39 protein-coding genes, 2 tRNA genes and 1 pseudogene are annotated in these 44,789 nt (G+C 35.7%); 23 read left to right on the forward strand and 19 right to left on the reverse strand.

What is annotated here, in order from left to right:
• Window positions 1-225: pseudogene (locus ABJI11_RS02640) on the reverse strand (NIPSNAP family containing protein); the annotation flags it as partial.
• Between the two features lie 84 nt (window positions 226-309).
• On the opposite strand from ABJI11_RS02640, the gene ABJI11_RS02645 reads away from it, so the two are divergent.
• The 5 genes from ABJI11_RS02645 (at window position 310) to ABJI11_RS02665 (ending at window position 6,585) form a co-directional block, all read left to right on the forward strand.
• Window positions 310-1,614, forward strand: a complete 1,305-nt coding sequence (locus ABJI11_RS02645; RefSeq protein WP_348349165.1) for an MFS transporter — start codon at window positions 310-312, stop codon at window positions 1,612-1,614.
• A gap of 80 nt (window positions 1,615-1,694) precedes the next feature.
• A complete protein-coding gene (locus ABJI11_RS02650; RefSeq protein WP_348349167.1) occupies window positions 1,695-2,456 on the forward strand; it encodes an NYN domain-containing protein in 762 nt (253 codons plus the stop codon).
• A 78-nt stretch (window positions 2,457-2,534) separates the two neighbouring features.
• A complete protein-coding gene (locus ABJI11_RS02655; RefSeq protein WP_348349169.1) occupies window positions 2,535-4,352 on the forward strand; it encodes a DUF885 domain-containing protein in 1,818 nt (605 codons plus the stop codon).
• A gap of 78 nt (window positions 4,353-4,430) precedes the next feature.
• Window positions 4,431-4,859: a hypothetical protein gene (locus ABJI11_RS02660; RefSeq protein ID WP_348349171.1), complete on the forward strand. Its 429-nt coding sequence runs from the start codon at window positions 4,431-4,433 to the stop codon at window positions 4,857-4,859.
• Window positions 4,860-5,010: 151 nt separating this feature from the next.
• Window positions 5,011-6,585 carry an amidohydrolase gene (locus ABJI11_RS02665; RefSeq protein WP_348349234.1) on the forward strand — a complete coding sequence of 525 codons (1,575 nt, stop codon included), beginning with the start codon at window positions 5,011-5,013 and terminating at the stop codon, window positions 6,583-6,585.
• Window positions 6,586-6,655: 70 nt separating this feature from the next.
• Here the strand turns inward: ABJI11_RS02665 and ABJI11_RS02670 are convergent, their stop codons facing one another.
• Window positions 6,656-7,195, reverse strand: a complete 540-nt coding sequence (locus ABJI11_RS02670) for a DUF2911 domain-containing protein (RefSeq protein ID WP_348349173.1) — start codon at window positions 7,193-7,195, stop codon at window positions 6,656-6,658.
• Window positions 7,196-7,441: 246 nt separating this feature from the next.
• Here ABJI11_RS02670 and asnB point away from each other — a divergent pair, with 246 nt between their 5' ends.
• Window positions 7,442-9,115, forward strand: coding sequence for an asparagine synthase B (gene asnB, locus ABJI11_RS02675; protein ID WP_348349175.1), 1,674 nt, complete (start codon window positions 7,442-7,444; stop codon window positions 9,113-9,115).
• A gap of 88 nt (window positions 9,116-9,203) precedes the next feature.
• On the opposite strand, the gene ABJI11_RS02680 is transcribed toward asnB, so the two are convergent.
• Window positions 9,204-9,389 (reverse strand): CsbD family protein, encoded by a 186-nt coding sequence (locus ABJI11_RS02680; RefSeq protein WP_276492184.1) that lies wholly within the window; start codon window positions 9,387-9,389, stop codon window positions 9,204-9,206.
• Between the two features lie 395 nt (window positions 9,390-9,784).
• Here ABJI11_RS02680 and gyrB point away from each other — a divergent pair, with 395 nt between their 5' ends.
• Window positions 9,785-11,725, forward strand: coding sequence for a DNA topoisomerase (ATP-hydrolyzing) subunit B (gene gyrB / locus ABJI11_RS02685; RefSeq protein ID WP_348349177.1), 1,941 nt, complete (start codon window positions 9,785-9,787; stop codon window positions 11,723-11,725).
• A 71-nt stretch (window positions 11,726-11,796) separates the two neighbouring features.
• Window positions 11,797-12,813, forward strand: coding sequence for a DUF6588 family protein (locus ABJI11_RS02690; RefSeq protein WP_348349179.1), 1,017 nt, complete (start codon window positions 11,797-11,799; stop codon window positions 12,811-12,813).
• Between the two features lie 183 nt (window positions 12,814-12,996).
• Here ABJI11_RS02690 and ABJI11_RS02695 read toward each other — a convergent pair whose 3' ends face one another.
• Window positions 12,997-13,374: a hypothetical protein gene (locus ABJI11_RS02695; RefSeq protein WP_348349181.1), complete on the reverse strand. Its 378-nt coding sequence runs from the start codon at window positions 13,372-13,374 to the stop codon at window positions 12,997-12,999.
• A gap of 295 nt (window positions 13,375-13,669) precedes the next feature.
• Between ABJI11_RS02695 and ABJI11_RS02700 the strand changes: the two genes are divergently transcribed.
• From ABJI11_RS02700 to secDF, 3 genes are all read left to right on the forward strand, one after another.
• Window positions 13,670-14,596 (forward strand): malate dehydrogenase, encoded by a 927-nt coding sequence (locus ABJI11_RS02700; protein ID WP_348349183.1) that lies wholly within the window; start codon window positions 13,670-13,672, stop codon window positions 14,594-14,596.
• Between the two features lie 137 nt (window positions 14,597-14,733).
• Window positions 14,734-15,351 (forward strand): hypothetical protein, encoded by a 618-nt coding sequence (locus ABJI11_RS02705; RefSeq protein ID WP_348349185.1) that lies wholly within the window; start codon window positions 14,734-14,736, stop codon window positions 15,349-15,351.
• 116 nt (window positions 15,352-15,467) lie between these two features.
• Window positions 15,468-18,452: a protein translocase subunit SecDF gene (secDF, locus tag ABJI11_RS02710; protein WP_348349187.1), complete on the forward strand. Its 2,985-nt coding sequence runs from the start codon at window positions 15,468-15,470 to the stop codon at window positions 18,450-18,452.
• Window positions 18,453-18,523: 71 nt separating this feature from the next.
• Here secDF and ABJI11_RS02715 read toward each other — a convergent pair whose 3' ends face one another.
• The 7 genes from ABJI11_RS02715 to ABJI11_RS02745 all read right to left on the reverse strand — a co-directional run bounded on the left by ABJI11_RS02715 (window position 18,524) and on the right by ABJI11_RS02745 (window position 24,245).
• Window positions 18,524-19,750 carry an ATP-binding cassette domain-containing protein gene (locus tag ABJI11_RS02715; RefSeq protein ID WP_348349189.1) on the reverse strand — a complete coding sequence of 409 codons (1,227 nt, stop codon included), beginning with the start codon at window positions 19,748-19,750 and terminating at the stop codon, window positions 18,524-18,526.
• Window positions 19,751-20,272, reverse strand: a complete 522-nt coding sequence (locus tag ABJI11_RS02720; protein ID WP_348349191.1) for a GNAT family N-acetyltransferase — start codon at window positions 20,270-20,272, stop codon at window positions 19,751-19,753.
• A gap of 33 nt (window positions 20,273-20,305) precedes the next feature.
• Window positions 20,306-20,797: a DUF192 domain-containing protein gene (locus ABJI11_RS02725; RefSeq protein ID WP_348349193.1), complete on the reverse strand. Its 492-nt coding sequence runs from the start codon at window positions 20,795-20,797 to the stop codon at window positions 20,306-20,308.
• 2 nt (window positions 20,798-20,799) lie between these two features.
• Window positions 20,800-21,762, reverse strand: coding sequence for a prolipoprotein diacylglyceryl transferase (gene lgt, locus ABJI11_RS02730; RefSeq protein WP_348349195.1), 963 nt, complete (start codon window positions 21,760-21,762; stop codon window positions 20,800-20,802).
• 232 nt (window positions 21,763-21,994) lie between these two features.
• The gene (gene yidD / locus ABJI11_RS02735) at window positions 21,995-22,216 is read right to left on the reverse strand and encodes a membrane protein insertion efficiency factor YidD (protein ID WP_299799031.1); all 222 of its coding nucleotides are present in this window, start codon (window positions 22,214-22,216) and stop codon (window positions 21,995-21,997) included.
• Window positions 22,217-22,333: 117 nt separating this feature from the next.
• The gene (locus ABJI11_RS02740) at window positions 22,334-22,708 is read right to left on the reverse strand and encodes a DUF779 domain-containing protein (RefSeq protein WP_348349197.1); all 375 of its coding nucleotides are present in this window, start codon (window positions 22,706-22,708) and stop codon (window positions 22,334-22,336) included.
• Window positions 22,709-22,721: 13 nt separating this feature from the next.
• Window positions 22,722-24,245: an aldehyde dehydrogenase family protein gene (locus tag ABJI11_RS02745; RefSeq protein ID WP_348349199.1), complete on the reverse strand. Its 1,524-nt coding sequence runs from the start codon at window positions 24,243-24,245 to the stop codon at window positions 22,722-22,724.
• Between the two features lie 195 nt (window positions 24,246-24,440).
• On the opposite strand from ABJI11_RS02745, the gene ABJI11_RS02750 reads away from it, so the two are divergent.
• The gene (locus tag ABJI11_RS02750; RefSeq protein ID WP_348349201.1) at window positions 24,441-25,364 is read left to right on the forward strand and encodes an AraC family transcriptional regulator; all 924 of its coding nucleotides are present in this window, start codon (window positions 24,441-24,443) and stop codon (window positions 25,362-25,364) included.
• Here ABJI11_RS02750 and cysS read toward each other — a convergent pair.
• Together cysS and folE are read right to left on the reverse strand one after the other, a co-directional pair.
• Window positions 25,361-26,839: a cysteine--tRNA ligase gene (gene cysS / locus ABJI11_RS02755; RefSeq protein WP_348349203.1), complete on the reverse strand. Its 1,479-nt coding sequence runs from the start codon at window positions 26,837-26,839 to the stop codon at window positions 25,361-25,363. The two genes, ABJI11_RS02750 and cysS, sit on opposite strands and share 4 nt — an antisense overlap.
• A 14-nt stretch (window positions 26,840-26,853) precedes the next feature.
• Window positions 26,854-27,534, reverse strand: a complete 681-nt coding sequence (gene folE / locus ABJI11_RS02760; protein WP_348349205.1) for a GTP cyclohydrolase I FolE — start codon at window positions 27,532-27,534, stop codon at window positions 26,854-26,856.
• 135 nt (window positions 27,535-27,669) lie between these two features.
• Here folE and ABJI11_RS02765 point away from each other — a divergent pair, with 135 nt between their 5' ends.
• Together ABJI11_RS02765 and ABJI11_RS02770 are read left to right on the forward strand one after the other, a co-directional pair.
• Window positions 27,670-29,472, forward strand: coding sequence for a T9SS type B sorting domain-containing protein (locus ABJI11_RS02765; RefSeq protein ID WP_348349207.1), 1,803 nt, complete (start codon window positions 27,670-27,672; stop codon window positions 29,470-29,472).
• A gap of 123 nt (window positions 29,473-29,595) precedes the next feature.
• A complete protein-coding gene (locus ABJI11_RS02770; protein WP_348349209.1) occupies window positions 29,596-31,032 on the forward strand; it encodes a T9SS type B sorting domain-containing protein in 1,437 nt (478 codons plus the stop codon).
• Between the two features lie 48 nt (window positions 31,033-31,080).
• Here ABJI11_RS02770 and ABJI11_RS02775 read toward each other — a convergent pair whose 3' ends face one another.
• Entirely contained in the window at window positions 31,081-32,586 is a 1,506-nt protein-coding gene (locus ABJI11_RS02775; protein ID WP_348349211.1) for an outer membrane protein transport protein, read from the reverse strand.
• A gap of 32 nt (window positions 32,587-32,618) precedes the next feature.
• Window positions 32,619-33,881: a hypothetical protein gene (locus ABJI11_RS02780; RefSeq protein ID WP_348349213.1), complete on the reverse strand. Its 1,263-nt coding sequence runs from the start codon at window positions 33,879-33,881 to the stop codon at window positions 32,619-32,621.
• Between the two features lie 138 nt (window positions 33,882-34,019).
• Between ABJI11_RS02780 and proS the strand changes: the two genes are divergently transcribed.
• The 4 genes from proS to rpsT all read left to right on the forward strand — a co-directional run bounded on the left by proS (window position 34,020) and on the right by rpsT (window position 36,058).
• Window positions 34,020-35,495, forward strand: a complete 1,476-nt coding sequence (gene proS, locus ABJI11_RS02785; protein ID WP_348349214.1) for a proline--tRNA ligase — start codon at window positions 34,020-34,022, stop codon at window positions 35,493-35,495.
• A 78-nt stretch (window positions 35,496-35,573) separates the two neighbouring features.
• Window positions 35,574-35,645, forward strand: a tRNA-Glu gene (locus ABJI11_RS02790).
• 41 nt (window positions 35,646-35,686) lie between these two features.
• A tRNA-Glu gene (locus ABJI11_RS02795) sits at window positions 35,687-35,758 on the forward strand.
• A gap of 48 nt (window positions 35,759-35,806) precedes the next feature.
• Window positions 35,807-36,058: a 30S ribosomal protein S20 gene (rpsT, locus tag ABJI11_RS02800; protein ID WP_276492206.1), complete on the forward strand. Its 252-nt coding sequence runs from the start codon at window positions 35,807-35,809 to the stop codon at window positions 36,056-36,058.
• Window positions 36,059-36,158: 100 nt separating this feature from the next.
• Here rpsT and ABJI11_RS02805 read toward each other — a convergent pair whose 3' ends face one another.
• The 3 genes from ABJI11_RS02805 to rho form a co-directional block, all read right to left on the reverse strand.
• Window positions 36,159-36,848 carry a hypothetical protein gene (locus ABJI11_RS02805; protein WP_348349216.1) on the reverse strand — a complete coding sequence of 230 codons (690 nt, stop codon included), beginning with the start codon at window positions 36,846-36,848 and terminating at the stop codon, window positions 36,159-36,161.
• Window positions 36,849-36,851: 3 nt separating this feature from the next.
• Window positions 36,852-37,535: a hypothetical protein gene (locus ABJI11_RS02810; protein ID WP_348349218.1), complete on the reverse strand. Its 684-nt coding sequence runs from the start codon at window positions 37,533-37,535 to the stop codon at window positions 36,852-36,854.
• A 189-nt stretch (window positions 37,536-37,724) separates the two neighbouring features.
• Window positions 37,725-39,365, reverse strand: coding sequence for a transcription termination factor Rho (gene rho, locus ABJI11_RS02815; protein ID WP_348349220.1), 1,641 nt, complete (start codon window positions 39,363-39,365; stop codon window positions 37,725-37,727).
• A gap of 196 nt (window positions 39,366-39,561) precedes the next feature.
• Here rho and ABJI11_RS02820 point away from each other — a divergent pair, with 196 nt between their 5' ends.
• The 3 genes from ABJI11_RS02820 to ABJI11_RS02830 all read left to right on the forward strand — a co-directional run bounded on the left by ABJI11_RS02820 (window position 39,562) and on the right by ABJI11_RS02830 (window position 41,706).
• The gene (locus ABJI11_RS02820; RefSeq protein WP_348349222.1) at window positions 39,562-39,972 is read left to right on the forward strand and encodes a DUF4293 domain-containing protein; all 411 of its coding nucleotides are present in this window, start codon (window positions 39,562-39,564) and stop codon (window positions 39,970-39,972) included.
• A 262-nt stretch (window positions 39,973-40,234) separates the two neighbouring features.
• Window positions 40,235-40,732, forward strand: a complete 498-nt coding sequence (locus tag ABJI11_RS02825; protein WP_348349224.1) for a hypothetical protein — start codon at window positions 40,235-40,237, stop codon at window positions 40,730-40,732.
• Between the two features lie 113 nt (window positions 40,733-40,845).
• Entirely contained in the window at window positions 40,846-41,706 is an 861-nt protein-coding gene (locus ABJI11_RS02830; RefSeq protein ID WP_348349226.1) for a hypothetical protein, read from the forward strand.
• A 43-nt stretch (window positions 41,707-41,749) separates the two neighbouring features.
• Here ABJI11_RS02830 and ABJI11_RS02835 read toward each other — a convergent pair whose 3' ends face one another.
• Window positions 41,750-42,244 (reverse strand): metallophosphoesterase family protein, encoded by a 495-nt coding sequence (locus ABJI11_RS02835; protein WP_348349228.1) that lies wholly within the window; start codon window positions 42,242-42,244, stop codon window positions 41,750-41,752.
• Window positions 42,245-42,400: 156 nt separating this feature from the next.
• Here ABJI11_RS02835 and truA point away from each other — a divergent pair, with 156 nt between their 5' ends.
• Entirely contained in the window at window positions 42,401-43,156 is a 756-nt protein-coding gene (gene truA, locus ABJI11_RS02840; RefSeq protein ID WP_348349230.1) for a tRNA pseudouridine(38-40) synthase TruA, read from the forward strand.
• A partial coding sequence (locus tag ABJI11_RS02845; protein ID WP_348349232.1) for an ABC transporter ATP-binding protein occupies window positions 43,149-44,789 on the forward strand: 1,641 nt, incomplete at its 3' end. The genes truA and ABJI11_RS02845, both read left to right, overlap by 8 nt.

The raw sequence follows: 44,789 nt of genomic DNA on the forward strand, positions 1-44,789 counted from the left end.
TTTATTTGGTCGTACTTTAAATACACCAATGTTTTCAATACCCATTCTTTTTAATGCAGGTAAATATGCATTTTTTAAATAGTCATCTACCATATATTCTTGGGTATCATTTTTTACGGTATAGGTTTTTAGTTCGTAGTATTCCTTTTCTTGCGCTAAGCTTGAAAAAGAAGTAATAATCGACAGTAAAAATAATAACAATGGTAAGGGGAATTTCTTCTTCATGAATTCTGAATTTGTTTTTAGATTAACAAGTTAATGATAAAATGAGTGAAGGCTATAATGTACTTTTGTGCAAGCACAATTTTTATGGTCAATTTCTTTCAAAAACCACTTATTGATCCAGCCAAGAGCCCCGTTTTTTATGGTTATGTAATACTGGTTATTGGTACTATTGGTATTTATTGCAGTATTCCGGGTCAGACTATTGGTGTTTCTGTTTTTACAGATCCCGTAAAAGATGCTTTGGGGTTATCCCGTAACCAATTTAGTAATGCATACATGATTGGTACCATTGTTAGTTCTTTGGTCATAGGTAGGGCAGGTATTTGGTTTGATACTTATGGTGCACGGTATGTTGCATTTTTTGCAGCTATCTCATTAGGGGTAACCTTGTTTTTGTGTTCTTGGTCTGCTGTAATGAGCTCGTTTATCAAAGAACTATTGTCCATGGATACTTGGGCGATACCATTTGCTTTAATGACTGTTCTATTCTTTATGTTACGTTTTGCGGGGCAAGGGGTTTTGACCATGGCATCTAGAAATGTCATTATGATCTGGTTCGATAAGAATAGGGGTAAAGTCAATTCGTTTAGTAGTGTGGCCTTGTCTTTTGGCTTCTCGTCCTCTCCGCTTTGGGTCAATGCACTTATTGAAGGTTATGGTTGGGAAAGTACTTGGCAATTTTTAGCAATTGCCTTGCTGGTATTCAGTGTGTTTATTTATACCTTTTATAAAATATCACCAGAGAAACACGGCTTATTGCCAGATGGTGCTTCATCATTATCATTGGAAGGTGAAGAAAAAATAGTGCAGCCTAAGCAATTTACATTAGAAGAGGCCAAGAAAGAGAGAGCCTTTTGGATGTACGGTTTAACACTTGCTTTCAATAGCTTTTTTATTACAGGGTTGACTTTTCATGTGGTTTCTATTTTCACGCAAGAAGGTTTTGTAAAAGAAGATGCTATCGCTATTTTCTTACCGGGATCGGTAGTTGCCGTTACGGTTTCTACCATCTTCAATTTTCTGAGTGATTACCTACCTTTAAAGTTGTATTTGTATTTAATGTTATTGGGCGGCTTTTTAGCATCTTTAGGATTTTTGTTTTTGTCCACGGCAGCAGGTGTACCAATGTTAATTGCAGGTTTTGGAATTTTAGGCGGATTCTTTGCTGTGTTGAATGCGGTTGCTTGGCCTCGATTTTTTGGCAGGGCACATCTAGGAAGTATTACCGGTAAAATTATGAGCTTCTTAATTTTGGCAAGTGCCCTTGCTCCAAGTATTTTTAGTCTTTGTCTTTCTACTTTTGGATCTTACCAAATGGTGGGTTATTTAGGATTGGCCTTTTTGGTATTTCTTGTAATTGGATCAGTAAAGGCTGATAATCCGCAGTAAAAAAATCATTTTTAACTTTATTGATTCACATCTTGCCGTTCAAGTGGAAATCAATCTATCTTTACATAAAAACAGTACAAATGGATTTAAATTTAGCAGTATTAATAGATGGCGATAACATTCCGTCTGCCTATGTTAAGGAAATGATGGAGGAGATTGCTAAATATGGTAACCCTACTATTAAACGTATTTATGGCGATTGGACCAATCCTCGTTTAGGAAAATGGAAAAATGTTCTTCTTGAAAATGCCATTACACCTATTCAGCAATATGGGTATACCCAAGGTAAAAATGCAACCGATTCAGCCATGATTATAGATGCTATGGATGTACTGTATTCTGGTAAGGTAAACGGATTTTGTATTGTTAGTAGTGATAGTGATTTTACACGTTTGGCTACCAGACTTAGGGAAGCAGGAATGCAAGTTTTTGGTATAGGTGAGCGTAAAACTCCAAATCCGTTTATTGTAGCTTGTGACAAATTCATTTATATAGAAATTTTAAAAAGTAGGTCAGAAGAAGAAACAACCGATGCTGCAAATAAAACTCCCGCAGAAAAAAATACGGTAGATAAGATTACGCCAAAGGCATTGCGCTTTATTTCTACAACTATTGACGATGTTGCAGATGATGACGGTTGGGCATTTTTAGGAGATGTGGGTAGTTTGTTGCAGAAGAAGCAACCAAATTTTGATTCTCGTAACTACGGATTTCAAAAATTGACTCCGTTAATCAATTCCATTCCGCATTTTGAAATTGAACGCAGAGAAGATTCTAAGGGACGTAAAAAGCTGATTTACGTGAAAATCAAGGAAAAGGCAAATTCCAAATCTAAGAAGTAATTCCTTTTTAGAAATTCAATTAAATAGAAGTTGGTCAGTCATAATAGTTTTGTATTTTTCAGTACAAAATCTACTCTTATGACTCGTACCCTTTGGTTATTGTTATGTGTTGCCGTTATTAGCTCATGTAAAGAAACCACTACAAAAGAACAGCTAAATAATACCAAACCAATTGCCGAGGTTTTTACGGAGTTTTATGAGTTTAAAAAAAGCATCAATCCAATTGAAGCTACAAAAGCCGGATTTTCTGCTTACAATGATACTATAGCCAATTATATTTCTGACGATTACATTTTACATCTAAAAGATCGGTATTCCTATTTTTTAGAAGCGTTGAGTGCTTACGATTCTGCACAAGTTAGTAGTGCGGATTATATGAGCATGCGCGTTATGGAGTGGGATTGTAAGGTGAAATTAGAGGGCATCATGAATCCTATTGTAACCGTTGCTTCACCCATTTATGATTTGCCAAGTTTTGAGTTAATGCCTCTTTTTCAGATACAATCTTTGCATCTATATGTAGCGCAGCTAGGTGGTGGTACAAGTGTGCAACCCTTTAAAAGTATTGAGGATTATAATAATTGGTTGAAAAGATTAGAAGATTACCTCACATTTTTAGATACCTCTATTGAGAAAATGAGGGTTGGTATGGAGAAAGGTATTGTACTTCCTAAGGAGCTTACGCTAAAAATGCTACCTCAAGTACAATCGTTTATTGATATTCCGTTAGAAGAAAATCTGTTTTATCAACCGATTATAAATTTTCCTGATGGTTTGTCTGATGTTGATATGGATATTTTGAAAAGTAATTATGAAGATTTTATTCAAAATAACTTAACTCCTAAATATGTCGAATTAAATGAGTTTTTAACGGAGGAGTATTTACCGGCTTCCAGAGATACAGATGGGTTGTTAGACTTACCTAATGGAAAAGACACGTATCAATATTTAATAAAATTGCATACGACTACAAATATGACCGCAGATGAAATTCATGAGTTAGGACTGGCTGAGGTGGCTCGTATTTCAAAGGAGATGGAAGCTGTGAAGAATGAAATAGGGTTTAAAGGCGATTTAAAATCCTTCTTCAGTTCTCTTCGCAATAAAAAAGAGTTGATGCCTTTTTCAAACCCAGAAGAGGTAATTGAAAGTTTTAATGCTATAAATAAACGCATTGCTTTACGCATAGATTCTTTGTTTGCCTTGACCCCAAAAGCCGGTTTCAATGTTCGTAGAACAGAAGCTTTTAGAGAAGCATCTGCAAGTGCGGAATACGTGCCAGGATCAAAAGATGGATCAAGAGCAGGAATTTTCTATGTTCCCATACCCAATGTAAAAAGCTATAACATGGTGCATGATGAAGCGTTGTTTTTACATGAAGCCATACCTGGGCATCATTTTCAATTGAGTTTGCAGCAAGAGAATACTAATTTACCTGAGTTTTTGCACCCAGAGAGTATGGGGGTATTTGTAGAAGGTTGGGCATTATATGCAGAATCTTTAGGTAAAGAATTAGGGATATATACAGACCCTTACCAATACTTTGGTATGTTGAGCATGGAGATGCATAGGGCAATTAGACTTGTGGTTGACACGGGTATTCATGCAAAGGGTTGGAGCAGGGAGAAAGCTATACAATATTCATTGGATAATGAGGCGGAGTCAGAAGAAAGTATTATTGCTGAAATTGAAAGATATATGGCTACCCCAGGGCAAGCGCTATCTTATAAAATAGGTCAGTTGAAGATAAGGGAGTTAAGAACAAGAGCGGAAAATGCTTTAGGTGACGATTTTAATATCAGAAAATTTCATAGCCAAATTTTAGATTCTGGTAGTTTACCTTTGGTGCTGTTAGAAGAAAAAATAGATAACTGGATTCTTGAGCAGGACAAATAATATGATAAATGCTTGATAATCATTTAAAATATATAAAAAGAATCTTCGTTAAGAGTACATAGTTAAATACAACCATTAATGAAAACTAACCATTACTTTTTGCAAGCAGTTTTGCTCATATTAGTTTTTTGCTCTTTCTCGTCAGTATCCTCTTATGAACTAGAAAAAGCATTTAAGCAAATATCTGAAGAAACTAATAGTAATGATTCTGTCTTGGGAGTTTGGAAATACACTATGTCAAATGTTGATGTGCCTTACGAAAAGGGAATGTTCTTTATTACTCAAAAAGGAGGTTCTTACGATGTTGCAGTAAAATTAAAAACAGGTATGCTAACTGGTCAAGATGTTATTGTTCGTAATAATGGCATTAACTTTAATGTGAATTTTGAGGGTTTGAAAAGGGTATCGTTCGTATTAACTGTAGAAGGGGATAAAATAGTGGGAGAAAGCTATTCTGCTATAGGTGTTAGTGAAATTGTAGGCGTTCGTCAACAACCTGCACAATAAAAATTTTAAAACTTTCCGAAAAAAATACTTAGTTTTCAATTTTGTTTGAAGTAAGCCATAAGTGCTTATTTTTACTATTCTGCTAACTAATTATTTTGATGTGAAAAAACTACTTCCAATTTTACTCGTTTTATTATCTGGTTGCGAACTCATGAAAGAGAAAGTTGACCTGGTTATCGTTAATGCCAAAGTTTACACCGTAGACGACTCTTTTACCGAAGCACAGGCATTTGCCGTGCAAGATGGTAAATTTATTGCTGTTGGTACTACAGATGAAATAAGAGATGTATATACTTCTGATCAATTGATTGATGCCGATGGTAGAGCAATTACTCCTGGTTTAATAGATGCACATTGCCATTTTTATGGCTTAGGACTTAATCAACAATTAGTAGATTTAGTAGGTACTAAAAGTTTTGACGAGGTATTAGAGCGAGTAAAGGCTTTTCATGCAGCCAACCCAAAATCATTTTTAAGAGGTAGAGGTTGGGATCAAAATGATTGGGAAATAAAAGAATTTCCGACAAAAACAGAATTAGATACTATCTTTCCTGATATACCGGTTGCGTTAGAGCGTGTAGACGGTCATGCATATTTAGTGAACCAAAAGGCTTTGGATATGGCTGGTATAGATTGGAGCACTAAAGTTGAAGGCGGGGAAATAGTAAGAAAATGGGAGAATGGCTATTCTGGAATTACCGGTGTTTTAGTTGATAACCCAATGTCTCTTATAGATAGTATAATGCCGCTACCTTCCCTAGAAGATAAAATTACGGCGTTGAAAGATGCAGAAAGAATAAGTTTAAATCACGGTCTAACCACTGTAAACGATGCTGGGTTAGATAGAAGTACCATAGAATTGATTGATAGTTTGCAACAAGCGGGTGAATTATCTATTAGAGTGTATGCTATGGTAAGTAATAATAAAGATGATGTAGATTATTTTATTAATAAAGGTCCTGTTAAGACAAACCGATTAAATGTAAGGTCGATTAAAGTCTATGGTGACGGAGCATTGGGCTCTAGAGGAGCGGCTTTAAAAGAAGAGTACAGTGATTTGCCTAAGCATTTTGGAGCTATGATTACTCCCGTAGCGGATATTGAAGCATTAGCAGAAAAACTTGCTAATTCAGAATATCAAATGAATACGCATGCTATTGGCGATTCTGCTAATATAGCGGTACTAAGAGCTTACAAAAATGTACTTAAAGGTAAAGGTGATAGACGATGGAAAATTGAACATGCACAAGTATTGACCAATGGTGATTTCGACTATTTTGAAGATGGTATAATACCTTCAGTACAGCCAACGCATGCAACAAGTGATATGTACTGGGCAGAAGAAAGATTAGGCGAAAGAGTAAAAGGAGCTTATGCCTATAAAACATTATTGAATAAAGCAGGTACTATTGCATTGGGTACAGATTTCCCTGTAGAAGATGTGAGTCCGTTTTTAACATTCTATGCAGCTGTTGCAAGACAAGATACTAGCGGTTATCCAAAAGGAGGATTTCAAATGGAAGAAGCCTTAAGTAGAGAAGAAACTTTAAAAGGTATGACTATATGGGCGGCATATTCAAATTTTGAAGAAGACGAGAAAGGGAGTATAGAGCCAGGTAAATTTGCGGACTTTGTCATTTACGACAAAGACATGATGACGGTACCTGTGGCAGAAATACCTACTATTCGTGCAGAACAGACATTTGTAAACGGCATAGTTAGATAGAAGAATATAGGACAAAGAAAAAGCCTCGGTCAATGACCGAGGCTTTTTCTTTTTTTATATTAAGTTTTAATTACATTGTAATTGGAACTGCAACTCTTGTTTTATCCCATCCCATTACTAATTCAGCACCACCATTGGCATCTTTAAATGCAATTGAAAATTCTTCAAGTGACGCAGCATCAGAACCATTTGGTACGGTTACACGAGCAACATCGGCGCTTTCATCGTAAAAATAAGATCCCCATTGGTTCAAGTTTTTGTTTAAAATAACTGTCCACTCATCTCCACCAGGTATAGTGAATAAAGAGTATGTTCCAGCTTTAATAGCTTTACCGCCAAATGTTACATCTTTGTAGAATGTGATTTCAGCAGCTTCGTTGGCACCAGTTCTCCAAACTTTCCCTGTAGGAGCTAATTCTTCCATAGAACGACCTTTTAATTGTGGTCTTCCGTAAATGATACGAACGGCTTTTTCAGAAACTTTGTAATCTGTTGGGTAGGCAGCCATATCCATAGGGCTTTTGTCTATTCCAGAAAATTCTTGTGCAGATACCGTAGAAGTTAAAACTAAGGCAAAAATAAGTGTAGCTAGTGTAAATACTTTTTTCATAATAATTGTTTTGGTTTTCTAGGTCATAAAACTAAGCAGTTCCTTACAGTCCAATTAATAAAAAGAAGTTAAATTTTTTAATAGTTACATTCCATCATGTTTTAAACTGAATACATATGAAATACATGTCAAAATGAATTAATAAATCATTTTATAGTTATAATATGTAATCATAATTGTATTATGTGTTTGTTATTTGAAACAATAAATTGATATTTGTGTTCGAAATGATATAATAATTAGATTATGTGTGGAATAGTATGTGCGTTTGATGTTAAGGAAAGTACGGAGTTACTTAGACCTCAACTTTTAGAAATGTCGAAGAAAATAAGACATAGAGGTCCAGATTGGAGTGGTATCTATGCAGATGATAAAGCCATTTTGGCGCATGAGCGTTTGGCTATTGTAGATCCAGCTTCTGGAAAACAACCATTATTGAGTCCTAATGGTAAATTGATATTGGCTGCTAATGGAGAAATATATAATCATAGAGAATTACGTAAGCAATTTGAAGGTACCTATGATTTTCAAACAGAATCTGATTGCGAGGTTATTTTGGCTTTGTATCAAGAAAAGGGAGTTGACTTTTTAGATGAGTTGAATGGTATTTTTGGTTTCACGATTTATGATGCCGATAAAGATGAATACTTTGTAGCTCGTGACCATATGGGAATTATTCCTTTATATATGGGTTGGGATAAAAACGGTACGTTCTATGTAGCTTCAGAATTAAAAGCACTTGAAGGCACATGTACCAAGATAGAATTATTTCCTCCAGGGCATTATTTACATAGTGCAGACGGAGAGTTGAAAAGATGGTATACTAGAGATTGGATGGAGTATGATGCCGTTAAGGAAAACGAAACTAGTATTCAAGAAGTAAAAGAAGCTTTAGAAGCAGCAGTTCATAGACAATTAATGTCTGATGTACCTTATGGGGTGTTATTATCAGGTGGTCTAGATTCATCTGTAACTTCTGCGGTTGCAAAAAAATATGCACAAAAACGTATTGAAAGTGGAGATACTACAGATGCTTGGTACCCACAATTACACTCCTTTTCTGTTGGTTTAGAAGGTTCGCCAGATTTAGCTGCTGCAAAAAAGGTTGCGGATCATATCGGTACAGTACACCACGAAATTAAATTTACAATTCAAGAAGGGTTAGATGCTATCAAAGATGTCATCTATAATATAGAAACGTATGATATTACTACCATTCGTTCTTCTACGCCAATGTACCTAATGGCACGTGTAATTAAGTCTATGGGTATAAAAATGGTATTGTCTGGCGAAGGTGCAGATGAGATTTTTGGAGGTTACCTATACTTTCATAAAGCGCCAAATGCACAAGAGTTTCATGAAGAAACTGTTCGTAAATTAGATAAGCTTCATATGTACGATTGTTTAAGAGCTAACAAGAGTTTAGCTGCTTGGGGAATTGAAGGTCGAGTACCATTCTTAGATAAAGAGTTTATGGATGTTGCCATGCGTATTAACCCCCAAGATAAGATGATCAATGGTGAGCGTATGGAGAAATGGGTAGTTCGTAAGGCGTTTGAAGATATGATACCTGAAAGCGTAGCGTGGAGACAAAAAGAACAATTCAGTGATGGTGTTGGTTATAGCTGGATCGATACCTTAAAAGAATTGGTTGAGAAAGAAATAACTGACGAGCAACTTGAAAATGCGGCATTCCGTTTTCCTATTAACACACCATTGAACAAAGAAGAATATTACTATAGAACTATTTTTGAAGGACATTTTCCTAGTGATGCTGCAGCATTGAGTGTGCCGCAAGAAGCAAGTGTAGCTTGTAGTACGGCAACAGCTTTAGAGTGGGATGAAGCGTTTAAAAATATGAATGACCCTTCTGGTAGAGCAATAGCTAACGTACATGACGAAGCATATGTTAAGCAATAGGGTTTGAATTAGTCATTATATCTATTGTAAAAACCCCGTCTACTTCTGTAGACGGGGTTACTTTTTATATGAAATATGATTATAGCTTTTAAATGCTATTGATCATTTCTTTTAATTTTTCTTTAGACTCTCCGGTCTTTTCTTGAATTCTTCCTAATAGCTCATCAGATTTACCTTCTGCGTACGTAAGGTCATCATCAGTAAGGTCGCCGTATTGTTGTTTCAGTTTCCCTTTAGCTATATTCCACTTTCCTTTAAATTGTTCTTCGTTCATAATAGATTATTTTAAGATTATACCTCTAAGTTAGCATCCATATCTAAAGTAAACCTTAATATTTTGCTATGAATGGCGATAGCGCAAACAATCAGTTTTATCCCGTTAATTTCAGCTGTAAAATGTTAACATTGTGCAAAGAATAATGCAGATTTTGATGAAATTACAAATATCTTCAATGTGTTATTTAGGTTTTATTTGAAGGACAATTCGGCTTCAACACTTCAATTTAGGGGTGAATTCTTAAATATGCCGTTATTTGAGTGTTCAGGGCTAATTTTCCACAATTATTGTTGATAACTTGCTTTTGGTCAATGGCTAGGAAGGCTATATTTCATGGGGTATTGCGTATATTTGTAAGATTGCAAAATTTGAAGTAAAACAACCTTAATTTTATGAGCGAAGAAGCAAATAAGAAAAATTATTCGGCAGATAGTATTCAGGCCTTGGAGGGAATGGAGCATGTACGTATGCGTCCATCCATGTATATAGGTGATGTTGGGGTCCGTGGTTTGCACCATTTAGTATATGAAGTAGTAGATAACTCTATTGATGAGGCTATGGGGGGTCATTGTGACACCATTAGCGTAATCATCAATGAAGATAATTCAATAACCACTAAAGATAACGGTAGGGGTATACCTGTTGATCTTCACAAAAAAGAAGGTGTATCTGCATTACAAGTTGTAATGACCAAAATTGGTGCAGGTGGTAAGTTCGATAAAGATTCTTACAAAGTTTCTGGGGGTCTTCACGGTGTTGGTGTTTCTTGTGTAAATGCATTATCTGATCATTTATCGGCAACGGTATATAGAGAAGGTGTTATTTGGCAACAAGAATACTCTAGAGGTAAGGCTTTATATCCTGTAAAGAGAATAGGGGAGACTACGGAAAGAGGTACAGAGGTAACCTTTCACCCAGATGATACCATTTTTACGCAAACTATAGAATACAGTTACGAAACTTTGGCGAACAGAATGCGAGAGCTTTCTTTCTTGAACAAAGGAGTGACTATCAGTATTACCGATAAGCGCCAGAAAGATGAAAAAGGGGAGTATGTTGGTGAAACATTCTTTTCTAACGATGGTCTTAAAGAGTTTGTTAAGTTTTTAGATGGTAACCGAGAGTCTTTGATTCAAGATGTTATTTCTATGGAAGGGGAGAAGAATAATATTCCTGTGGAAGTAGCTATGATATATAACACTAGTTATACAGAGAATCTTCACTCTTACGTAAACAATATTAATACACACGAAGGTGGTACGCATTTATCAGGATTTAGAAGAGGTTTAACTTCTACTCTTAAGAAATATGCAGATGCCTCTGGTATGTTAGATAAATTAAAGTTTGAAATTCAAGGAGATGATTTCCGTGAAGGTCTTACGGCAATTGTATCCGTGAAAGTTTCTGAGCCTCAGTTCGAAGGTCAGACAAAAACCAAACTGGGTAACAGAGAGGTTTCTGCAGCAGTAAGTCAGGCAGTGTCTGAAATGCTGACAAATTATTTAGAAGAGCATCCAGACGATGCTAAAACTATTGTTCAAAAAGTAATTCTTGCAGCGCAAGCTAGACATGCAGCTTCTAAAGCTCGTGAAATGGTTCAGCGTAAGAATGTAATGAGCGGTGGTGGTTTACCTGGTAAATTGTCAGATTGTTCTGAACAAGATCCTGAAAAATGTGAAATATTCCTTGTCGAGGGAGATTCGGCGGGTGGTACTGCAAAAATGGGTCGTGATCGTAATTTTCAGGCGATTCTACCATTAAGGGGTAAAATTTTGAACGTTGAGAAAGCTATGCAACATAAAGTTTTTGAAAACGAAGAAATCAAGAATATGTATACTGCTTTAGGGGTAACCATCGGTACCGAAGAAGACAGTAAGGCATTGAACCTAGATAAATTAAGATATCACAAGGTAGTCATCATGTGTGATGCCGATGTCGATGGTAGTCATATTGAAACGTTAATATTAACGTTCTTCTTCCGTTACATGAGAGAATTGGTAGAGCAAGGTCATATTTATATTGCAACGCCACCTTTGTACTTGGTGAAGAAAGGACAGAAAAAGAGATACGCTTGGAGTGATAAAGAGCGTGATGAAATTGCAGATAGCTACAGTGGTGGGGTTAGTATTCAACGTTACAAAGGTCTTGGTGAAATGAACGCTGAGCAATTGTGGGATACTACCATGAACCCTGAGTTCAGAACATTACGTCAAATACAAATAGACAATGCGACAGAAACGGATCGTGTTTTCTCAATGCTTATGGGCGACGAAGTGCCGCCAAGAAGAGAATTTATTGAGAAAAATGCTGTTTATGCAAACATTGACACATAGAAAATACCATTTACACAACAAAAACCTGCGCCTACAGCGCAGGTTTTTTAGTTTTAAGTAAAATTATAAATATGAAAAATCTACTTACATGCATAATTGTTGGGTCATGCTTAACGGCTTCTGCTCAAGCAGATTTCAACAATGTGCTTTCGGCCGGTGTTGAAGATGCGGAACGTTTTACTACAGATTACATGTCTCCGCTATCTGAAAGTGTGGTATACAGTATGTCAACAGGTTGGTACAACACCGCTGATGCTAAACCCTTAGGCGGATTTGAAATTTCGATCATAGGTAACATTACAGGTTTTAAGAATAAAGAGGATAAAAAGACCTTTATCTTAGATCCTAATGATTATCAAAATTTAGATTTTGTAGACAATCCTGGTGTTGCTAGAGAAGTTTCAACGGCATTAGGTGATATTTCTGGTACAGAAGTGTTTGTTGAAGGCGAAGTGTTGGGTGTAACTGTTAGAGAAACTTTTGAACTGCCGTCAGGATTGGCAGGAGAAGATATCGATTTTATCCCCTCAGGATATTTACAGGGAAGTGTCGGTTTGATTAAAGGGACTGAGATAAAGGCAAGATTCCTTCCTAAAATGGAATATGAAGATGCGTCTATTGGATTGTTCGGTGTTGGTATTCAACATGACTTTACTAAACTATTACCTGCAGATAAAATTTTACCCGTAGCTATTTCTGCCGTTATTGGGTATACAAACATTAGTGGTGACTATGACTTGGCCAATGCTAATTTAGTAGATGGTGAGAATCAGCGAATAGAAGCTGAAATCAGTAGCTGGGCTTTTGGGGCGGTTGTTTCAACAAAACTACCAATCATTAATTTTTATGGAGGGGTAAATTATATCACAGGTAAATCTGTAACTGATGTATTGGGAACATATAGGGTTACAAGTGGTCCATTTGCTTCAGATACTTATGAAGATCCTTTTTCGATTATTAAGAAAGTAAATGGTGTAACCGGTACTTTAGGTACCAAACTAAAATTAGGTTTCTTTAGATTAAATGCAGAATATAATTTAGGAGAATTTAATACGGCAACAGTAGGTGTTAACTTCGGTTTTAGATAAATAAAAGTTTAAAATTTAAAAAGGTCCGATAAGAATTATCTCAATTCTGTCGAACCTTTTTTTTGTGCTTTAAATAAGCGTAGGTAATACTTCTTAAAAGCTGTTTAGGAACAATAATGGGTATAAAAAAGACTGCCCAGATCCCTCCGAACAGCCCTTTTCCCATGGCCCTGTTAAAATTGTTTATTCCCTTATTGCCAATGTAGCACCATCTTTCTTTTGAAGGTAATAGCTATCCTCAGTAGCTTTTATCGTAATTACATTGTTGGGTTTGCCATCAAGACCTTTATACTCTACCGTATAAATATCGCCTTGTTTAGACCAGTTGAAATCTGTTTTTAGGGTAATGGTAGAACCGTCTATTTCATGATACCTTCCTAAGAAAACATCATTGAAAATCCATTCTTTTCTGACAGTTTGTCTTGCAGAGCTTTCGGTTACTATTAATTCGGATTGAGACCATATCCCTATAATGGGATCGGTGTTTTGTTCGATGCGAGAACAGTTCGCAAGAAACACTATGGCGCATATGGCCAACAAAGAGAGGAACTTCTTAGTCATAAGTAGGTTAAGTTTTATTTTTTTTGGATTTGGGATCCAAAGTATTTAACGTGACTAATTTTGGGTTATTACTTTAATTCGATGTACGGTCACTTTTTTACGATTTCTTCGTTAAAGCGCAAAAATATTTAACAAAATGTGCATTTTGTCGATGTTTTTAAACCCTTTTCGACCTAATTAAATCAATCGCACCATAGCATAATTCATCAATAAATACCTATTTTTGGGGTGGAAATTCAATAAACATAAAGTGGACATTCCATTTTATATATAATAATTCATAAAATATAAATAAATGAAAGTTACAGTTGTAGGTGCTGGTGCGGTAGGCGCTAGTTGTGCAGAATACATTGCCATTAAAGATTTTGCATCAGAAGTGGTTATTTTGGACATTAAAGAAGGTTATGCTGAAGGTAAAGCAATGGATTTAATGCAAACGGCCTCTTTAAACGCATTTGATACAAAGATAACGGGTAGTACAAATGATTATGCTAAAACAGCTGATAGTCATATTGCGGTAATTACTTCTGGTATTCCAAGAAAACCGGGTATGACCAGAGAAGAATTGATTGGTATTAATGCTGGTATCGTAAAAACTGTTTCTAGCAGTTTATTGGAGCATTCTCCTAACGTTATTATTATCGTTGTTAGTAATCCTATGGATACAATGACATATTTGGTACACAAAACTACAGGTTTACCTAAAAATAGAATTATAGGTATGGGCGGTGCTTTAGATAGTGCACGTTTTAAGTACCGTTTAGCTGAGGCTATGGAAGCTCCTATTTCTGATATTGATGGTATGGTAATAGGTGGTCATAGTGATAAAGGTATGGTACCTTTAACTTCTCATGCGACTAGAAACAGTATTCGAGTGTCTGAATTTTTATCTGATGAAAGATTAGAGCAAGTTGCTGCGGATACTAAAGTTGGTGGTGCTACTTTAACAGGATTGTTAGGTACAAGTGCATGGTATGCTCCAGGTGCTGCAGTTTCTGCTTTGGTTCAAGCTATTGCATGTGATCAAAAGAAAATGTTTCCTTGCTCTACAATGCTAGAAGGTGAATATGGTTTAAATGATATCTGTATAGGTGTGCCTGTAATCTTGGGGAAAAATGGAATTGAAAAGATTGTTGATATTCCATTAAGTGATGCTGAAAAAGCAAAAATGCAAGAAAGTGCTGCTGGTGTAACCAAAACTAATGGACTTTTAGAGTTGTAGTCTAGATACTCTTAAACATAAACAAAGCCTTTATAGTCTAACTATAAGGGCTTTGTTAGTTTTATTAAGTAAGCTTTTGTAGTATATAATGTAGAAAATATACTACCTAGAATAATCTTTCTTTTTATATTTGCCGCATGAATGCAAAATGGTGCGTAAGTACTTTATTTATTATTCTAGCCCTATTAGGGCTAAGTCAAGAGCAAACTAAAGCTTCTAATCAGCAAATTGTACTACAATTTGCAAATGTAGAATTAGCTTCAAAATCTGCTCATGATGAGATTTTAACAGTTATTACCAAGAAATTAGAAGTTCTTGGTGTTGAAGATGTTGAAATTATAGAAAATGACGGTGCTCAATTAAGTATACGTTATTATAGTGATGTTGATGCCCTTAGTGTTAAGGAGTTTTTGTCCGGAGAGAATCAACTATCCTTAACCAATGAAGAAGAATCTCCTTCTGATTACCCCAAAGAACAACTTCCAGAGAGTTATAATTTAGTAGTATCCGATCTTCATCAGCAAGCTGATAATGGGGTTACTTTGAATGCTATACTTGTTGCAGTCCAAAAACAAGATTTTAAAATAGTATTCAACCCGGGAATATTGCCGTTTAGTAATGCTGTAGAATTAGAGCAAGATGCAATTGTAGGAACGGCTCTTAAGATTAATACAACTATTGCAATAGCAATAGATAACACTTCACAAATAATCCCAGAAGTAAGGGCAGGACCTTACACATGTGGAAATAGCTAATTTCCAATTACATATAGTAATACTAAGTAGCGTAATAACTTTTGCGTAAAAGTTATTTGCCTTGGTTTTTAACATACACATAATCTTAATCAACATAAATTAAATAAACTATTAAAATGCAAAACAAAGGACTTATAAAGCTGTTTGCTTTATTATTTGGGTTAGTTAGTATTTACCAGCTATCCTATACTTTCGTAACAAGTAAAGTAGAAAAAGAAGCGAGTACTTTCGCTGCCAGTCGTATTTCTGAATCTGAAGAGGGCTACGTAGCAAAAAGAGAAACTGCAGCTGCTAACTATCTTGATTCTATTGGTAATAACCCTGTTTTTGGTTATACCAATTATAATGAAGCTAAAAAGAAAGAACTTAATAAAGGTCTTGACCTTAAAGGTGGAATCAACGTTACATTACAGATTTCTATTAAGGATATCCTTAAAGGATTGGCCAATAATACAAAAAGCCCGGTATTCAATAAAGCGTTAGCTGACGCAGATGCTGCTTCTAGTAACAGTGATGATACTTATATCGATTTGTTTTTTGAAGCATTCGATAATATTAAAGGTGAAACTAAATTGGCTTCACCAGATATCTTCGCTAACAAAGGTCTTAGCGACGAAATCAACTTTCAAATGTCTGATGATGAGGTTAAGCCTATCATCCGTAGAAAAATTGATGAATCTATCGTTTCTGCTTTTGAGGTTTTAAGAGAACGTATTGATGGTTTTGGTGTAACACAACCAAACATTCAAAGAGAAGGTAACTCTGGTCGTATTCTGGTTGAATTGCCAGGTGCTAGAGATATTGCTCGTGCGCAAGATCTTTTATCAAGTACTGCTCAATTAGAATTTTGGGAAACGTATAAGCAAAGTAATACAAGCTTTAGCACGTTCCTTATTCAAGCGAATGAGAAATTAAAAACAATTGTTGAGGTTAAACAACCAGAACAAATCAAAGAAGAATCTGAATTAGATTCTTTATTATCTGACGTTTCTGCTGATTCTTTAGATTTAGCAACACAGGTGAATCCTTTATATGAGTTGTTGATTCCTGCTAATCCAGGGTCAAACGCAATGTTCCGTGCTTCAATTAAAGATACGGCAACTATTGGTTCTTACTTAAGAATGCCAGAAATTAGAAGGTTGTTACCTGCTGATATTCAGTTTACAAAATTTGTATGGGAAAGACCATCTACAGAAGAAACTGAAGTTATAGATTTATACGCATTGAAATCTAACCGTGATGGTACACCAAGAATTAGTGGTGATGTAGTAAGTGATGCAAGAGCAGATTTCGATCAGTTCAGTAAGCCTGCTGTTTCTATGACCATGAATACAAAAGGTGCTAAAGAATGGGAGAAATTAACTGGTGATGCTTATACAAACCAGACTGGTATTGCTATTGTTTTGGATAACAAAGTATATACTGCTCCTGGTGTTTCTTCCGGTCCTATATCTGGTGGTCGTTCAGAGATTACGGGTGACTTTACGGTAAACGAAACTAAAGATATCTCTAACGTTCTTAGAGCTGGTAAACTTCCTGCTTCTGCTGAAATAATTCAATCGGAAATTGTTGGTCCTTCATTGGGTCAAGAAGCTATTGATAGTGGTTTTATGTCTTTCTTAATCGCTTTTGTTATTGTTCTTTTATGGATGATCGGTTATTATGGTAAGGCTGGTGTATTTGCAGATATCGCTTTAATGTTGAACATTTTATTGATATTCGGTGTTTTAACTAGTTTAAATGCCGTGTTAACATTACCTGGTATTGCCGGTATCGTTTTAACTCTTGGTATGTCCGTCGATGCGAACGTACTTATCTTTGAACGTATTAAAGAAGAATTAGCGAAAGGTAAAGGTAAGAGCCAAGCTGTAGCGGATGGTTTTGGTAATGCACTATCTTCTATTTTAGATGCGAACATTACTACAGGTTTAACTGCGGTTATCTTATTTATCTTTGGATCAGGTCCAATTAAAGGTTTCGCAACAACTTTACTTATTGGTATTATAACTTCTTTATTTACTGCAATATTCATTACTCGTTTATTAATTGACTGGTATATTGGAGGAAAAGGAAGAAGCTTAGATTTCTCTACAGGAATCACTAAAAACCTTTTCAAAGGAATAAATGTAGATTTCTTAGCTAAGAGAAAGATAGCTTACGTAATATCCGGTATTTTAATAGCAGTCGGTTTGTTCTCATTGTTAGCAGGACCAGGATTACAAAAAGGTGTAGATTTCATTGGTGGACGTTCATATACTGTTCGTTTTGAGCATCCTGTAAACCCTTCTGAAATAACATCAGAATTAAATACCGTATTTGGTAGCGGTACAAATGTGAAAACATATGGTGAGTCTAACCAAGTAAAAATTACAACGCCTTATAAGGTAGATGTAGAGGGTATTGAAGTAGATACTGAAATTCAAGATAAATTATATACTTCGCTTCAAAAATACTTGCCAGATGGTTTTAGTAAAGAAGCTTTTGTATTAGGCGGTGTTGATGAGGAAGCAGTTGGTATTTTGGCATCTGTTAAGGTTGGGCCGACTATTGCAGATGATATTCAGAAAAATGCATTCTTGGCTATTTTAGGTTCATTACTTGTAGTGTTCCTGTATATCTTATTAAGATTTAGAAGATGGCAATTTTCATTGGGTGCTGTAACTGCAGTATTCCACGATGTATTGATTGTACTTGGTGTATTTTCTATATTCGGAAAACTAATGCCGTTTAACATGGAAATTGACCAAGCGTTTATTGCGGCGATACTAACTGTAATTGGTTACTCGCTGAATGATACCGTGGTAGTATTTGACCGTATTCGTGAAACTTTGGCTGAACGTGGCTGGAAAGGTGGTTCTAACATTAACTATGCTATTAATAGTACGTTGAGTAGAACATTGAATACATCTTTAACTACATTGGTGGTATTATTGGCAATCTTTATTTTTGGAGGTGAGTCGTTAAGAGGATTCATGTTCGCAATGATCGTTGGTGTTGTTGTGGGTACATATTCATCTGTATTTATTGCAACTCCTGTAATGTTCGATGCATTAAGCAAGAAAGTTACTTCTGGAACAGTAGAAAAAGTAATAGAAGAATAGATAGTACAACTAACTCAAATAGAAAAAGCCGTTCAGAAATGAACGGCTTTTTTGTTTTATAAAGTTTCGTGCTATTTTATAATGCCAGAAGAACCATTTACATTGGGTATAAGTTCTAAAGTCTGTTTCGGCTTTAGACCTTTTTCTTTTCTGTGCGAAACAAAAATAATTGCGGTATCTGTTTCATGGGCAAATTTATTGACCAAAGCTACCAATAACCCTGCGGACTCGTCATCCATATCTGCCGTGGGTTCATCTAAGATTAGAATTGGCGGTCTTTTAACCATGGCACGCGCCGTCATTACCAATCGTTGTTGACCAATAGATAAAGTATTGAAATATGTATTTTTTAACTCTTTTAAATTTAAAAGAATTAGCCATTGTTTAATAATTCTTTTCTGTAACTCAGTTGGTAGGGTATAAAGCCCTACGGAGTCCATTAAGCCAGAAATGAGCATATGTTCTATGGTGTGCCTGCCTTTAAATTTAAGTGTCATTGCAGGTGCGTAATAGCCTATTTTCTTTTTAATGTCCCAAACACTTTCTCCGCTCCCTTTTTTATTTCCGAACAAATATATTTCTTGACCGTAAGCTTTAGGGTTGTCTCCGAATATCATTGATAGCATGGTAGATTTTCCACTACCGTTAGCTCCTGAAAGTTGCCAAAAATCACCCTTTTTTACTGTCCAATTAATATTATTCAATATTTGCTTTTCGCCATATGAGATGTTTACATTTTTAAAATCGATTAGGGTATCATCAAGGTTGGTAAAAGATATTATGGATGCGGGTATTTTTATAGTGTTGAACGCTTCTGTAATTTCACTTTCATTCAATACCGATTCTTCAATTACTGAAAACTTATCTTCTTTAATACTGCCGAAGTTTTTGATAAAAGAAAGGGTGTCTTCTTTTCTGCTGGCTAGTTGAATAAATGTAATGTCTTTTGAATGTATTTGTAGTATTGATTTTAGCTCTGTTTGAAAAGTGATATCCAGATTATCAAAAGGATTGTCTAGAATTATATAATCTGGTTTTTCCTGTAATAAATAATGAAGAAGCGCTCTTTTCTGCTCCCCACTAGACATAGTTTCTAATTTTTGGTGCTTAGAGCTGATGATTTTCTTGTCATGCCTATCTTCCTCGTCTATTAGTTTATCTAAGGTAAATGCAGAAAATAATCGTCCGTTTTTAAGTTTGAACTCTTCTAGGGCTAAAGGTGTTCTACCATGTTGAAAATCATTAATAAAGCCTTTCTTGTTAGAGTTGTTGTCTAAATATATTACCCAATGATTCATTTATGCGTTTATTCTAAAAATATGAACTTCGTTGTTGTGGTAGGTTGTTGTAAAATCTAAAAGCATACCATTCTTCTTAGCTGTTTTTTGCGAAGGAATGTTATCAACTTGTATGATTGAAATTAAACTTTTGGTCCATCCTTTTTGAAACGCAATTTGTTTACACTTTTCAGCAGCTTCAAATGCAAAGCCTTGTCGCCAATATTTTGGAAGAATGGAATAGCCTATTTCAAATTCCTTTTTACCATCTACTTCTTGTATAAGTATTCCACAAAGACCTACTAGTGTATTGGTGTCTTTTAGGTATAAAGCGTTCATTCCACCTAAGTTGTCATTATAGCGCTCAAATATTCTGTCAAATTGTTGTTGGCATGCTGCTATAGGATCGGTTGGTAATCCAGACCAATATTGGCTACTTAAAGGCTCTTCGTGAAAAGGTAGCCAGTTTTCAAAATCTGATGGCTGTACTTTTTTAAAAAGCAAGCGTTCAGATTCTTCGTTAAATAGAACGTATACTGGCATTGTGATATTATAAAATATTAAAGGACAAGTACTCTATTTTCTGCTGAAGCTAATACTGTCACCAATAGATAATCCTAGTTCTTGCGCCAATCCTCCGTTGATTTCAAGAACATATTTGATAGGAACTTGTGATGATAGACCAGTCTCGTTAAGAGGTTGTGCATTTTCTTGAAAACTGGCAATTTTTAAATCCTCTTTTATGTAAATAATATCTAAAGGAAACTCTGTATTCTTCATGTAGAAAGAATGCATTCTCTGATCAGGAAAAATAAATAGCATTCCCTGATTATCTTCCATGCCCTTACGGTACATAAGTCCTGTTTGGGTTTCATAATCCGTTTCTGCAAACTCAATATTGAATTTAGTTTTTACGGTATCACTCGCATTTAAAAAGATAGTTGCATCTCCCTCATGAGTGAAATCTATACTTTGTGTAGTAATGGTTTTTTTAGACTCTTCTTTACAGGAGAAAAGTAGCAATGCTGCAGCCATTAAAATAACCGAACTTTTATAAATCGTCTTCAATATTACGCAGTTTTAGTTTTTTTGAACATGAAGTATAATCCTATAAGTATAAAAGGAATACTCAACCATTGACCAGTAGATAGAAGTCCTAAAGATTCTTCAAAACCACCTTGGCTTTTCTTTACGAATTCAGCGAAGAAACGAACCGTCCACAGTAACACAAAGAACAACCCGAATAAATAGCCTGGCTTATTCTTTTTGTCGGTTTTCCAGTATAAGAAATATAGGAGAATGAATATCAACAAATACCCTATACCTTCATACAATTGTGCCGGATGGCGGTATGGTATCTCAGCTAAATATTGTGAAAATTGTGGGTTGTTTTCTATCGCTGCATAAGCGGCATTCAATGTTTTTTCTTGTGTAATGCCCAAAGCTTTCGATGGATGTAGGTCGTCTGAATCGCGAATGAATTTGGTAGCGAATATGAAGTTTTCATCTACTATTTTTCCGTTAATTTCAGAATTAAAAAAATTACCTAAACGAACGCAGAAACAACCAATTGCCACAGGTATAGCCATTCTATCAAATATCCAAAGCATTTTAAATTCTGGATATTTTCTTGTGTATAAGTATGTGCCGATAATGATCCCGATGGTTGCACCGTGGCTTGCTAAACCTGCAAAACCTGTGAACTCATAGCCATCAATTAAGCCAAATAATAAACTACCTGAATCACTTTCACGAACCGGAATTAAAATTTCTATAAGGTGATTTGAATAATATGCCCAGTCATAAAAGAATACATGTCCTAATCTAGCGCCTAACATAGTGCTTAAAACAGTGTAGATAAATAGCGAATCTAATTGCTCTACAGACTTTTTCTCATTAAGGAATATCTTTTTCATGATAAACCAACCTAAAGCAAAGGCGGTGATCCAAAGAAGATTATAGTACTTTATTTGTATGAATCCGATGTTGAAAAGTGTCTCGTTCGGATTCCAAGTAATTCCTAAGAAATGCATGTGTTGAATTTTGAAAGGCTAAGATAATAAAATAGAAATCTACCTAGCCTTTAGAATGTGGAAATCGGTTTTGTTCTAGGTTAAAAGAGCGTTAAGATTACACAGTAGCGTGTAGAGTTCAGAAAATAGATATTAGAAAAAGTTGGTTATTTGACTAAGTGAAAGTTTTAACCAATTGAACTTTTTTGTTTTATTAGCTTTTTTTGGAGCTTGAACTTGAGCTTAAAATGTTTTAAGGAACAGGATCGTAACCTTTGCCGCCCCATGGGTTGCAACTGAAAATTCTTTTTGTAGCCATCCACCCTCCTTTGAACAAACCGTGTTTTTTCAGAGCTTCAAGTGTATACTGGGAGCAAGTAGGGGAGTATCTACAGGTAGCCGGCGTATATGGCGAAATGGCTACTTGATAAAAACGTACTAGAAATACAAAGGGAGCGATAAGAATTTTTTTCAACGTGATTTTCACAATAAATAATTGATGTATACAAATTTACTATAAAACTACTAACTGCATAAAATAAGAAGTCCGGATGAGTTACATCCGGACTTCTAAAAATGAAATGGTTTTTGTTTAGGCGCCTATTCTTATCGGTTCTAGATGCTCGGCCTCTTCTTCAGAGTATAATCTAGATTTAATTAAAAATCGAAGTCCTAACGGTATTTCCAATGAAAAACTTGAGCCAATCCCTGGGATTACATCAACCGTAAGTTGGGTGTGTTTCCAATACTCAAACTGATCTCTAGACATATGAAAATCACAACCTTCTATAGTACCTAGCCAGACATCGTTATCATCGAGCATTAAATCACCCTTTTCAAAACACATGGGAGATGAACCATCACAACAACCACCACTTTGGTGAAACATGAGTTCGCCATGTTTTTCTTTAAGTTGAGCAATGATTTCAGCCGCTTTTTCGGTTACTAATACTCTTTTTGTTTTCATTATAAATCGTTTTTTAAAAGAATCCCATTTTCTTCTTATCATAAGAGATAAGCATGTTTTTGGTTTGACGGTAATGTGCCAACATCATTTTATGGTTTTCTCTACCAATACCTGATTTTTTGTATCCGCCAAATGGAGCATGTGCAGGGTATAGGTGATAACAATTAACCCAAACTCTACCTGCCTGTATTGCTCTAGAAATTTGATAAGCTTGGTGGGTATCTCGTGTCCAAACACCTGCGCCTAGACCATAAAGAGTGTCATTTGCAATTTCTATAGCTTCTGCTTCATCTTTAAAAGTGGTAACACAAAGTACGGGTCCAAAAATCTCTTCTTGGAAAACACGCATTTTGTTATTTCCTTTTAAGATAGTCGGTTCTACATAATAACCTCCTTCTAAACCTTCATTATATGCTTGTGAACCGCCGGTAAGGACCTCACAGCCTTCTTCTTTGCCTATTTCTATATAGCTAAGAATTTTCTCGAACTGATCGTTCGATGCTTGTGCACCCATCATAGTGTTAGGGTCTAAAGGATGCCCCATTTTTATAGCTTTTGTACGTTCAATAACACGTTCTATAAATTTGTCATAAATGCTTTCTTGTACCAACATTCTAGAAGGGCATGTACAAACTTCACCTTGGTTTAAGGCAAACATATTGGCGCCTTCTAAACATTTGTCGAAAAATTCATCATCGGCATCCATAATGCTCTCAAAGAATACGTTTGGTGATTTACCGCCCAATTCTAAAGTTACAGGAGTAATATTCTTAGATGCATATTGCATAATTAGTTGCCCTGTAGTAGTTTCTCCGGTAAAGGCTATTTTGTCTATTCTAGGGCTAGAAGCTAAAGGTTTACCTGCTTCTGCACCAAATCCGTTTACAATATTTAATACACCATCAGGTAAAATACCTTCAATGATTTCCATCAAAATTAAAATTGCAACCGGTGTTTGTTCCGCAGGTTTTAAAACTACACAGTTACCTGCTGCCAGAGCTGGGGCTAATTTCCATGTAGCCATTAATAATGGAAAATTCCATGGTATAATTTGACCGACGACACCTAGTGGTTCCGTGACATTTAATGCCACCGTATTAGAATCTAATTCACTTACAGAACCTTCTTCAGCTCTAATGACTCCGGCAAAATATCTAAAATGGTCAACTGCCAATGGTAAATCTGCAGCCATAGTTTCACGAATGGCTTTACCATTGTCCCATGTTTCTGCCCTAGCAAGGACTTCTAAATTTTGTTCTATTTTATCGGCAATTTTTAAAAGCATATTGCTTCTTTCGGTTGCTGAAGAAGCATTCCATGTTTTAGCAGCAACCCATGCCGCATCAATTGCTTTGTCAATATCTTCTGCTGTTGATCTTGGTATTTTTGTAAATGACTTTCCGTCTACGGGTGAGATGTTGTCAAAATATTCACCTTTAGTTGGAGCAACCCATTTACCACCAATAAAGTTTTCATACTGGTTTTTAAATTTAGGTTTTTGAAGTACATCTTTTTCTACAGTTGCTGTTGTGCTCATAATATATGATTTAAGTTAATAATAGAAGTCTTGACGTGTTGGTAACATCAATACGATCTTCTAAATGTACCTCTCATATATTCAATTCATCTGACGGATACTACGAATAACGTGAACTATTCTATCAAAAAATGATTTTATGATTTTTTTAAGTATATAATTTTGTAAATTTCTTAAAATTAAATCAAAATAAGTGTGATTCAGTTATCCGATAATTTCTTTAATGGAAGGCGTTTAGAAACCTTGGTCGAAAACCAAACCTCTTATACTATGAACAATGCCGCCATGCATGTATTTGAAACCCACGAGCAGGCAGCAAGTGTTTTATTGCAATTTGAGCAACCTGTTTTGGCTAGTATGATACAGGGAAAGAAAATTATGCACCTTCGTGATTATGAATCTTTTGATTTTTTGCCGGGAGAGTCTTTGGTCTTACCTGCAAATGAAGGAATGTGTATAGATTTTCCAGAAGCTATGGCAAAGAACCCAACACGATGTTTGGCAATGGCTATTTCTGAAGATAAAATAAATAAGGTATTACAGTTCATGAATGAGAATATGCCTAAAAGCACCAAAGAAGCATGGGGACTAATGGACTATAATTTCCATTTTGTAAATGACAGGGGCATATTTCAAATTATTCAGCGTCTCTTGTTTCTGTTTTCTGAAGATCACCCGTCCAAAGATATATTTGTGGATAATATGCTTCGTGAGCTTATCATTAGAATCTTACAGACCAATGAACGTAAAATATATAGCAGCGCAACCTTGTCCATTAAAAAAGAAAGTAGACTTACAGAAGTTATAAGGTATATAAGAGATAATGTACACAAATCATTAAGTGTAGATAATCTTAGTAAGTTGGCCTGTATGAGTCCTTCACATTTTTATAGGACTTTTAAGCAAGAGCTGGGTATTTCTCCGGTAGAGTTTATAAATAATGAGCGTATTAAACTAGCTGTAGGTTTATTGCAAGATCCAAAACGTAGCATTAAAGATGTCTATCTAGACTGCGGATTTGAAAGTAGATCTTACTTTAATAGGGTTTTTAAAACTAGACAACATATAGCACCTGGTGAATACCAGTCTAAAATTCACAAATCTAAATTTTTAGATTAAAGGCTATACGTAGTGCCTTCTTTACCGTCTTTTAATTGAATACCTAGCGCTGCCAATTGATCACGAATCTGGTCAGATGTAGCAAAATCTTTATTCTCTCTTGCTGCTTTACGTAACTCGATCAATAATTCAACAACACCGCTTAATTTTTCGGTATCGGCATCAGAACTACTTTTGTTTTCTAAACCTAAAACGTCAAAAACGAAACCATGTAATGTGGTTTCTAATTCTAGTTTGTCTTCTGCAGTGATAGATTCAGTTCCTTCTTTAATAAGATTAATGTGTTTAACGGCATCAAATAATTTCGCAATTAAAATGGGCGAATTAAAATCATCGTTCATTGCCGCATAACAAGATGCTTTCCAAGCAGCAACATCAAAATCTGTAGTCTTGCCGGTGCTCAAAGATTTAAGTGAATTGATAGCTTCCATCAATTTATTGAATCCTTTTTCAGATGCCAATAAGGCATCATTGCTCATATCTAAGATGCTGGTGTAATGTGCCTGCATCATAAAGAAACGTACCATAGAAGGGGAGAAAGGCTTACTTAAAATCTCATTTTCACCAGAAAATATTTCTCCTGGTAAAATGCTATTCCCTGTAGATTTTGCCATTTTTCTACCGTTCAAGGTCAACATATTGGCATGCAGCCAATAGTTTACCGGACTTTGACCATTGCAAGCTTCCGCTTGGGCAATTTCACATTCGTGGTGTGGAAATTTTAAGTCCATTCCGCCTCCGTGAATATCAAAGGTTTCACCTAGGTATTTTGTACTCATGGCGGTACACTCTAAATGCCAACCTGGGAAACCATCGCCCCATGGAGATGGCCAGCGCATTATATGTTGAGGTTCCGCTTTTTTCCATAAAGCAAAATCTTGTGGGTTGTGCTTATCGTCTTGGGCGGCAAGATCACGAGTGTTGGCAATCATGTCTTCAAGCTTACGACCACTAAGTTTACCGTACTCATGTTCTTGATTGAACTTAGCAACATCAAAATAGACTGAACCATTGGTTTCGTAAGCAAATCCTTTTTCAAGAATATCCTTAATAATTTCAATCTGTTCTATGATATGACCTGTTGCCGTTGGCTCAATACTTGGTGGTAAGAAATTGAATCTCTCTAAAATATTATGGAAATCTACAGTATAGCGCTGTACCACTTCCATCGGTTCCAATTTTTCTAATCGTGCCTTTTTTGCAATTTTATCTTCACCATCTTCCGCGTCATCAACTAAATGACCGGCATCAGTAATGTTACGCACGTATCGTACTTTATAGCCTAGATGTCTAAAGTATCTGAAAATCATATCAAAAGACATGAAGGTTCTACAGTTTCCTAAGTGTACATTACTGTACACGGTTGGTCCGCAAACGTACATGCCTATATGGCCTTCGTTTATGGGTTTGAAAACTTCTTTTTTCCCGCTTAGAGAATTATATACTTTGATTTCTTGACTTTCGTACAATTGCATGAAGCTATATGCTATTAAAAATGGGTATCTAAATTAAGGTAGTTCAAAAACTCGCGACGTACCAATTCTTCTTTGAATTTACCGCCATATTCTGCGGTTACGGTACTACTGTCAATATCGCGAATTCCTCTAGAATTTACACAAAGATGTTTTGCGTCTATAACACAGGCAACATCTTCTGTTCCTAAAGCTTTTTGTAATTCTCTTACAATTTGAATATTTAAACGCTCTTGAACTTGAGGGCGTTTTGCATAATAATCGACAATACGGTTCATTTTAGAAAGACCTACAACAGTTCCGTTAGAAATATAGGCCACATGTGCACGACCAACAATAGGTAGAAAATGGTGTTCGCAAGTTGAATAAAGGGTAATATTCTTTTCAACCAACATCTCCCCGTACTTGTACTTATTGTCAAAAGTGGAAGCTTTAGGTTTTTTGGTAGGGTTTAAGCCACCAAATATTTCGTTTACATACATTTTAGCAACTCTATTAGGAGTTCCTTTTAAGCTATCATCGGTTAAATCTAAACCTAGTGTATGCATGATATCGCGTACATTATCGCGAATACGTTCAATCTTTTCGTCATCATCTAGATCAAAGGCGTCTGAACGTAATGGAGTATCTTCTGATGTAGAAATATGATCGTTTCCTAATTCATCAAATTGATCTTCCAGAGTATCCTCAATTTTCATTTTATCAATCTTTTAGAAGCTGCAAAGATATACAATATGTGCCACTTAATAACTAAATGAGGGCATTACACAACATTAATTAGTGATAACGTTAAGGTCTAGTTAATTTTATTTTTTTGAAATTAGAAGACCTTTATGACCAAGTATGGTATATCTATTTTATTAAGTTGCTTTTTTGGCATCTTTACTTGTTTTTCACAGGTATCTGCTGATTGTGCCAATGCAATACCTATTTGCTATAATACCCCGGTAAATGGTGGTACCAATGGCTATGGGATAGATGATTTTAACGGAGCTTCTATTTCTGGATGTATAACGCAGGGTAGTGGTACTATAGAAACCAATTCTGCATGGTACAAATTTAAAATAGGTGAAATAGGTCAATTAGGTTTTAATATTGGTTATGATTCTAACGAAGATTGGGATTTTGCCTTATATAGAACAAACGATTGTACTTCATTAGGTGAACCTGTTCGATGCAACTATTTTGATAATTCTGATGATAGTAGTTATATAGGGGTAGGAGAGGACCCTACAGGAATAGATAATATACAATACGATGATTGGTTAACGGTTGAACCAGGGGAAGAATATCTCTTGATGATTAATAATTTCAGTAATAATAACTCCGGTTTTTCTATTCAGTTTTCAGGAAACATATTTGTTGAGTTTCCTAATTCAGCTTTAGATTGTGATATTATAGACAACTTGTTGGGCCCGCCAGTTATTGCATGTGATAACCAAACAGTGATTTTAGATGCTACTACTGTTGACGCTATAGATTATGAGTGGTACTTAGATGCTGGTGTAGGTTACCAACGTATTCCGGGCGAAAGTGACCCGGAACTTTCTATTGCGGTTTCAGGTATGTACCGTGTTTTGGTCGTAAGACCATTAGGAAATAATTTAATTAGCGAAACCCAAGTTGCTTATGCACCTTCTCCTGAAACATTTGAGTTAGAAGATGAAACTGCTTGTTTAGATGGTACTGCAATTGATTTTAATGCAAAAGATGTTGAAGCATTAGGAAGGCAAAGTCCAATGGAGTTTCGTGTATCTTATCATGAAAGTTTTGAAGATGCAATTGATGGTGCAAACGCACTTTCAAAAGAGTTTATACCAAGAGAGGTTGTGCAAACTATATATGTAAGAACGACATCTATAGAGAATTCAATGTGTTTTGATGCTTCTGAAACTTTTGATGTTAACGGAATTGAATTACCTATTTTAGATTTTGAAACAGAGGTGTTTATATGTGGTGATGAGCCAATTGTTACTATAGGACAACGCATTCCCGATAATGATTTTACGTATGAATGGAGTTCGGGTCAAACGACATCTTTAATTACTGTGGCAGAGCCAGGTGTTTATACATTATCGGTAACGAACAGAGAAGGTGTAATTCAATGTATTACCGTTCGTTCTGTTACTGTGGTTTTTTCTAGTCCGCCAGTAATTTCAGATATTACCATAGAATATGAAGATGATGCTTCGAATGTGGTCAATGTTTTCTTGGAAGAAAATGGCAATTTTGAATATCAAGTAGATAATGATACTCCACAGAATAGCGGAGTATTCAACAATTTATTTCCTGGAGAACATACGATTACTGTGCGCGATCCAAATGGTTGTGGATTAGACACTAGAGAAATTGTTGTAGTCGGTTTTCCAAAATTCTTTACACCTAATGGAGATAATGTAAATGATACTTGGAAGGTGGAAGGATTGTCAGCTTTAGATAGCCCTGTAATAACCATCTATGACCGCTATGGTAAATTACTTCATCAGTTATTTGAAAATTCTAGTGGTTGGAACGGTTCTTTTAACGGTGCCTTATTGCCGGAATCTGACTATTGGTTCAAGCTTTCTTATACCAATTCTTTAGGTGAAAATACAAACGCATCTTATATCAATAATCATTTTACTTTAAAGCGTTAAGCTTGATATTTAGGTGTAAAAGGTGCACTTTATCGATTAAACGCAAGAATATCCGTTGTAAGATACTAAAGCAAGTCATGTGTAGTTATAATATACATCACGTATACTAATAGTTACACTTTTATGAGAACACTTCTTTGTTCTACATGTTGTTTGTTTCTTTTCTTTTGGAATGTAACTGCACAGAATTCAGCCGATTGTAGAACGGCTATTCCTGTTTGTGCCGATCAGCCTATTATGGGTTTAGCTGGTGGAACAGGGGATGTAGATGATTTTGACCCAGATTTTATACTGCAAACTGGGTGTTTGGAAAAAGGTAGTCTTTCTTCAGCAAATATTGAATTCAATACTTCATGGTTCGTTTTTAGGGCTGGTACAGGTGGTCAGGTCGGTTTTGATATTGAAGCCTTACCGTCATCAGGATCAACACCAACTGCAGAATGGGATTTTGCTGTTTATGGTCCTGATGTTGATTGTGCGGATATTAGTAATGGTACGGCGCAACCTATTCGTTGTAATTATGAAGTAAACGATACAAATTTCACGGGGCTTGGTGTTAATCCTGAAAGCGGGGAAGAAGGTCGTGCATCCTTAACAGGTAGTCAGAATACATATGATGAGTATTTAGATGTTTTACCAGGAGAGATTTATTATATACTGATAAATAATTTTGCAGATAATTTTACAGAAGACCCAGAACCGTTTATGTTAACCTTTACGGGTAGCTCAGTGAATGATGATCAAGATACAGCTTTAGATTGTACGCTGAGAGACGAGTTTTTAGGCTTGGATATTATTGCGTGTGAAGGGGATGACCCTATAACTATTAGTGCGATGAATTCACCGGCTGGAGCAGATATTGCTAGTGTTGAATGGACGGTAGATTACGAAGATGACGGTATAGTTGATGATACGCTCACAGGGTCTGGCGATTTTGGTGCTGAATTGGTAGTTGTTAGTCCGAACACAGGACGCTACTTTGCTTCGATTACCACGACAAGCGGTTCTCCTCCAACAGTGGCAGATCAAAGCGGAGTCTTGATTACATTTTTTGGAACACCAATCTTAGAAAGAGTAGAAACATTGGATACTAATCTGTCCATAGACCCAGATCAAAACAATATTGAGTTTTTTGTTGAAGGTGATGGGGATTATGAATATGCGATTAACGACGGTGTATTTCAAGATAATCCTGTGTTTATGAATGTGCCACCAGGTGTGAACACAGTTATTATTAATGATAAAAACGGATGTGGAATTACGGATCCTATCGAATTTTTGGTGGTAGGTTATCTTAAGTTTTTTACTCCGAATGGAGATGGTATAAACGACGAGTGGAATATTTTAGGTATTGAGACTCTAAATGATCCCGTTGTATTTATTTTTGATAGATACGGTAAGTTGTTGAAGCAATTAGGGTCTAATGATGCGTGGGACGGTAATTTTAACGGTCAGCAAATGCCATCTACAGATTATTGGTTTAGGTTTGAATATGGTGAAATGGAAGATAATTTAATAGTGGCTAAAACACGAAAGACACATTTCTCATTAAAGAGATAAAAAAAAGGGTAGCATTATGCTACCCTTTTTTTAGTATTGTTTTTTAATTTAAAAATTTATAGTGTAACTTAAGGTAGCATTCGTAATACCTCTATCTATCATTGCAGGTGTTGTTATGCCGGCATTAAAGAGACTTTCGCTTACATCTTGTTGAGAACGACTAAGTGAAAAGTCTAATTTACTACCGCCAAAGTTATAACCTATACCGCCAGAAACAGCATTTAAATCTCCAATAGTATTTCCATTTGTATACGGGCTCTGTTCAAAACGGTACCCTGCTCTTAGGCTCACTTGTTGAATTCTGTACTCGCCGCCAAGTCTAAAAGTAGAAACAGTACCTAAGTCATTTGCAATTTCTGAGTTTACTGTTTGGAAACTAGGGTCGTTGGTTGGGCGTAATTCTGATTGTGAGAAATCTTGGTATCCATAGTCGAAACTTATCAGGCCGTCTTTGGCAAAAATTACTGCTAGACTACCTGTTAGTTTACTTGGAGTTTTTACTGTGTATTCTTCATAAAGATTTACAATATTGAAATTAATAAAATTAATATCGACATCTGCCAAATCAGAATTTACACGTTGCGAAGTATTGTCTTCTAAACGGTACCATGTAGGTGACTGATAGCTACCGCCTAAACGTACATTGTCGTTTAGTTTGGCAATTGCGCCTAGGGTAAAAGAAAAACCGTTACCTTCTGTTTCAAGGTAATTGTCAAATGTTGTTCTGGTTATTTCTGAATTAGGTTCATATCCGTCTTCCGTAAATTGATCATATTGAGTATAAAAAATACTGTGGAAATTTAATGAAGCTCCCATGTAAATGTTCTCTTTGTACTGCGATGCCATATTGACGGTAAACTTACTATTGTATCCTGTAGTTCTTCTTAAGAAATCTTGATTAACAAAATCATAAACAGAATTACTGATGTAATTGATATTGTTGTCATCTTCAGTTTCTGGATCTAGAATACCTCCATAATATCCTAAGAAGGCTTGTTGGTCTCTAAACCCTTGAGCAGAACCTATATCCAAATAAGCTTCTTCCAAAAACTCACCATTTTGTAATAATATAGACCCAAAAGGTGTACCGCCAGCGTATTCTAGAAAATAGGTATCAATACCTTCTGTTGCTCTTCCAGATACATAATATTCATTATCAAAATTGTTAACCAAATCATAGTTGAATGCCAAAGTGAATTTTTTCCAATCAGCGTTAGCATCGGTATTTTTAAAAACAAAGGCAGCACCTATTTGATTTAATTCAATAGTATTATCCTTGGTTATTAATGCATCGCCAAAATAACGGGCATCATTATTTGTATGGTAATTTGATCCTGTAATGGTAAAAAGGCTATTGTTGAAAACCGCTGAACCGGCAGGGTTAATGTTCAGTGACGATAAGTCGCCGCCAAGTGCGCCAAATGCCCCGCCCATAGCTTGAAAGCGAGCCGTACCTTGAAGGTTTTCCCTACCGTAACGTAATGCTTCGTTTATGTCTTGTGCACTACCAACGGCACATGCCATTAGTATTACGAAAGTTATATATTTTTTCATAACAATGTTTCAAGTTTGATAAATGTTCGATTTTAGTTTCTTCTACTACTGCTTCTAGATGAACCAGAAGACCTAGATGAAGATCCGCTGCTAGAACTTCTTGAACTGCTGCCAGAACTTCTGTAAGAACTACCGCTAGAGCTGCTTCTGCCTGAGCTATAGTTGCTGCTTCTAGAGCTGCTTCCAGAGCTTCGGTAAGACCTACTGCTTGATCCACTTGAACTTCTGCCAGAAGAATAACTTCTAGAGCTGCTACCAGAGTTTCTGTATGTTGAGGTTCTTGGTACTGCAACCCTGCTACTAGATCTTGCCGTACTAGAACTAGATGTTCTAGGGCTGCTACTGTATCTACTACTGTAATTTCTTGAAGAACTACTGCTATATCTTGGTGTAGCTCGTGTGTTTCTACTTGTTCTATAAGCTCTATTTTGGTCAACTCCTACAGTTCTTCTTGCTGTAGAACTACCGGAATATGTTCTTGAGCTACGTGTATTCGCAGAGCTCCTAGCTGTTGTTGATCTACCGGTCGTAGTTCTATGTCTAGACGAGTTACCTCTAGTGTTCACATTTGAGCGACCTCTTGCCGCTGTTGCTGAAAGTCCGCTATTATTGGTGGTTTGTCTTGTGTAGTTTCCTCTTCTAGAATTGTTTAAAGCATAGCTTCTATTAGAGAATCTATTGTTACGACTGTAATATCTGTTGCCATAACCGTAACCGTATGCATAACCAAAATTATTGCCGTAGAAAGGTCTGTTCCATCCATATCCCCAGTTGTTCCAACCAAATCCAAATCCGCCATAACCCCAGTTGTTCCATCTGTTCCAGCCCCAAGGTTGACCCCATCCGGCACCGTAAAATCCTGCATAACCAATATTGTTCCATCCCCAACCATAAAGGTTGCCGTAACCCCAATTGTTCCAACCATTATTATGAATATAAATACCTACATCAGCATTATTACTGCCCCAGCTACCATAGCCTTCATAGTCATTTGCATTAGCGTAGTAATCTGTTAATTGATCATCTTGTATCTCCTCTTCTAGATAATTACTAGAGTAAGAATCTACATCGGTAAATATTTCATCACCCAATATTTCACCATACTGATCGGCTTTTTCGCCAAAATAGTCAGTATAGGTGTCAGATTCAGCATTGTTTTGAGTGTAATTTCTTTGTTGTGGCCTTCTTTCTACAGTGCTTGGAGTGTCATTAGAATAAATGCCATCATTACCATAGTAAGATGATTGTTGGTAAGAGCCACAAGATGTTATAAAAATAGCAAGGGTTACCAACATTGTAATGTTTCGAAGTTTGTTGTGGGGTAAAGAATATATCATCGGATCAAAATTATATTGTTGAACATATTAAAAATAACTAGTTTTACTCAATTATTATATAGTAATATTCACAAAATTTGTGCCAAAGTCCAGATAATGAGTAAAAATTTGACGAAGAGAAGCGAGGATTATTCCAAATGGTATAATGAATTAGTGGTTAAGGCAGATTTAGCCGAAAACTCTGGTGTAAGAGGTTGTATGGTTATAAAGCCATATGGTTACGGTATTTGGGAGAAAATGCAAGCCGGTTTAGATAAGATGTTTAAAGAGACTGGTCATGAGAATGCCTATTTCCCATTATTTATTCCTAAATCATATTTAAGTAAAGAGGCGAGTCATGTAGAAGGATTTGCCAAAGAATGTGCTGTAGTTACCCATTACAGATTAAAAAATGCCGAAGACGGAAGCGGTATTATTGTTGATCCAGATGCTAAATTAGAAGAAGAGCTTATTGTAAGACCAACTTCTGAAACTATAATTTGGGATACGTACAAGAAATGGATTCAATCTTATAGAGATTTGCCGCTACTTATCAATCAATGGGCAAATGTTGTTCGTTGGGAGATGCGTACTAGATTGTTTTTAAGAACGGCGGAGTTTTTATGGCAAGAAGGCCATACGGCGCATGCAACCGAAAAAGAAGCAATTGAAGAAGCAGAGCAAATGATGAACGTTTATGCCGATTTTGCAGAAAACCATATGGCGGTACCTGTCATAAAAGGTACTAAAACAGAAAGCGAACGTTTTGCAGGTGCTATTGAAACATATTGTATTGAAGCTTTAATGCAAGATGGTAAGGCGTTACAAGCTGGTACTTCTCACTTTTTAGGTCAGAATTTCGCAAAAGCCTTTGATGTTAAATTTGCAACTAAAGAAGGTAGTAAAGAATATGTTTGGGCTACCTCTTGGGGAGTTTCAACACGATTAATGGGGGCATTAATCATGACGCATAGTGATGATAACGGATTGGTGATTCCTCCGAAATTAGCACCTATACAAGTTGTTATTGTACCAATTTATAAAGGATTAGACCAGTTGGATCAAATTTCTGAGACCGTTAATCCGTTAGTGAAAGAATTAAGAGCTAAGGGTATTTCTGTAAAATTCGATAATAGAGATACGCACAAGCCTGGTTTTAAATTTAATGAGTACGAATTACGTGGAGTACCGGTAAGGTTGGCAATTGGACCAAGAGACCTTGAAAATGGTACTTACGAATTGGCTAGAAGAGATACTTTGCAAAAAGAGACGGTTGCTGCGACAGATGTAGTGGCGAAAATTGAGTTTTTAATGGAAGATATTCAGAAGAATATGTACCAAAAAGCGCTTGATTATAGAACTAATCATATCACTGAGGTGGATTCTTATGATGAATTTAAAAAAGTTTTAAAAGAAAAAGGCGGATTTATTTCTGCACATTGGGACGGTAGCAAAGAAACCGAAGAACGTGTCAAAAATGAGACAAAGGCAACTATACGTTGCATTCCCATAGATGCAAAAGAGGAAGAAGGTACTTGTATGGTCTCCGGAAAACCGTCTAATAAAAGAGTCTTATTTGCTAAAGCGTATTAATTTTTTTAAAAAATAATAAAGAGGTGTTGCGATAGTAAAAAATATTTGTATTTTTGCATCCGCAATTGCGCAAAGTATGGTCCGTTCGTCTAGGGGTTAGGACGCCAGGTTTTCATCCTGGTAACAGGGGTTCGATTCCCCTACGGACTACTAATTAAACCGTTGGATGTATTTCCAAGTATTGACATAATGGTCCGTTCGTCTAGGGGTTAGGACGCCAGGTTTTCATCCTGGTAACAGGGGTTCGATTCCCCTACGGACTACAAAAATTGAATGGATGAGAATCCGAAGAAATTATAACAAATAATAAAATGGCAAATCACAAGTCGGCATTAAAGAGAATTAGAAGAAACGAAGCAGTTCGTTTGCGTAACAGATACCAGCATAAAACTACACGTAATGCTATTAAGAAATTACGTGCAGAAGAATCTAAGAAAGATGCAGAGGCTCTTTTTCCTAGTGTTGTTAGCATGATCGATCGTTTGGCTAAACGTAATATCATTCATGATAACAAAGCTGCCAACTTAAAAAGTAAGTTAGCGAAGCACGTTGCTGCATTGTAAAACATTGCCTTAAGAAATTAAAAAGCCTTCCAGTTATGGAGGGCTTTTTTTTGTTTGTAACAGTTTCTGCATAGATGTTTAGACTTGTCTAATTAGTGATCTATTTAAACGAGCGTTTGCTGTTGCTTAAAAAACCAATGGTTAGTACGCTGTACATAACTACAATTAGAATGTTTAATACCAATCTTAAATTATAGAATTCCCACATTTCATATTGGGTATATCCAATAATCAATAAAAAGGGCGATGTAGAATAAAATATGATTAACGAACTATTTATCCAGAATACGAGATTATAGCGATTGATAATTTTTGCTTTTGCGTTGTATTTTTCTTTGAAATTAATGAATATGCAATATAGTAAGGCTACTGAGGCAATGGTGTATGCATAAAATAGGGTAATGTCCATTGGGTTTTGAAAAAAACAACTAATAATATAGCTAGACATGGCTATTATTGATGCCCATAAAATTCTATTTCGATTTATTTTATTTGATGAAAGTTTCCAATAGGCGTAATAGAAATATGGAAAAAATACAAGATCGTACAAATTGTAAATGATTTCATTGTACTGGCTATCTTTTAAATCGTTGAAAAAGGTATAATCAGGAAAATATTTAATCATATAACCCAATAGTTCATTACAAAAAGTATAGGCAATTATGACAGGGAGATATTTGAAAACGGTGTCAAAATACTTTCTATACGTTTTAATAGATGCTATCAATGCAATGCCGTAAATAATTACAAAGTAACTTCTACTTATAAAATCCAATATCATTTGGGGCATAATTTAAAAATCTGTACGAGGTGGTGGTCCGCCATTTCCACGGTTTAATGTAAGACTGGTTCCTTTAGTTTGTAAGCTTGAATTTAAAGTGAATGTTGGTACTATGCTAGCATATGTTTTTTTAGTTTCTCCATGGGTGTAATTGCCTATACCGTTAGATTGATTCATTGTTAAGTTTCGTATCAATTCTGCTTTTCCATTTTCTCCAATATAAAAGGCGTAATCTTCTCCTTTTTTGTTTAGAGTGGGGACTATAAATATAGAGTTCTGTCTAGGGTGTACAAATTTTTTGCCGTCAGGAAAATTTCCTTCAGCGGGGTAGTTTGCAAAATACAAGCGTAATTTGGTTACTTTTTCTACCCCTGCATTTTTCGCTTCTTGGTCAACATAGGCTATATAGTCTTTTATTGTTTGATAATCAAAATCTACAAACCTACCTACTTGAAATTCTTTTTCTGGGGCACGTACCTTTTGTTCGTATTGTTTAATTATATCAGCTCTATGATCTGAATAATTGCTGTATAGCATACTAGCTTCTTCGATAGAAATAATGCCTTCTGGAGCACTTACTGTGTCTCTAGCTTGTGGTTGTTTAATTTCCTTTTTCTCTTCTTCTTTACAGCTTATTATGGTTATTAGAATACTTGAGCATAAAATTTTACTGATTAGGGTGTGTGGTCTTTTCATTTTCTGAGAATTTAGACGGTTGTTTAGAAAATTGCTAAAAGACTGGGGAGAGTTCTTTTGTTAAACAATAAAGATATTAAAAATATAATAGTGAGAACGTAAAACATTGCATGTCAATAAGAAAAGTGTATAAATGAAAAAATCCCGATCTCTAAAAGAAATCGGGATTTTTATGATTTTAGAAAAATTCTATTGATTCATCGTCATCAAGAACTCTTCGTTATTCTTAGTTTGCTTAAAGCGTTGCTCTATAAACTCCATAGCTTCTACAGGGTTCATATCAGCAAGGTACTTACGCATGATCCACATACGTTGTAGTGTGCTTTCGTCTAACAACATGTCATCTCTACGTGTACTAGAAGAAGTAAGGTCAATTGCAGGGAAAATTCTTCTGTTTGCAATCTTGCGATCCAATTGAAGTTCCATGTTACCTGTACCTTTGAATTCTTCAAAGATAACTTCATCCATTTTAGATCCTGTCTCTGTTAATGCCGTAGCAATAATAGACAATGATCCGCCGCCTTCTATATTACGGGCAGCGCCAAAAAATCTTTTTGGCTTGTGTAGTGCATTTGCATCAACACCACCACTTAATACCTTACCAGATGCTGGTTGTACCGTATTGTATGCTCTTGCCAAACGTGTAATAGAATCTAAAAGAATTACTACATCGTGGCCACATTCTACTAAACGTTTCGCTTTTTCTAAAACAATGTTTGCTACACGTACATGCTCTGTTGGTTCTTTGTCGAACGTAGAAGCAACTACTTCTCCACGTACGTTACGTTGCATATCGGTTACCTCTTCAGGGCGTTCATCAATAAGTAATATAATCTGATAAACCTCTGGGTGATTTGCTGCTATACCGTTTGCAATATCTTTCAATAGCATGGTTTTACCAGACTTTGGTTGAGATACGATCATACCTCTTTGTCCTTTACCGATAGGGGAGAACAAATCAATTATACGAGTAGATATTGTGCTTTGGCGTTCTGCCAAATTGAATTTTTCTTGTGGGAATAACGGAGTCAAATGTTCAAATGATACACGATCACGAACAATTTGAGGATCTATACCGTTAATTTTATTCACCTTAATAAGAGGGAAATATTTTTCACCTTCTTTTGGAGGTCTTACGTTACCCAATACAGTATCTCCAGTTTTTAAGCCGAAAAGACGAATTTGTGATTGAGAAACGTAAATATCATCTGGTGATGATAAATAGTTGTAATCAGAAGAACGTAAAAATCCGTAGCCATCTTGCATGATGTCCAATACACCCTCACTGGCAATAATGGAGTCAAACTCATACTCTGGTTCCTTATACCTGTTTTTTAAATCCTTGTCAAAATTACTTTTGTCATGGTTAGATCTAGGATTAGGCTTTTTGTTATGATTGTTATTCTGATTAGAATTCTTTTTGTTAGGCTGGTTTGCAGCCTTTGGCCTTGGTCTTGGCCTTTTTTGTTCTACAGGTTCTTTAGAAACACTTTCTGTATTATTCTCTTTCTTTACCGGAGCAACTTTCTCAGGAGTGGTTTTTTCTTGAGCAGGTTTTGCTGGTGCCTTAGACTCTTTGTTGGTGTTTGCGGCAACACGTGGCCTAGGTCTTGGTTTGGGTTTCGGTTTTGCTTCTGCAGGTTTGCTAGCTTCTTCTGTTGCAGCAGGAACTATAGCTGCGGCAACCTTTGGATTCGCAGCTTGTACGTCCAAAATCTGATAAACTAAATCTAGTTTTTTTAAGGTCTTGAATTTAGGAACCTTTAGTCCTTTAGCAATTTCCTGAAGCTCAGGTAGCTTTTTTGATTTTAAATCTGAAATCTCAAACATTAAGTAGTAGAATAAATTATAAGTAGTTTGTATTGTAAGAAGTAACTATTTTATTTGGATCATCTTAAGGAGATAATTTCCTTAGTGGTAGGCGTTATGACGTGATAACGTAGCAATATTACAAATTATTTTGAATAAAAGGGGTATATTTTTTGAAAAGACATGTATTTTTGCATCGTAAACTGGTAATTGATTTATGATTCAAAGAATACAAAGCCTTTATTTGATAGTTGTAGCAATACTTACGGGTGTTCTGCCGTTCTTCTTTAACCTATGGATAGATATCGATGGTGTTGAAGTATTTGCAAATAATGAAATGCTTATTTCTATTGCCTTTTACGCAAGTACTGTTCTAGCTGTTTGGGCTATAGTACAATTTAAAAATAGAAAATCTCAGTTTGTCATTAACAGGCTGAATATGATATTGAATGTTTTTTTATTAGGATTTTTCGTTTATCGATCACTAAACTTATCCGGAGAGACCTTGGTCTCTGAGAAGGGTGTTGGGATGCTGATTCCAGTATTTTCTATCATTTTTTTGGTTCTTGCAAATAGAGCTATAAAGAAGGATGAAGATCTTGTAAAATCTGTTGATCGCTTGCGTTAAGCCTATAATCTTAGTAGTATTAGTGCGTTAAAACCCGGGGTAGTTTCCGGGTTTTTTTATGTACTAACTTTTCTTTCTAAATAATGCACCTTTTTTAAATATCACAAAACTATTGCAGCTTTCCCGCCCAATGTGATAAACTGTTTACTTTTTCTTGAATTCTTCGTGATACCCCATTTCTATGTTTGTACTCAAGAAACAGCAAGGCTAACGATAGTCGTTAGTTACCTGTTTTAAAACTAAACATTTAAAAATTACAATTATGAAAAACAGAAAATTTACTCTTGTATTACTAGCTAGTGTTATGACAACTTTCTTTATCAGTTGTTCAGATGACGATGGTGAAGTAGTAACAGTTACTGAAACAGTTGTTGAAACTGAAACGGTAGAGGTAGATTCGTCATTGCCGGTTGGTGATTTAATGGTAACCTTAAGTGGTAATCTAGTTGCTGAAAGCGGTACACCTACACAAGGGTTGGTTGAAGTGGGTATTGATGCTGACGATGCAAACTTTGTTCGTTTTGCAGATGACTTTACTACTGAATTGGGTACGGGTACTGTAGGTATCTTTTTATCAACTTCAGAAGTTTTTACGCCTGATCCAGCAAACGGAAACCCTGACTTAATGTTAATTGGTAACGTAGGTGGTAACGGTGAAATGTTCATTAAGCTAGATGCTGCACCAGATACTAAATATACACACATTATTCTTTGGTGTGCTACAGCAAACATACCATTTGGTAATGTTGCTTTAAACTAATATAATTTATTACCGCCTTTGGGAATAGAGACACATGATTCTGTTTTTCTATGTCTCCCAAAGGCTTTTTTTATAGGGGTTGTTCTATCCTTATAGCTTAATATCAAAGAATTATGAAAAATATAAAAAGCATCATAGTCATATGCTGTTGCCTATTCACTTGTTATGCCCAGGCGCAAAGTGGATGGACGAGAGAAGCAAAAGGATTTTATGTTCAGGCATCTGCAGCACATTTCTCTTCTAATAACTATTATACCACAGAAGGTACATTGGCAGATCAAGGAAGTACTTTTAATACCAGCGCATTATTAATTTATGGTGAATATGGTATTTCTGATAGATTTACGGCAATTCTTGATTTACCATTGGTGCGTTTAAATAGTTTTAGTACTACCGAAACTGTTGGCGGAGTAGGTAATATTCAATTGGGTATAAAATATAAACTTTTAAAAAGCTTTCCATTGTCGTTGCAAGTGGCTTTAGATATACCAACTAATGATGGTAGTAATTTTGCGCAATCTACAAATGCGAATGCATTTGGTGAATTTGACGAAATTAATTTGCCTGTCTCTGATGGTGAGTTCAATGTGTGGACCACACTTGCGGCATCTCATGGTTTTGATAATGGCAAAACATATGCTTCAGCTTTCTCTAGTGTAAATTTTAGAACAGAGGGTTTTAGTAACCAATTACAAGCAGGTGTAGAATTAGGACATTTGTTTTTTGATAAACTATATTTAATAGGAAAATTAAAAATTCAAGAGCGGTTATCTTCTGAAAACAATGTGCAAAGCGGTTCGTTCTTGTTTGGTGAGGGTACTACATTCACCAATTACGGTGTTACTTCAATGTACAAAGTGACCGATCATTTCAACGTGGTAGCCCAATATTCTGATTACGCCGGCTTTTTGGTGGAGCGCAAGAATATTTATGATGGTGGTACTTTTTCTTTAGGCGTTTCGTTTGAATATTAATTAGCTAGATACAGGGTTTGGTTAAATAACAAAATCCTGTATTTTATCTTTTACCTAATTCAATTACCTCTAAGTCTTTAATATTATCACCTTCAATGACAAAACGTAGCATAGTACGTACTTGGTGAAAACCATGTTTACCGCAGGCTCCAGGATTCATATGTAGAACGCCTAATTTTTTATCCATCATTACTTTTAATATATGCGAGTGTCCGCAAATGAATAATTTTGGCGGATTCTCTTTTATAATATCTCTTGTTCTAATATTGTATTTAGGTGGATAACCACCAATATGTGTGATTAAAACATCAACTCCTTCACAGAAAAATCTGTTATTTTCTGGAAATTCTTTTTGAATGATGTGGTCGTCAATGTTACCATGAACACCTTTCAACGGCTTTAATTTTGCAATAGCATCCGTAACCTCTAAAGAACCAATATCGCCTGCATGCCACACTTCATCAGCCCATTTAACATGCCTTAGAATAGCATCGTCTATATGTGAATGTGTATCAGAAAGTAAGAGTATTTTGGTCATTTATATTTTAAGTTATGCGGATAAAAAGATTGAATTTGATAGCTGACCAATGATCTAAAATTTTAATTCTTATGTTTAGAATTACAGCTTAATCTATTCAATGTTAAAACGTATCCTTTTTAATACCTTTGCGAGATACAAAATTAGTACATCCTTTTGAGATTCTTCATTCAATTTTCATACTTCGGTAAAGCATATCATGGTTGGCAGAATCAGCCAAATGCCATAACCGTACAAGAAGTGCTAGAAAATGGCATGTCTAAACTTTTAAATTCTAAGGTTTCACTTATGGGGGCCGGTCGTACAGATACAGGTGTTCATGCTAAAGAAATGTACGCTCACTTTGATGTTGATGTTGATGTTCTGGAAAATATTGAAGAATACGTTTTTCGATTAAATTCTTTCTTGCCCAATGATATTGCAGTTGAGCGAATTTTTGAAGTAACAGAAGATGCTCATGCCCGTTTTCATGCCACGGCTAGAACCTATGAATATCATATCGATAAAAAGAAGAACCCGTTTGCTACAGATTTAGCTCATTTTGTAAAAAAAAATCTTGATATTGAACAAATGAATACTGCGGCAGAATTGTTGTTGGGTAAAAAAAATTTTGAATGTTTTTCAAAATCTAATACAGATGTTTTTACTAATATTTGCGACCTAAGAGAAGCGCATTGGCAACTAGAAAATGACAAACTTATTTTTACAATTACGGCAGATAGGTTTCTTAGAAATATGGTCAGAGCCATAGTTGGTACCTTAATTAACGTTGGGCTGGGTAAATATCCGGTGGACTATGTTAATACCATATTAAAAAGCAAGGATAGAACAAAAGCGGGCGTTTCTGTTCCTGCAAAAGGACTATATTTGACCTCTATTGTTTACCCCAATACTATTTTAAAGAATGGATAAGGATTCTGGCAAAGCATTTGACACTCGTCTTTTTAAACGCTTACTGGCCTACACAAAACCGTACAAAATAACTTTTTATGGCGTTGCTTTGGCTGCTATATTATTATCTGGTTTTGCCATTCTTACACCCTTGATCGTAAAAGAAATAATTGATACGGCTATAAAAGGCAGTAATGATGAGATGTTGCTTTACTTAACTATAGCTATGCTGGTAGTGTTGCTTGGTCAAGTAACCTGCCAATTGGCATTTAATTATTACGCCAATTGGCTGGGGGAATCTGTTATTAGAGATGTACGCATCAACTTATTTAAAAAGATGCTTTCTTTTAAAATGACCTATTTTGATAACTCGTCTTTAGGGGTCTTGGTGACCAGAGCTGTTGCCGATATGCAGAGAATTGGCGAGATTTTTAGTCAAGGATTTTTTGTAATTGTAGCAGATTTATTGAAAATGGTGGTAGCTGCAATGGTCATGCTTTTTATCAACTGGAAACTTTCACTTATCGTTTTTGCATTGTTGCCCATTATTGTATATGCTACAAGATGGTTTCAAAAAGCCATGAAAGTTGCTTTTACAGAGGTTAGGGCAGAGGTATCTAATTTAAATTCTTTTGTTCAAGAGCGTATTACAGGCATGAAAATAGTGCAGCTGTTTACACGTGAGAAAATTGAAAGCGACAAGTTTAGAGAGATTAATGAAAAGCATAAAAAAGCATGGTTGAAAACGGTGTGGTATAACTCCATTTTCTTTCCGATTGCTGAAATTGTTTCTTCCATTACGGTGGGATTAATTGTATGGTACGGCGGATTGCAAAATGTTGCTAATATTTCGACAGATATAGCAGGTACTATTTTCGCGTTTATCATGTTGATCGATTTACTTTTTAGACCACTTCGTCAAATTGCAGATAAGTTCAATACCCTGCAAATGGGGATGGTAGCTGCAAATAGGGTGTTTAAAATTTTAGATACCAATAGTCATATACAAGATGTTGGTTCTTTTGAAAAAGAAACCGTTAATGGAGATATCAGTTTTAAAAATGTTCATTTTGGATATTTAGAAGATGAGGAAGTTTTACACGGAATTTCTTTTGATGTAAAAGCAGGGGAAACTGTTGCTATAGTTGGTGCAACGGGTGCTGGAAAAAGTACGATTATCAATTTATTGAATAGATTTTATGAAATTAATAGTGGCTCTATATCCGTTGACGGTGTAGCTATTAAAGATTATGATTTAGCATCTTTACGTTCGCATATAGCCGTAGTATTGCAAGATGTTTTTTTGTTTGCAGATACCATTGCTAATAATATTTCTTTAAAAGATAACAATATTACTGTTGATGATATTGAGAATGCAGCTAAGGCTATTGGGGTAGATGAGTTTATTTCTAGCCTTCCTGGAGGTTATAATTATAATGTAAAAGAAAGAGGTAGCATGCTCTCAAGTGGTCAAAGGCAATTAATTGCTTTTTTAAGAGCATATGTTAGCAACCCTAGTATCTTAATTTTAGATGAAGCTACATCATCTGTAGATACCTATTCAGAACAGCTGATACAATTGGCTACAGATAAAATTACACAAGGTAGAACTTCAATAGTAATAGCTCACAGGTTGGCTACTATTAAAAAAGCC

The organism is Maribacter sp. (genome assembly GCF_039968975.1).
Lineage (GTDB): Bacteria > Bacteroidota > Bacteroidia > Flavobacteriales > Flavobacteriaceae > Maribacter.

What these genes read in the sequence shown, in the direction of transcription:
- cysS (WP_348349203.1), bottom strand. Translation starts at nt 26,839, where the DNA reads ATGCAATTGTACGAAAGTCAAGAAATCAAAGTATATAATTCTCTAAGC.
- proS (WP_348349214.1), top strand. Translation starts at nt 34,020, where the DNA reads ATGAGTAAAAATTTGACGAAGAGAAGCGAGGATTATTCCAAATGGTAT.
- ABJI11_RS02775 (WP_348349211.1), bottom strand. Translation starts at nt 32,586, where the DNA reads ATGAAAAAATATATAACTTTCGTAATACTAATGGCATGTGCCGTTGGT.
- ABJI11_RS02650 (WP_348349167.1), top strand. Translation starts at nt 1,695, where the DNA reads ATGGATTTAAATTTAGCAGTATTAATAGATGGCGATAACATTCCGTCT.
- ABJI11_RS02740 (WP_348349197.1), bottom strand. Translation starts at nt 22,708, where the DNA reads ATGAAAACAAAAAGAGTATTAGTAACCGAAAAAGCGGCTGAAATCATT.
- ABJI11_RS02780 (WP_348349213.1), bottom strand. Translation starts at nt 33,881, where the DNA reads ATGTTGGTAACCCTTGCTATTTTTATAACATCTTGTGGCTCTTACCAA.
- ABJI11_RS02690 (WP_348349179.1), top strand. Translation starts at nt 11,797, where the DNA reads ATGAAAAATCTACTTACATGCATAATTGTTGGGTCATGCTTAACGGCT.
- ABJI11_RS02720 (WP_348349191.1), bottom strand. Translation starts at nt 20,272, where the DNA reads ATGCCAGTATACGTTCTATTTAACGAAGAATCTGAACGCTTGCTTTTT.
- ABJI11_RS02700 (WP_348349183.1), top strand. Translation starts at nt 13,670, where the DNA reads ATGAAAGTTACAGTTGTAGGTGCTGGTGCGGTAGGCGCTAGTTGTGCA.
- ABJI11_RS02715 (WP_348349189.1), bottom strand. Translation starts at nt 19,750, where the DNA reads ATGAATCATTGGGTAATATATTTAGACAACAACTCTAACAAGAAAGGC.
- ABJI11_RS02695 (WP_348349181.1), bottom strand. Translation starts at nt 13,374, where the DNA reads ATGACTAAGAAGTTCCTCTCTTTGTTGGCCATATGCGCCATAGTGTTT.
- ABJI11_RS02805 (WP_348349216.1), bottom strand. Translation starts at nt 36,848, where the DNA reads ATGCCCCAAATGATATTGGATTTTATAAGTAGAAGTTACTTTGTAATT.
- ABJI11_RS02670 (WP_348349173.1), bottom strand. Translation starts at nt 7,195, where the DNA reads ATGAAAAAAGTATTTACACTAGCTACACTTATTTTTGCCTTAGTTTTA.
- rpsT (WP_276492206.1), top strand. Translation starts at nt 35,807, where the DNA reads ATGGCAAATCACAAGTCGGCATTAAAGAGAATTAGAAGAAACGAAGCA.
- ABJI11_RS02680 (WP_276492184.1), bottom strand. Translation starts at nt 9,389, where the DNA reads ATGAACGAAGAACAATTTAAAGGAAAGTGGAATATAGCTAAAGGGAAA.
- secDF (WP_348349187.1), top strand. Translation starts at nt 15,468, where the DNA reads ATGCAAAACAAAGGACTTATAAAGCTGTTTGCTTTATTATTTGGGTTA.
- ABJI11_RS02820 (WP_348349222.1), top strand. Translation starts at nt 39,562, where the DNA reads ATGATTCAAAGAATACAAAGCCTTTATTTGATAGTTGTAGCAATACTT.
- ABJI11_RS02655 (WP_348349169.1), top strand. Translation starts at nt 2,535, where the DNA reads ATGACTCGTACCCTTTGGTTATTGTTATGTGTTGCCGTTATTAGCTCA.
- ABJI11_RS02825 (WP_348349224.1), top strand. Translation starts at nt 40,235, where the DNA reads ATGAAAAACAGAAAATTTACTCTTGTATTACTAGCTAGTGTTATGACA.
- asnB (WP_348349175.1), top strand. Translation starts at nt 7,442, where the DNA reads ATGTGTGGAATAGTATGTGCGTTTGATGTTAAGGAAAGTACGGAGTTA.
- ABJI11_RS02830 (WP_348349226.1), top strand. Translation starts at nt 40,846, where the DNA reads ATGAAAAATATAAAAAGCATCATAGTCATATGCTGTTGCCTATTCACT.
- folE (WP_348349205.1), bottom strand. Translation starts at nt 27,534, where the DNA reads ATGAAAATTGAGGATACTCTGGAAGATCAATTTGATGAATTAGGAAAC.
- ABJI11_RS02660 (WP_348349171.1), top strand. Translation starts at nt 4,431, where the DNA reads ATGAAAACTAACCATTACTTTTTGCAAGCAGTTTTGCTCATATTAGTT.
- gyrB (WP_348349177.1), top strand. Translation starts at nt 9,785, where the DNA reads ATGAGCGAAGAAGCAAATAAGAAAAATTATTCGGCAGATAGTATTCAG.
- rho (WP_348349220.1), bottom strand. Translation starts at nt 39,365, where the DNA reads ATGTTTGAGATTTCAGATTTAAAATCAAAAAAGCTACCTGAGCTTCAG.
- ABJI11_RS02770 (WP_348349209.1), top strand. Translation starts at nt 29,596, where the DNA reads ATGAGAACACTTCTTTGTTCTACATGTTGTTTGTTTCTTTTCTTTTGG.
- ABJI11_RS02765 (WP_348349207.1), top strand. Translation starts at nt 27,670, where the DNA reads ATGACCAAGTATGGTATATCTATTTTATTAAGTTGCTTTTTTGGCATC.
- ABJI11_RS02665 (WP_348349234.1), top strand. Translation starts at nt 5,011, where the DNA reads ATGAAAGAGAAAGTTGACCTGGTTATCGTTAATGCCAAAGTTTACACC.
- ABJI11_RS02835 (WP_348349228.1), bottom strand. Translation starts at nt 42,244, where the DNA reads ATGACCAAAATACTCTTACTTTCTGATACACATTCACATATAGACGAT.
- ABJI11_RS02810 (WP_348349218.1), bottom strand. Translation starts at nt 37,535, where the DNA reads ATGAAAAGACCACACACCCTAATCAGTAAAATTTTATGCTCAAGTATT.
- ABJI11_RS02645 (WP_348349165.1), top strand. Translation starts at nt 310, where the DNA reads ATGGTCAATTTCTTTCAAAAACCACTTATTGATCCAGCCAAGAGCCCC.
- lgt (WP_348349195.1), bottom strand. Translation starts at nt 21,762, where the DNA reads ATGCATTTCTTAGGAATTACTTGGAATCCGAACGAGACACTTTTCAAC.
- ABJI11_RS02705 (WP_348349185.1), top strand. Translation starts at nt 14,734, where the DNA reads ATGAATGCAAAATGGTGCGTAAGTACTTTATTTATTATTCTAGCCCTA.
- ABJI11_RS02745 (WP_348349199.1), bottom strand. Translation starts at nt 24,245, where the DNA reads ATGAGCACAACAGCAACTGTAGAAAAAGATGTACTTCAAAAACCTAAA.